The sequence below is a fragment of the Bacillus sp. 196mf genome (genome assembly GCF_003217275.1).
In the GTDB taxonomy this organism is placed as follows: domain Bacteria; phylum Bacillota; class Bacilli; order Bacillales; family Bacillaceae_G; genus Bacillus_A; species Bacillus_A thuringiensis_S.
Genome location: NZ_QJTG01000003.1, coordinates 230,686 through 288,356 on the forward strand (window position 1 = coordinate 230,686; position 57,671 = coordinate 288,356).

A 57,671-nucleotide genomic window follows, 5' to 3' on the forward strand; every position below is an offset into this window, starting at 1 on the left:
ATACGATGATGGCTGCTGATTATTTACTTGATATCGGACCAGGTGCAGGTATTCACGGTGGGCAAGTTGTATCGGCAGGGACACCAGCTGAAGTGATGCAAGATGATAATTCGTTAACAGGAAAATATTTAAGCGGTAAAGAGTTTATTCCAGTTCCACTTGAAAGACGTAAAGGTGACGGACGTAAAGTGGAGATTGTCGGCGCAAAAGAGAATAACTTAAAGAATGCAAAAATGTCATTCCCACTCGGTACGTTTGTAGCGGTAACAGGTGTATCTGGATCAGGTAAAAGTACGATGATTAATGAAGTACTATATAAATCGTTAGCGCAAAAGTTATATAAAGCGAAAGCGAAGCCAGGTACTCATAAAGAGATTAAAGGTCTTGAACATTTAGATAAAGTAATTGATATTGATCAATCGCCAATTGGTCGTACACCACGTTCTAATCCAGCGACGTACACAGGTGTATTCGATGATATTCGTGATGTGTTTGCACAAACGAACGAAGCTAAAGTGCGCGGATATCAAAAAGGACGTTTCAGCTTTAACGTAAAAGGTGGCCGTTGTGAAGCGTGCCGTGGTGATGGAATTATTAAAATCGAAATGCATTTCTTACCAGATGTGTATGTTCCGTGTGAAGTTTGTCACGGTAAACGATATAATCGTGAAACGTTAGAAGTGAAATATAAAGATAAGAATATTTCTGAAGTGTTAGGGATGACAATTGAAGATGGAGTAGAATTCTTCGCCAATATTCCTAAAATTAAGCGTAAACTTCAAACGCTTGTAGATGTTGGGCTTGGTTATATGAAATTAGGTCAACCAGCAACAACATTATCTGGTGGGGAAGCACAGCGTGTGAAATTAGCTTCTGAATTACACCGTCGTTCTACAGGTCGTACGTTATATATTTTAGATGAGCCAACGACTGGGTTGCATGCGCATGATATTGCACGTCTTCTAGAAGTGCTGCAACGTCTTGTTGAGAGTGGTGAGACGGTACTTGTAATTGAACATAATTTAGATGTGATAAAAACAGCGGATTATATCGTTGACCTTGGACCAGAGGGCGGAGACAAAGGTGGACAAATCGTTGCTTCCGGAACGCCAGAGCAAGTAGTGAAAGAAGAGCGCTCGTATACAGGTAAGTATTTAAAAGAGATTTTAAATCGTGATAAAGCAAGAATGAAAGAGAAAATAAAAGAAGTAGAGTTGTCGCAATAAGTTTATTGATGAAAACCGAGTGGAAATGACGCTCGGTTTTTATTGTATAGGGGGAGAAGATGGAGTTTTTAGAGGTGTTAAGAAAGAAAAATATGAAGGTAAGAGAATTTCAAAGTTGGGGTGTATATTTTCGAAAGCGCTGGGAGGATCACTTTGCAAATCATTTAAGTGATAAAGAAAAAGAAGATATTTTTCTTCATGGAGATAGGTATGCATGTGGTTATCTATGGCACATATTTAGTTATGAGAAAAAGAAGTGTTTAGAGGGTAAAGAAGCGGAAAACGAGTTTCATGATGAAGTGAAAAAGGATTGCTACATTTTCTACCAACACTGTGATGAGGTACTGCTAATAAAGGATGCGAGTTTGTTACATATGGATGATATATTGTGTGAGACAGAAGATGCGTATAAAGGTGATATCTATATCGTAGATAAAGATTTCACTTGGACCTTTGTAAAAACTCATGAACATAGGTGGTGTGGTCCTTATTTTGGGAGGAAGTGTTAGTAGGTATACAAGCATGAAAGATAGAATAAGTTGATATAAGTGTTTGTATCATACTTGCGTTTATTATCTATTAGCGTATGATGAAATATATATGTTTAAAAGGATGTGTAACGAAATGAGATGGATTGTATCACTTCTTGTAAATAGCGTTGTGTTAATCGCTGTATCGGGGCTTTTAAAAGGGATTGCACCAGATGCATTTTACGTAGCAAATATACAAACTGCAATTATTGCGAGTATTATATTGGCGGTTTTAAATGTGTTCGTAAAGCCGTTTTTAATTTTAATTACGCTACCAATTACTGTTGTAACTTTCGGCTTCTTCTTAATTGTTATTAATGCGATTACGTTAAAAATAGCAGATTCATTATTAGGAGATGCTTTTAATATATCAGGATTTGGTGTAGCGATTGTTGCGGCAATTTGTATTTCAATTTTTAATATGATTATTGAGAAGGCAATTGTGGAACCTCTATATGAAAAAAAGAGAAAATGACAAAAAGAAAAACATTTCATTATTCGTATGAAATGTTTTTTTCTATTTATTAGAAACCGTATTTCTTGTTTCCAGAAAAAAATGGTACAATATCCGGTAGAATGGAATTTTACATCAAACGAGACTGAACCCGCAGCGGAGTGGAGGTTTATACATATGCCAAAAGTAAGGACAAAAGATTTAATTGAACAATTTCAATTGGAGTTAATAAGTGGTGAGGAAGGAATTCATCGTCCGATTGATACAAGTGATTTATCACGACCTGGAATTGAAATGGCAGGATTCTTTACATATTATCCAGCTGATCGCGTGCAGCTTCTTGGAAAAACGGAGCTTACGTTCTTTGATACGTTAACAACAGAGCAAAAACAAGAGAGAATGAAAGCGCTTTGTACCGAGGAGACGCCATGTATTATTATAACTCGTAATCAAGATGTACCAGATGAGTTATTACAAGCATCACGTGAATCAGGCATGCCTTTATTACGTTCTTCTCAAACGACAACGAGATTATCAAGTCGTTTAACTAATTATTTAGAAGGTAAGCTAGCACCAACAACTGCTGTTCATGGTGTATTAGTAGATATTTACGGTGTTGGTGTTTTAATTACAGGTCAAAGTGGTGTTGGTAAAAGTGAGACAGCTCTTGAACTTGTGAAGCGTGGTCACCGCCTTGTTGCGGATGATAGTGTAGAAATTCGCCAAGAAGATGAAGACACATTAGTAGGAAGCTCACCAGATTTAATTGAGCATTTATTAGAAATTCGTGGTCTAGGTATCATTAACGTTATGACGTTATTCGGTGCAGGGGCAGTGCGAAATTATAAGCGTATTACACTTGTTATTAATCTTGAAATTTGGGATCAAAAGAAAAACTATGATCGCTTAGGTCTTGATGAAGAGAAGATGAAAATTATTGATACAGAACTTACGAAGATTACACTTCCAGTTCGTCCTGGTCGAAACTTGGCTGTTATTATTGAAGTAGCAGCGATGAACTTCCGTTTAAAGCGTATGGGAGTCAATGCAGCACAGCAGTTCTCAGAACGATTAATGAGTGCGATTGAGTTAGGGAATCAGGAGTAAACATTGGAGAGGGAGGTCATACATATGCTGTTAGGTTCTGTACCGCAGCTTGACCGCGTAGCTGTCCAACTTGGGCCGTTTCCTGTTTATTGGTACGGGATTATTATCGGTACAGGTGTGCTATTAGGTCTTTGGCTAGCAACTCGCGAGGGAGAAAGGCTAGGTATTCCAAAAGATACATTTGTTGACCTTGTATTAATTGCAGTACCGATCGCTATTCTATTTGCGAGAATGTACTATGTTATTTTTGAATGGGAATATTACGTGCAAAACCCGAGTCAAATTATTAATATTCGTCAAGGTGGCTTGGCGATTCATGGTGGTTTAATCGGAGCGGTTATAACAGGGATTCTTTTTGCAAAGCGACGCGGGGTTTCATTCTGGAAGTTGGCGGATATTGCTGCACCAAGTATTTTATTAGGACAAGCAATTGGCCGATGGGGAAACTTTATGAACCAAGAGGCGCATGGTGATGAAGTAACGAGACAGTTTTTAGAAGGTCTTCATTTACCAGATTTCATTATTAATCAAATGTATATTGAGGGTGTGTACTATCATCCGACGTTTTTATATGAATCATTATGGAATTTTGCAGGTGTAATTTTACTACTTGCATTAAGAAAAGTGAATTTACGCCGCGGGGAATTATTCTTTACATATTTAATTTGGTATTCAGTAGGACGCTTCTTCGTAGAAGGCTTACGTACAGATAGTTTAATGCTAGGACCACTTCGTATTGCACAAGTAATGTCAATTGGACTTGTTGTTATTTCTATTATTTTCATTATTGTGAGACGAAAAATGGGGCAAGCTGATAAAAGATATTCGGAAAATTAGAGAAAAGTAGCATCTTATTATAAGATGCTGCTTCTTTCATATTCAGGAAGGCGAAAGGACTAAGGCAATGAGAATAAATACAGTGTTATTTGATTTAGATGGAACTTTAATTAATACAAACGAACTTATTATTTCTTCTTTTTTACATACTTTAAATACGTATTATCCAAATCAATATAAGCGTGAAGATGTGTTGCCATTTATCGGTCCATCTTTGCATGATACTTTCAGTAAGATTGATGAAAGTAAGGTTGAAGAGATGATTACAAGTTATCGCGAATTTAACCATGATCATCATGATGAATTAGTAGAAGAATATGAAACTGTATATGAAACAGTTCGAGAGTTGAAGAAGCAAGGTTATAAAGTTGGTATTGTTACAACGAAAGCGAGACAAACCGTTGAGATGGGATTACAGTTGTCAAAGCTTGATGAATTTTTTGATGTTGTCGTGACAATTGATGATGTAGAGCATGTGAAACCACATCCAGAGCCACTTCAAAAAGCGCTTGAATTATTAGATGCAAAACCAGAAGAGGCATTGATGGTTGGAGATAATCATCATGATATTGTCGGTGGTCAAAATGCGGGGACGAAAACAGCTGCGGTTTCATGGACGCTGAAAGGTAGAGCGTATTTAGAGGCTTACAAGCCGGACTTTATGCTAGATAAAATGAGCGATTTGCTACCGATTTTGTCTAATATGAACCGTTCATAAAGGTCCAAGTAAGTTAGTAGAGGAGCGAGCTAAGTGCGACGGACAACGCGCTATCCTGTTTCAGGAGAAAATTCATTATGGAATGTGTATAAAACAGTGTCTTTTTGGAAGGTAATGAAAAACTTTATTATTATCCAAATTGCGCGTTACACGCCAGTTTTATCTGTGAAGAATTGGTTGTACCGCACTTTTTTACGGATGAAAGTAGGAAAGAAAACATCATTTGCGCTTATGGTAATGCCGGATATTATGTTCCCGGAAAAGATAACTGTGGGAGAGAATTCGATTATTGGCTATAACACAACGCTTTTAGCGCATGAATATTTAATTCGTGAATATCGACTTGGGGAAATCGTCATTGGAAATGAAGTGATGATTGGAGCGAATGTAACAATATTACCAGGTGTGAAAATTGGAGACGGTGCGACTGTCTCAGCTGGCACACTTGTTCATAGAGATGTACCGAGCGGTGCTTTCGTAGGTGGAAATCCAATGCGTATTATTTATACGAAAGAGCAAATGACCGCAAGAGAAGGTTCATGGTGAAAATGTAACATTTCTCCTCTTTTTTTATGAATAAAAAGGAAATAATTGAGTATAATATACTGTTTTGTTTTTTACGGAATCGTTTATACTTATAGATAGAAGAATGTGTGAGCGAAGAAAACAAAAAACTGGAGGATATATGGGGAAAAATCAAAGGATATATAAGGAGAACGGACAAGTTATCTCTTTTAATCAATTAGCGGACTTCTTTTATAAAAAAGGGATGAGAGCTTACAAAGGGCAAAAATTGCAAGATGCAATTAAATATTTTCGAAGAGCGGCACAAAGTGAGAAGGAGCCGTTTATTTTATGTCAATTAGCAACAGTATTATCTGAGGCTGGTGAATATCAAGAGTCGAACCAAATCTTCTTAAAGTTAGTTAGATCTAATCCAGAACTTGAACAGTGCTATTATTTTATTGCAAATAATTATGCATATATGGGGTTATTTCAACAGGCGAAGAAATATGCGGATCGTTATTTAGAAGTTGCAAAAGAGAAGGAATTCGTAGAAGATACATTAGAACTTCTTGAGATTATGGAAGAAGAAGCAATGGGTGCGGAAGAGATTGAAGATGAAGATGATTTAATTGTTATGCAGGAAGAAGCGAATCGTTATATTCGTAATGGCCAATTGGAAGAAGCAATTGCTACATTAGAAATTGTTACGAAAGATTATCCGGAATTTTGGTCAGGTCATAATAATTTAGCCATTGCACATTTTCAATCGGGTAATGTAGACAAAGCACTGAAGTTAACAGAAATGATTTTAGAGAAAAATCCTGGTAATATACATGCGCTTTGTAATACGCTTATTTTTCTATATTCAATTGGAGAGCATAAACAAGTAGAAGCGTTAGCGGGACAGCTAGTTTCGGTATATCCGATTTCATTTGAACATCGTTTGAAACTGGGAACTACACTTGCAACAATTGGTTATTTCGAGCATGCATATAAATGGTTCAAACTATTAAAGCGTCAAGGGTACGAAGGAGACGTTAGTTTTTATTATTGGTTTGCATATTCTGCGTATATGGTGAAAGATCAGCAACTAGCTGAAAAAATGTGGCAACATGTCGTGGAATTGCATCCTGATAAAAAGGGAAAAGAACCGTGGAATGCGCTGAATTTAGCAGATGAAGGACAAAACGTGTTATTTGAAGAATTACGAAAATCATTTCAGCAAAGTGCGACGCTAGAAGAACAAATGCTAGCTTTATATTTAATGAATGAATTGTCAACGCCGGAGAAGGTTGGATTCTTCTTTGATATAACGCAAGCGAAGAACGGTGTTCCCATCGTATCGCAACTTGCAAAGTACTTCTTTTTACTTAATAGTCATAAGAGTATTCCAGCTGATTTACAACAATTTGAGCAGTGCGCGAGAATCGCGGATGCCTTATACAATTATACGAAAAAAGATGATGAATTAATTGAAGAGTGTTTACACTTTTGGTTTTGTACGTTCATACGTTTATATACATCTGGAGACATATTTACAAATGTGTACGGCTGGTCAGCTGCGATTGAATACATTGTACGCGGCGAACAAGGAAATAAAATGACACAGTCGGAGCTTGGAGATGTATATAATGTATCTGTAGCGACTGTCCGAAAGTATGTGCAAGCTGTTAAGCGTACGCACACATAAGATAAGCAAATCATTGGGAAAAAAATGATGCTAACAGTATAATGAGGGTAACTTAATTGTGTAGGAATGGATAGGAGTGAATAGTGTGTCAGAAGAAAAAATTTATGATGTCGTTATTATTGGTGCAGGACCAGCTGGTATGACAGCTGCAGTATATACATCTCGTGCAAATTTAAGCACATTAATGCTTGAGCGTGGTATTCCAGGTGGCCAAATGGCAAACACGGAAGATGTAGAAAACTACCCAGGTTATGAGTCTATTTTAGGACCAGACTTATCAAATAAAATGTTCGAGCATGCGAAGAAATTTGGTGCTGAATATGCATACGGTGATGTGAAAGAAGTCATCGATGGTAAAGAATACAAAACAATTATTGCTGGTAAAAAAGAATATAAAGCACGTGCAATTATCGTTGCAAGCGGTGCAGAGTATAAAAAAATTGGTGTACCGGGTGAAACAGAACTTGGCGGCCGTGGTGTATCATATTGTGCAGTATGTGATGGGGCATTCTTTAAAGGAAAAGAACTTATCGTAATTGGCGGTGGAGATTCTGCTGTTGAAGAGGGTGTGTTCTTAACGCGCTTCGCATCAAAAGTAACGATCGTTCACCGTCGTGACACGCTTCGTGCACAGAAAATTTTACAAGACCGTGCTTTCCAAAATGAAAAAGTAGATTTCATTTGGAACCACACTATAAAAGAAATTAACGAAGCAAGCGGTAAAGTAGGAAGTGTAACACTTGTAGACGTAAACAGTGGAGAAGAGAAAGAAGTCAAAACTGACGGCGTATTCGTATACATCGGTATGTTACCATTATCAAAACCATTTGTTGAACTAGGTATTACAAATGAAAATGGTTACCTTGAAACGAACGAACGTATGGAAACTAAAATCCCTGGTATTTTCGCAGCTGGTGATGTTCGTGAAAAAATGCTTCGTCAAATTGTAACAGCAACAGGTGACGGTAGTATTGCAGCACAAAGTGCACAACATTACGTAGAAGAATTATTAGAGGAATTAAAAACTGTATCAGAAAAATAAGGGATAATATACCTTGTGAGAAGAAAGCTACCGACAGGAGCTTTCTTCTTTTTTTGTGTGAAAATGTCAAAGTATTGTCAAAAAATATAAGGATTATAAGCTTTCTTATTGATATACTGGACTTTACGGAAAAAATCACTATAAGAAATGAGGAATTTATTCAGTATGGAATGGCGTAATATATATCGTGGATTTTGTATGGGCGTTAGTGATTTAATTCCTGGTGTGAGCGGCGGTACAATCGCTGTTGTGTTAGGGATTTATGAACAATTGCTTGCGGCAATTAGTGGATTCTTTAGTCGTGAATGGAAAAAACATTTAGGGTTTTTAATTCCACTTGCAGCTGGTGTGGCAGCAGCGTTTTTAACGTTAAGTCATGTTATTAAATATTTACTTGCAAATCATTATGAACCGACTCAATTTTTCTTCCTCGGTTTAATTATTAGTATATTACCGATGTTAATGAGAGAAGCTGATGCAAAGTCGTCGTTTAAAGGTAAGCACATTGTTTTATTAATAGTTGCAGCAATTCTTGTTGCGATCACAGCTTTCTTTAAACCAGATAAGGCAGCAGATCCAATTACGACGTTAACAATTTTAAATGCAATTGGTTTATTTTTCGCAGGATGGATGGCTAGTATGGCTATGCTACTTCCTGGGATTAGTGGATCGTTTATTTTATTAATTATTGGTGTGTATCCAACAGCAATTAACGCTTTAACTACACTTAACTTACCTTTAATCGTGGTTATCGGTGCTGGTGTTATGGTTGGATTTGTTGTAAGTAGTAAAGGCATTAGTTTTTTATTAGATCGTTATAAAAGTATGACATTTGCGGCAATTATTGGACTAGTTATCGGTTCGATTGTAATTGTGTTCCCTGGTATTCCAACCGGCGGATTTTCAATTATAAGTTCAATTATTACCTTTATTTTAGGATTTGCGATTGTTACTTATTTCGGTAAGAAATAAGGGCTTTAATCCCCTTGGCGATAAAAATCGTTAAGGGGATTTTTCATGCTATTCATTAAAAGTCTAAGCATTTACATTGCTTGTTATGGAAAGCTTTTTTAAAATTGTTGAGTAGCATATGCTTAGCGAAAGAGGACTGGCTCCTTCGTTGTAGCAAACTGTTTTTGATAGTATAATGAAAGAAGTATGCAGTGAGAAATTTTACTGCAAGTAGCTGAGGTGAAGAAACATGCAAAGAGTGACAAACTGTGTGTTAATTAGAGATAATGAAGTACTCTTACTCCAAAAACCTCGCCGAAATTGGTGGGTTGCACCAGGCGGGAAAATGGAGCGTGGTGAGACTGTAAGAGATTCCGTTGTTCGCGAATATCGCGAAGAAACAGGTATTTATTTGAAAAACCCAGCGTTAAAGGGGGTCTTCACCTTTGTCATCCAAGAAGGTGATAAAGTTGTTTCTGAATGGATGATGTTCTCCTTTTTAGCGACAGATTTTGCAGGAGAAAACAAACTAGAGAGCGAAGAAGGCATCATTGGTTGGCATACATTTGATAAAATTGATGATTTAGCAATGGCGCCAGGAGATTATCACATTATTGATTATTTAATTAAAGGAAATGGCATAATCTACGGTACATTTGTATATACCCCAGATTTTGAGTTGCTTTCATATCGATTAGATCCGAGTTAAACCGTCAAGGAGAGGATACGATGACAGAGAATAATGATATAAAAATGGTAATTATTACAGGGATGTCTGGAGCTGGAAAAACAGTAGCTTTACAAAGTTTTGAAGATTTAGGATATTTTTGTGTAGATAATTTACCACCGATGTTATTGCCAAAGTTTATTGAGCTTATGGCGGATTCAAAAGGGAAAATGAATAAAGTGGCACTTGGCATTGATTTACGTGGCCGCGAGTTTTTCGAACATTTATGGGGAGCACTTGATGATTTATCAGAACGTACATGGATTATTCCTCATATTTTATTTTTAGATGCGAAAGATAGTACGCTTGTAACTCGTTATAAAGAAACGAGACGTTCGCATCCACTTGCACCAACTGGTTTGCCGTTAAAGGGAATCGAAGCAGAGCGCAATTTATTAACAGATATGAAGGCACGAGCAAATATTGTGCTTGATACATCGGATTTAAAACCGAAAGAATTACGTGAAAAAATTGTTCACTTGTTCTCAACAGAAACTGAGCAAGCATTTCGTGTAAATGTTATGTCATTTGGATTTAAGTACGGTATTCCAATTGATGCAGATTTAGTATTTGATGTTCGTTTTTTACCAAATCCATATTACATTCCACATATGAAGCCATTAACAGGACTAGATGAAGAAGTTTCTTCGTATGTACTGAAATTTAATGAGACACATAAGTTTTTAGAGAAGTTGACGGATCTGATTACTTTCATGCTGCCTCATTATAAAAGAGAAGGCAAAAGTCAACTTGTAATTGCAATTGGATGTACAGGTGGACAGCATCGTTCTGTTACGCTTACAGAATACCTTGGGAAACATTTGAAACCAGAGTATAGTGTTCATGTATCTCATCGTGATGTGGAGAAGAGAAAGGGCCATTAAGGGATGAAAAAAGAGAGAAAGCCTAAAATTGTCATTATGGGAGGCGGGACTGGACTTTCTGTTTTATTAAGAGGATTAAAGCAATATCCTGTTGATATTACAGCAGTTGTTACAATCGCTGATGATGGTGGCAGTTCGGGTAGATTACGTGATGAGCTAGAAATTCCACCTCCAGGTGACATCCGTAACGTACTGGTTGCGTTATCGGATGTAGAGCCACTGGTGGAAGCTTTATTTCAGCACCGTTTCACAACAGGAGACGGACTGAAAGGTCATGCGTTAGGAAATCTATTGTTGGCAGGTATGACCTCGATTACAGGAGACTTTTTCCATGCAATTACGGAAACAAGTAAAGTATTAAATGTCAGAGGACGTGTATTACCAGCAGCGAATCAAAGTGCGGTACTTCATGCGGAACTTGAAGATGGGGAAATTGTAACAGGTGAATCAAAGATTCCTTATTACGGAAAGAAGATTAATCGTGTCTTTTTAACTCCAGAAGATGTAGAGCCATTGCATGAAACGTTGGCTGAGATTAAACGAGCTGATTTACTTGTTTTCGGCCCAGGAAGTTTGTATACGAGTATATTACCCAACTTAGTTGTTAACAAAATTGGGGACGCTGTTCTTGCTGCAAAAGCGAAGAAGGTATATGTATGTAACGTTATGACACAAGCGGGTGAAACGATGGGATATACTGCTTTTGATCATGTGCAGGCGTTACACGATCATTTAGGGCAACCATTTATTAATACTGCAATTGTAAATAACCGTGAGATTCCTTGTGAATTACGTAAGTTATATGAGGAAGAAATGTCTACACCAGTTGTAGTGGATGAAGAACGTTTTGCTGAAAATAATATTGATGTTATTCAAGAGGGATTAGCGAAGTATGATGATCGTGTTGTAAGGCATGATACGTTAAAGTTAGCTTCGATTTTATATTCATTGTTATAAATGTGCGTTGCCTCGTTTGAGGTGGCGCTCCTCATTCATATAGGACAAGAATTTTGTTCCATAATAATCGTATAAGGAGGTGTTGACTGTGTCATTTGCATCAGAAACAAAGAAAGAGTTGACGAATCTTGAAGTGAAAGAATGCTGTGAGAAAGCAGAATTATCGGCGTTACTTCGAATGAACGGATCGCTTTCTTTTTCAAACCGTCGTCTATCTATCGATATTCAAACAGAAAATGCGGCAATTGCAAGAAGGATTTATACGCTTTTGAAAAAAGGATATGATGTGACGGTAGAATTACTTGTTCGTAAAAAAATGCGATTGAAGAAAAATAATGTATATATCGTAAGGCTTGTTGAAAAGTCTCGCGAAATATTAGCCGATCTTCATATCGTTCGAGATGACTTTTCATTTATTCGAAATATATCACAAGAATTGATTGAGAAGAAGTGTTGTAAACGATCGTATTTACGCGGTGCATTTTTAGCAGGTGGTTCAGTAAATAACCCAGAAACATCATCTTATCATTTAGAGATCTTTTCGTTATATAAGGAACATAATGATGCTATATGTGAACTGATGAACGGATTTGATTTAAATAGTAAGACGTTGGAAAGAAGAAAAGGGTACATTACGTATTTGAAAGAAGCGGAGAAAATTACGGAATTTTTAAATATTATTGGTGCTCATAATGCACTTTTAAGGTTTGAAGATATTCGAATCGTACGTGATATGCGTAATTCCGTAAATCGTTTAGTGAACTGCGAAACAGCTAATTTAAATAAAACAATTGGTGCAGCGCTAAGGCAGATTGAAAATATCCGCTATATTGATGAGACGGTTGGTCTTGATATATTGCCAGATAAACTACAAGAGATTGCGCAACTACGAAGAGATTATCAAGATGTAACATTGAAAGAGTTAGGTGAGATGGTATCCGGGGGGAAAATTAGTAAATCGGGTATTAATCATCGTTTGCGTAAAATCGATGAAATTGCAGAGAAATTACGCGCGGGGGAAACGGTAGCAAAAAAATAAGAGGTTAAAGGGGAAATGGAGCTGTGGTTCAAAAACGAGTTCAGGTTTCATTAAAAAACGGTTTACAAGCACGTCCGGCTGCGTTGTTTGTACAAGAGGCAAATCGCTTTCATGCAGATATCTTTATTGAGAAAGATGGAAAGACAGTAAATGCAAAGAGCATAATGGGGATTATGAGCTTAGCAATTGGAACTGGAAGCATGATAACAATTACAACAGAAGGTTCAGATGCACAAGAGGCTTTAGAAGCATTAGCTGCATATGTACAATAAAGAGCTATCGCGTATATGCGATAGTTTTTTTGTTTTGTTGTTTGTGCGGATTAGCGGGGAGGGGTATTTAGCTGGTTTGTCCTTGTCGGAGATTGTCGGTAAATCGATATGTTGTGTCGAACCGTTGATATATTAAAAAAATCGTTGATATAATTTGAGTTTTGTTCGATATAATTGAAAAATCGTTGATATATTTAGAGGGATACTGGATGGGGTATGTGAGCGGGGAACAATATATAAAAGAAGCGCCCAATTATAGGGCGCTTCCGCTTTTAGTTATATCTAGCTCTAGCGTTTAGAATCTCCGGTTGTTTCGCCCCTTCATTCGAGGCAAAAAGCGCCTCGGAATCAGGGGCTCCATCGCCCTGCGATTCTAAACGAGCCGCTTTCGCTTTTAAGTATTAACGATTTGTAAAGATCTTATCGATTAAACCGTATTCTAAAGCTTTTTCCGCTGTCATGAAGTTGTCGCGGTCTGTGTCGCGTTGTAGTACTTCAAGTGGTTGACCAGTGCGGTCAGCAAGAATTTGGTTTAGTTTTTCACGTAAGAATAGGATACGTTTTGCAGCGATTTCGATTTCAGTCGCTTGACCTTGTGCTCCTCCAAGTGGTTGGTGAATCATTACTTCACTGTTTGGAAGTGCATAACGTTTTCCTTTTTCACCTGCTGCAAGTAAGAATGCACCCATAGATGCTGCCATACCGATACAGATTGTTGATACTTGTGGCTTAATAAACTGCATTGTATCATAGATTGCCATACCTGCTGTGATAGAACCACCAGGGCTGTTGATGTAGATGTGAATATCTTTTTCTGGATCTTGAGATTCCAAGAATAAAAGCTGGGAAACGATTGAGTTAGCTACGTTGTCATCAATTGCACTACCAAGCATAATGATGCGGTCTTTTAATAGTCGAGAGTAAATATCGTAAGCGCGTTCTCCACGATTTGTTTGTTCAATTACTGTAGGAATTAAATTCATCTGTTATTTCCTCCTTATAAAGCTTTCTTAGTCTTATAATACAATTATGGTCAATAAAGGTCAAACGAAACCACTTTAAATCAAAAAAATATGTAGTTGTACCATGAAATATTCGCTATGTTTTCGAAATTCCCTGCTTATGTATCTTCAACATCATAACCGAATTACATAAATTTAAACGTTATAAAAACTGGAGAAAAAAGAAAAGAACGCCTTTTAACTGAAGCGTTCTTTCGATAATTAGTCTTTTAAAAGATAGGTTACTTTATTTAAAATCTTTTCGATTTGTTTCGCGTTTTTACTATACATTTCGCTTGCTGATTTCGACTTTGTTTCTAGGGAAAATAGTTCAAGATCAGAATGACATTTTTTTAAAGATGCTAATAATAAAGGTTTGTTTTGAGGAGAAGGCATTTGGAGTTTGTCATTGTAAATGTCGATAGTAAGTTGTCCGTATGAATCCACTTGACCGAGGAAGACATTTTCAATAACAACACCGAGTTTTTCTAATTCTGAATGTAGCCAAGCGCGGTTATGTCCGCTTGCTGAAAGAGGTTCATCTAGTACATTTCCATCCATAATAACAGTTTGTGGTTCTTTCTCGTTTGGTACTTTTAAACCGATGTCTTTTGCTGTAAGTGGCTGGGAATCTTTCTTTAATAATACATTTAATTCTCCGCTCGGTTCTAAGACAGCAAATTCGACTTCAGCTACGCTGAACGCACTTTTTCCGCGGAGAAGTTCCAGTAATTCGTCACTCGTATATTTTTCTTTCTTTAAGTTATCTTCGAGTATCTTTCCGTCTTTTATTAATACGGTAGATTTCCCTTCAAAGAAGTCCCGAGCTGTTTTGTTCTTTAAAGAGAGGATTCCTGTTAAAAAAGGTACCACAGCGAAAATGAGTATCGCAAAGACGCCGTGAAAAAATTTTGAATCGAGCCCTGTAGATACTTGGGCAGCGATGTCACCAATCGTCATTCCGGCTATGTATTCAAAAAAGGAAAGCTGAGAGATTTGTCTTTTGCCTAACCATTTCGTAATAGCGAATAAAATAATTAATATGAATACAGAGCGAAGAATGACAAGTGTCCATTCCGGCAGGTGAGACATAGTCGTTTCCTCCAGTCTACTTAAAACCCTTTATATTGAGGTTCTTCACGTTCTAATACTGAAATTCTATCCTTTAAATCAGCGATGACGCTGTCCATTTCTAACATACATTCATGAAATACGCGTTTTGATTCTTCGTCTTGTGAATTTAATGAAAGGGAGCTTAAACTTGCTTGAGCGCCTCTTACACTAGCAAGGCAAGTTTTTACGCTAGCGATAACAGTCATATAAACACCTCTTATCCTTTCGGTTTGAATAACAATGCTCCAATGAAGCCGAAAATAATAGCCGCTGATACACCGGCGCTCGTTACTTTAAACATGCCGGTAATAACGCCAACGATGCCATGTTTTGCAGCTTCTTCCATTGCGCCATGAACGAGGGCATTACCAAAGCTTGTAATAGGTACAGTTGCCCCGGCTCCAGCGAAATCAATTAATGGCTCATACAAATTAAATCCATCTAATATAGCTCCAGCAACAACGAGTGTTGCCATTGTATGAGCAGGTGTTAGTTTGCCGACATCAAACATAAGTTGGCCGATTACACATATAAGTCCGCCAATGACGAAAGCCCAGAAAAAAATCATTGCGTTGCACCTCCAAATTCAATCGAAACGGCGTGAGCGATACACGGAATCGTTTCTTCTTGTTGGAATGTAAGTGGAGATAGTAAAGCGCCTGTCGCAACGACAAGTATTTTTTTGAACTCTCCTCTTTTCATTCGGTTTAATAAATGACCGTATACGACTGTTGCGGAACATCCAGGTCCGCTAGCACCAGCTATGACAGGTTGTCCTTCTCTATAAATGATAATTCCGCAATCTTGAAATTGTTCGCTCGTTACTTTCGTTCCGTGTTTATGTAGTAAGTCATAAGCAATTTCGCGTCCTACATGTCCGAGATCGCCTGTTACGATTAAATCGTAGTAAGAGGCATCAATTTGACGTTCACGTAAATGGGCTTCAATTGTATCAACTGCAGCTGGAGCCATTGCGCCTCCCATATTAAATGGATCCGTTAATCCCATATCAACCACTCGGCCGATTGTTGCAGAGGTTACTCTTGGACCGTGTCCAGTATCGCTTAAAATAGCGGCTCCTGCTCCGGTTACTGTCCACTGTGCAGTAGGCGGCTTTTGTCCACCGTATTCGGTAGGGTAGCGGAACTGTTTTTCTACAGCTGTATTATGGCTTGAAGCTCCAGTTAATAAATATTTTGCACCTTTTGCATTTACGATACTTGCCCCAAGTGCTAAACCTTCCATAGAAGTAGAGCAAGCCCCGAATAATCCGAGATAAGGAGTCCCAAGTGTGCGGCAAGCAAAGCTTGTTGGAGTAATTTGATTAATTAAATCTCCTGCGAGTACGAATTGAATATCATCTTTACGAAGCTCTGCTTTTTCAGTAGCGCGACTACAAGCTTCTTCGAATAAAATCTTATGTGCTTTTTCATAGGAATCTTGTCCGAGCCATAAATCTTCATGAAGGATATCGAAGTCTTCTGGGATGTTCCCCTTTGCTTCAAATGGTCCACCGACAACCCCTGTTGAGATAATGACTGGTTTGTTTTCAAATACCCACGTTCGGTGTCCTTGTAACATTTATAGCCCTCCCCATTGAACGAGAATAGTTTTAATAAGTGCGATGACGAAAGCGGAAAATACACCAAATAAAATAACAGAACCAGCTAGTTTAAACATATTGCCGCCAACGCCAAGGACAAATCCTTCCGTTCGATGCTCAATACATGCGGCAATAACAGAGTTACCAAATCCAGTAACAGGTACAGCTGTACCAGCACCGGCAAACTGTCCAAAACGATCGTATATACCAAATCCAGTTAGTAACATGGAGATGAAAATGAGCGTTGCGACTGTTGGATTGCCTGCTGAGCGTTCAGTGAAATCAAAATATGTGATGTAAAAAGTAGAAATGAGTTGTCCGATGAAGCAAATAAAACCACCGACGAAAAAGGCTTTTATACAATTTTTTAAGACAGGTCGTTTCGGTTCGCGTTCTTGTTCGAATTTTTTATACTCCTGTTGTACAGGGGTTAAGTTTTTATCTTTACTAGACATTGCAATCCTTCCTTTTCTTTTAAAAAGCGTTAAGTGTTAGACTCCATTTTTTTACCAATGAATTTTAATTGTTTATTAATTTCATCTTTAGATACTTCTTTTTCCTTAATTTTTCTTTCGAGTTTTTCGAGTAACATAAAGATTTTTTTATCTGTACTGACACGAACATCGAAAGTAGGGTGCTCATCACTTAGTTGCTTTTGAAGCTTTTTACGAAGAGGTTTTAATCCAAACCTTTCGTGATGCTCAGGTGTAACTGCTATGTAGAGATCTAAATTTGAATTCACTGCTGTGCTTTTTATAATTTCATCCATAGCGAGAGCTCTTTTCTTCGCTCCTTGTGATATAGATTGATTAAAGGATTCCGTACTCGTCTTTGTTAACTTTGGACCTTTTTCTTTCTCCGTTCGTTTTGCTTCTTCTTTCACTTTTTTATCTAAAGGACTATTATCACATCCGGTAAAAGAGCTAAATAGAAGTGCAAATAATGCGGTTATGAGGCCGAGTTTTCGCATAATTATCATTCCATTTCTATTGCAATATGTAATGTGATAGAAAAAGGATGACTGCATATCATCCTTTTTCTATTTCACAGCAAGATTGGTTCGTTATTGCTGTGAGTATTGTGGTTCTTCTTGTTGGACTTCTTCAACACGTGGGTTTAAAGAATCGATAATCGTTTGTGTTTGCTGCGCAGCTGTTTGGAAAAGTTGCTTAGCTTGTTGGTTATCCGTATCAAGAGCGAATCCCTCTAAGCTAGCTTGGGCACTTTTTAATCCAGAAACAGTCTGCTTTAATTTTGTAATTACAGTCATTGAATGAAGCCCCCTTTGGAATATCAATTCAAAGATTATAATTTGTGAGTTGGGGTGAATTTATGATTGGAAAATTTAGGGGTGAAATAGATTTTATATGCTTTTAGCTAAGATGCATAAGGTATTACGGGGATATTTTTATTGATTTAGATGGATTTTATTGCTATTATTATGAGAAGAAAATGAAGTGTTTTCTATAATCATGCGCCCATAGCTCAGTCGGATAGAGCGGTGGTTTCCGGTACCACGTCTGCCGGGGGTTCGAATCCCTCTGGGCGCGTTAAAAAGTCCTAACTTACGTTTTGTAGGTTAGGACTTTTTTTATTTATCTCATTATTTAAGGGTTAAACAAAACAAACTGATGGAAGTTTCATTTTATATGTGTACTTTCAAAATGCCTTGTCTCATTGCTTCTGTTAAAGCTTCGGAGCGTGATCCTACTTTTAATTTTTTGAAGATTTTTGTTAGGTTGTATTCTACAGCTCTTGAACTCATGTACAGTTCATCAGCAATTTGTTTATTGCTACTTCCTTTAGAGACGGATTCTAAGATTTCTAATTCTTTTTGTGTAAGAAGAGCGGTTTTATTTTCAAGTTGTTGAGTCGTTATATCGTCTGTACGTAGTTGACGTAATAAAGAAATAGGAAGTAAAGTATATCCATTTACAGCTGCACGAATTGCCATTAATAGCTCTTGCTGAGAAGCTGATTTACTAATAATTCCGCTGATACCAGAGTTTATTAATAAATTAAATTGGGATACGTATTCAAAACCTGTGTATAAAATGATTTTTGCATCTGTTTGAATATGTAATATTTTCTGGGCGAGTTCAATACCACTACAATTGGGCATATTCATATCCAAGAGATATACGTCAAAAGGTGTAGCGTCACTTTTTATAAGTGCTTCCTGTTCATTTAAAATATATTCTGCTTGCATATCTTCTTCTAATTCAATCATGCTCTTTGTTCCTTCGCCTACAATTTGATGATCATCTACGATTAATACTCGAATCATTATTTACCACCTCGGAACTGTAATGTTTACTTGAAGTCCTTTTTTAGTTTCGGATACTATATGTATTTCTCCGCCAATTGATTGAAGCCTTCCTTTTATACCGGAAATCCCCATATGCTGCTTAGGAGAGTAGGGAGTGTCTATATCAAAACCTTTGCCGTTGTCTCGGTAGTCTAGGAAAATGCAGTTATTCTCTTCCCATAAAAAAATCGATACGATGGTTGCCTCGGAATGTTTATCTGCGTTTGTTAGTAGTTCTTGAATGATACGATATAAAGATAAAATTTTGTCAAAATCGTAATGATGTTCTTGAATTGATTCATGATCAAATTGAATATGAAACTGCACACGTAATTGTGTTTGGGCTAGCAATTCTCTTAATGCACCAATTAAACCAGCATCTGATAAAAGTGATGGACGCAATTCATTGCATGTGTCGCGAATTTGTTGTATTACATCGTGCATACCGAAGTGGATTTTTTTTAGTTCATTTTTTAATTCTAGTGGAACGGATTTGTTTTTTAGTAAAGAGTCTAGTTTGCGGTACCATACGATTTGATCTTGTAATGCAGAGTCGTGTAAATCTGAAGCGAGTCGGCGCCTTTCTTGTTCAGAAATTTGAAAGAGTAGGCGTGATAAGCTTGCAGAATTTGTTTTGGATTCTAAACTCTCCTGCTCTAGAGAATGAATAATTTCATTAATAGTATACAAGTTTTCGTAAATAAGACGGACGTATGTCGTGACAGTGATGAACCATGATTTTTCATGCGTATTATATTTAATATTATTCAATTTTCTTCCAATCCAGATGTAGTGTTTTATATGTTTAGTAGAGTATAAGTAAATGCCAATGCATCCATCATCCTCTAATAAATCATTAATTAGTAATGCTGCCATACTCCATTTTTTCTTTTTAGAAAGTGTGAAATCTTTCGTTTGTCGATATCCGTTACAGAGTGTATATGTGTTGTCTTTCATATCATATTGAACAAATTGAATAAAAGAAGGTTTCAACATCGAAACGATTTCATTAGTGAATTTTTTCTCTAACTCTTCTGTTTTCATAATAGATGATAGCTGTGCGGTAAACTGTTCAATGTTTACGTATAAGTTTGTTTTAGTCCGAAAGAGGTGATTACGGAATGTAAAATCTAATCTTTCTTTTAATATGAGAAATAGAATGTTTAACGGAAAAATAATAATAAAACTTTGCAGTAGTCGAGAGAGAAAATTGTCTTTGTAATAAATGCTCCAGCTCGTAATGATTGCAATTAATAGAGTTGGAATTAGTGACAGAAATGCGTAATACCGTAAACGATCAAATACAAACTCTATATCAAAAATCTGCTTCGTCGCTACTAAATAAAAATACCCGATTGGAAGAGCGATTAGGAACATAGCGCCAATATCTGCTGAGAGAATAGGTGTTTTGAATATTGCATCTGGAAGAGCATAGAGTGTAACGAACGGAAAGAAGGCAATGGAATGAATCGTGAGCATTAATTTTAAAAATGGTTTATGTACTGTACTGTGATATTTGATATAGGCACGGATTAAAAAATATATACAAAAGATAATATTTATTGAAAGGTAAATTAGTTCTAATCCATCGGTATTAACTATTGGACATGGAATGAACATCGTTAAAATAGAGAGTAATAGTAAAATAATGCCGATTGTAATATCGATTTTTAGAAATCTCATAGAAATAACGTATAGTTGCTTTTTCTTGAATAATTCATTCAACAATAAAATGAGAGACATAGGTGTACCTTGAAATACAATACTTAAAATAATGAGAGCGATAAAATCACCTTTACCAGATTCAACTGCGATTAGAAGACTTGAGGAAGTCATGAATAGAAACGTGATCAAAAAGAATGTTTCCCGGTTCAAAGGCTTCTTTGTATAAAGAAAAATAGATAACCCTAAACAAATAAAAGCGAGTAGGAAGGGAAAGTATACAGAAATAATTTTGTCACGAGAATCAATAAAATGTTGTGTTCCTTTATAAGTTTGGGTAATATCGTCTTTTTTAATTTGTATTTCAGATGCATTTAGTGATTGGTTTTGGTATCCAGGAAGTATTCCTAAATGAGGCTTTTCTTTATTTATCGAATAGATTATATCTCCTTCTTTTAAGTCCGTATGAAAAGCCCAACCGGAGGATTTAATTTTTGCTATTGTGTATGTAGTTGAGTCTGTTTTAGAAATAAGAACTCCACTATATGGTTGGTTTATTTTATATAAGATATAGCCTTGTAAACAAAAATACAGGATAGTTACACATAAAATGAAAACGAAGTTACGTTGTATCTGCAACGGTTTAGACACCTCTCTTTGTAGGTATATCGTTTAATTTCTGAATATTTTTATAATAATATTTAAGAAGTTTTCATACAATCAATGTCATCTGTTGAAATTGCGGTGAACCACATAAGAGTGGTTCGCCTTTTTTACGGTAAATACAGTACGGATTGCGGACAATAGCATCAGAAAGAAGTCTATGATAAAGATACAACTTAACAAGTAAATGAAGGAGGCAATAGTGATGAAAAAGTTTTTTTTGATGATAGGCGGGATTGCATTAGGAATGGCGGTTATTTATTTCGTAAAAAGCTAAAAGGGGATGTTATATATGGCATTTGAAATTCAAGGATTAAATAAAACATTTGGTGAATATAAAGCCGTTAATGATTTAAATATACGTGTAGAAGAAGGTGGAATTTTAGGGATGCTGGGCCGAAATGGTGCTGGTAAGACGACAACGATTCGTATGATCTTAGATTTAATCAAACCGGATAGCGGCCAAATTCTATGGAATAATCGCCCTTTTTCAAAGAAAGACCTATCTATTGGCTATTTACCAGAAGAGCGTGGATTATACCCGAAAATGAATGTAGTGGAGCAATTGGTGTATTTCGGCAAGTTAGAAGGAATGCCAGCTAATCTTGCAAAAAGGCATGCGTTACAGTGGCTAGAAAAATTAGAAATGACACCACATTTAAAGAAGAAAACAGAGGAATTGTCAAAGGGAAATCAACAAAAAATTCAATTGATTTCAGCGATATTGCATAATCCAGAATTCATCATACTAGATGAACCATTTAGTGGCTTGGATCCTGTAAATGCAGAGATGTTAAAAAATGTTGTGCTCGAGTTAATCGCGCAAAGAAAAACGATTATCTTCTGTAGTCATCAAATGGACAGTGTAGAAACGTTCTGTGAGGAAATTTGTATTATGAAAAATGGTCAACTTGTATTATCGGGTGCCTTGTCAGATATTAAGAAAAGTTATCAATACAAATATATGACGTTGCAAACGGAAGGGGATATTGAACCTATTCTTAAGAAGAAAAATTTCAATTTTGAAAAAGTTAATCGTACGTTCATGATTAAAGTTAATGATGGAGAGGATGCATTTTCGCTGCTTGAAGACATTAAAACTAAACAATATATCCGAGATGTTTCTATTAAAGAACCTTCTTTATATCAAATCTTTGTTGAAAAGGCGGGTGCATAAGTAATGAGGAATTTCTGGATTGTTTTAGGGCAAACGTATTGGGATCGTGTGAGGACGAAAATATTTATTGGGATGACATTGTTATTAATAGGGGGAGGGATATTCTTATTCTCCTTTCCAACTTTAGTACAAAAGTTTTCTGGAGAGAAAGAAAAAGCAAAAGTTGTATTTATTTCCGAAGCACCTAATGTTACTTTGGATCAATCTAATCTTAGTAAAGCTCTTCCAGAATGGGATTGGTCTTTAGGTGATAAAACAAAATTAAATCAATATAAGCAACATTTGTTAGATAAGAAAGTCGAAGCGCTCTTTATATTAAAAGAGGGTGCGGGTGCTGAACCAGTATTAGATTACTTTATGAAGGTGGATAATCCTAAGTTGATTCAAAGTGCGCAGGTATTTGTACAAAATCAGTATTTTCAAAGTGCGGTAGTTAAACAACAGTTATCAGAAGAGGCTGTGAAATCACTGACGATGAACGTGCAAGCGAAAAAGCAAAACTTAAATAACGAAGAAACAAGCTCATTCTTACTGGTGTATTTATTAGTAGCGATTATGTACTTAGCAATTACTTCGTATGGAAATGCGATTGCTACAGCGGTAGCGTCAGAGAAGGCGTCGCGTGTTATGGAAGTGATGGTAACGAAGGTGTCGCCTGTTCACATGGTCTTTGGGAAGATATTAGGAGTCGGTCTTGCTAGTTTGACACAGTTATTTATTTTCTTCCTTATTATGGCGCTATATATTAAATCTGGAATTTTTAAGGTATCGGATTCGTTTTTTGGAGTGAATATTGATGTAAATATGATTACAGGTGAGCATGCTGCATATTTCTTGTTATATTTTGTTCTCGGTTACTTCGTTTATGCGGCACTTTTCGCAGTGTTTGGTTCTATGGTAAGCAGGCCAGAAGAATTATCCGGAACAACGATGCCGATTACTCTTATATTGATGGGAAGCTTAGTGGTGGAGTTATTAGTAGTACTTGATAACCCTGAAGGGCTAGTATCAAGGGTGACATCATATGTTCCGTTTACAGCTCCAATTAGTATGGTAGTTAGGATTATTAATGGATCCGTTGGGAGTTTAGAAATTATTACATCTATGGTTGTATTACTGGCTAGCATTAGCTTAATTGCTATGTTTGCAGCGAAGGTCTATCCGAAAGGTGTATTAAGAAGTGGTAAGAGCCTTAAATTCATTCAATTGTTAAAAAATAATTAATTGCAGGGGGGAATAAATTATGGGATTTTTTTCGAAAAGAAAACAAAAATGATGGATAGTAATAACGAGAGAAGCGTGAAAAAAATAGTTGAGTTGTCTGTGGAAGAGATGAGAGGAATTCAAGGAGCGTCTAGTGAATCGAACGATTATCTCTATGATTCCTATGTAATTAGGAATCAAAGTTCCTTAGTTTTAAATAAGAGGTTTCTTTCTTAATTAAGAATCGTAAAAGAGTAGTTAGGCATAGTGAAGTGTCACTATACCTAAACTGCTCTTTTTATTTTGGAATTGAACAGAGATAAATTTAATGTTGTTATATATAAAATTAAGGGTTACTATTAGTATGTGGTAACAAATAATTGAGTTTATTATTTTCTTTCAATATTATTCAAATTTAGGTTGTAAGTTGTAAATCTCATTAATACATATAAATTAATAATATTTTGGAATGGGTGTCTGTGATAGCATTCTCCTTTTACCAAACTTATTGTACAATAGAAACAAGGGGGAGATTAGTTTGAAGGCAAGTCTTTTACAAGAACAAAGCTTACGTTTGGCAATGACACAAGAGTTAAGGCAAGCGATTACAATGCTCCAGTATAATGTACAAGAATTATCGGAGTTTTTGTATGAGCAATCGTTAGAGAATCCCCTTATTGAGTTAGGTGGTTTTGAGAGGGAGAAGAAAAAGAGCTCTAACAACAGTAAAAGTACCAGCAAACAAGTCGAGAATCAGATGGAGATCTACAGTGTGGATTCTACAACGATTCAGCAACATTTATTAAATCAAATACAGTATTATAAAATAGATGAAGAAGAGCGAAAAGTAGCTTCTTTCATTATTATGAACATGGATGGAAATGGATATTTACAAGAAACGAATGAAGAGTTAGCAGAGCTCCTTTCTGCGCATATTCATGTAGTCGACCGCTCTGTGGAGCTTGTCCAATCACTGGAACCAGCAGGGGTAGGGGCGCGTAATATTCAGGAATGTCTAACCTTGCAATTGAAGCGCTTACAAAGACGGAATGGATTAGCAGAAGAGGTTGTAGAAGATCATTTCGCTTATTTTGTGAAGAAAGATTGGCGAAAGCTCGTTCAAGTGTTGAAATGTAGTAATGAGGAATTACAGAGTGCGGTAAATTGTATAACGTCATTACAACCAAAACCAGGTCTTGCGTTTTCTTCAGATAAACCACTTTATATTGTGCCTGATATGGCGGTGAAAAAAGATGGCGATCGCCTCGTTTTACAAATGAATGAGAGAAATATGCCGAGAATTGAAATTCATTCTGAATATAGTGCGCTTCTTAATAATAGTGAAAGTGAAGTAGCATCTTACGTATCAGAAAAGTATCAGCATGTGCAGTGGATTATGCGCAGTTTGAAGCAGAGAAAACAGACGCTGCTGCAAGTGATGAATATTATTATGGAAAAACAACGTGATTTCTTCTGGAAAGGTCCAGAGTATTTAAGACCTCTCGCTTTAAAAGAGGTAGCGGAAGAGTTAAGTGTGCATGAATCAACAATTAGTCGTGCGACGCGAAATAAATATGTGCAAACACCACACGGTTTATTTGAGATGAAATCGTTCTTTAGCAATGCCGTTTCGACGACTGAAGATGAAGCAGTTTCTACAAAACGTGTAAAACAATTTATTCAAACGCTAGTTGGGGCAGAGGATAAGAAAAAGCCACTTTCAGATCAAAAGATTTCAAAATTATTAGAAGAAGAGCATGAAATTGTTATTTCTCGAAGAACAGTGGCGAAGTATAGAGAACAAATGCATATCCCAGCTTCGTCATTACGAAAAACGATCGGATAGGTGAAGAAGATGAAAGTTGTACTGTATACTAAAAAAGATTGTGGCCTTTGCGTGAAGGCGAAACAAGTTTTACAGGAAGTACAATGTGAATATTCTTTTCAAATCGAGGAAATAGATATATATGAAGATAATGACCTTTTAGAAAAATATCACTTAATGATTCCGGTTGTAGAAATGGACGGAAAACAAGTAGAATATGGTAACATTCACAAAGGTGTCATAATAAACTATATAAAGAATGCAGTTAAGAGTTGAATAAGTTTCTATCTCCTGTTACAATAATACACGTAGCAGGGATTATTTTTTTAACCTATGTGGGACACAAAATGTCACTACGGGACGTAAAGTGACCACAAGGGAAAATGAACCGATGTAGTGAGGAGAAAAGATATGCGCTCATGGATTCAGAATACAAAAAAATTATTACCTGATCTGCTACCTGTTATGCAAACGAGAATGCAAATTCTTCAATACATTAGGCTCATGCAGCCGATTGGAAGAAGAAACTTATCAGCAAGCCTCGGTATGACAGAACGAGTATTGCGAAGTGAAGTTCAAGTTTTGAAAGAACAAAACTTAGTTCACGTCGCTTCTTCTGGAATGACTTTGACAGAAGAAGGAACAGCTTTAGTTCTTGCTTTGGAAGACTTTATGAAAGAAATTTCCGGGTTAAAGGTTTTAGAAAAGCAACTTAAGGAAACATTAGACTTGGATGAAGTTTTCGTTGTCCCTGGTGATAGTGATGAATCACCTTGGGTCAAACTGGAGATGGGCCGTGCTTGTGTGACTTGTATAAAAGACCGTCTGACAGCGAATAATATCGTTGCTGTGGCTGGAGGAACTACGCTAGCTGCTGCTGCGGACATGATGCAACTTGATTGCAAAGATTTACATATGCTATTTGTCCCAGCACGTGGTGGAATTGGAGAAGGTGTTGAATTAGAAGCCAATACCATTTGTGCCAAGATGGCGCAAAATACGATGAGTAATTATCGCTTATTGTATGTTCCAGACCATGTTAGTAGCGAAGCATATGCGTCTATTGTGACAGAGCCTTCCGTGAAAGAAGTTCTTGAGTTGATTCGATCTTCCAATATCGTCATTCATGGAATAGGTGATGCGTTAACAATGGCACGTCGCAGAAGTACTTCAGAAGCAGATTGGTTAAAGATTCAAGCAAGCGAAGCAGTTGGCGAAGCTTTCGGTTACTACTTTAATGAAGAAGGAAATGTTGTTCATAAAGTAAGAACAGTTGGTATGCAACTTGAGGATTTACAAAATGTATCTCACGTTGTTGCAGTCGCTGGAGGTTCTTCAAAGGCAAAAGCAATACAGGCTGTAATAAAGCAAGGGCACACTTCAATTCTAATTACAGATGAAGGTGCAGCAAAACAATTAACAAAGGGTTTTACCCTTTAATATAATCCCCCAAGGAGGAAATTCAAATGACTAAAATTGGTATTAATGGATTTGGACGTATCGGACGTAACGTATTCCGCGCAGCTCTTAACAACTCTGAGGTAGAAGTAGTAGCAATCAACGACTTAACAGATGCTAAAACATTAGCTCACCTTTTAAAATATGACACAGTTCACGGAACTTTAAATGCAGAAGTATCTGCTAACGAAAACAGCATCGTTGTTAACGGTAAAGAAATTAAAGTTATCGCTGAGCGTGACCCAGCTCAATTACCATGGAGCGACTACGGAGTAGAAGTAGTAGTAGAATCTACTGGCCGTTTCACTAAAAAATCAGACGCTGAAAAACACTTAGGTGGATCAGTTAAGAAAGTTATCATCTCAGCTCCAGCTTCTGACGAAGATATCACTGTAGTTATGGGTGTTAACCATGAACAATACGATGCAGCTAACCACAACGTAGTATCTAACGCTTCTTGTACTACAAACTGTCTAGCTCCATTCGCTAAAGTATTAAACGAAAAATTCGGCGTAAAACGCGGAATGATGACAACAATTCACTCTTACACTAACGACCAACAAATCTTAGACTTACCACACAAAGATTTACGTCGTGCTCGTGCAGCAGCTGAAAACATGATCCCAACATCTACTGGTGCAGCTAAAGCTGTAGCATTAGTATTACCAGAACTTAAAGGTAAATTAAACGGTGGCGCTGTACGTGTTCCAACTGCTAACGTTTCTCTTGTTGACTTAGTTGTTGAACTTGACAAAGAAGTAACAGTTGAAGATGTAAACGCAGCATTCAAAGCAGCAGCTGAAGGCGAATTAAAAGGTATCCTTGGATACAGCGAAGAGCCATTAGTATCTATCGACTATAACGGATGTACAGCTTCTTCTACAATCGATGCATTATCTACAATGGTAATGGAAGGTAACATGGTTAAAGTACTTTCTTGGTACGATAACGAAACTGGTTACTCTAACCGCGTAGTAGACTTAGCAGCTTACATGACTTCAAAAGGTCTTTAATTCTTAATTATATAAGTTATCAATGACAAAACGAGGGAGAGGGTTTGTTCCCTCTCTCTCTTCTTTCGTTTTAAAAGCAAATGTGTTAAGCTTTTGAATGGGTTTTGTCAATCCTAACTAGTAGTCGGAGGGAAATCCAATGAACAAAAAATCAATTCGTGACGTAGATTTAAAAGGTAAGCGTGTATTTTGCCGCGTTGATTTCAACGTACCTATGAAAGAAGGCAAAATTACAGATGAAACTCGTATCCGTGCAGCTCTTCCTACAATTCAATATTTAGTAGAGCAAGGTGCGAAAGTTATTTTAGCAAGCCACTTAGGCCGTCCAAAAGGTCAAGCAGTAGAAGAATTACGTCTTACTCCAGTAGCAGCACGTTTAGGCGAGCTTCTTGGTAAAGATGTTAAAAAAGCGGACGAAGCATTCGGACCAGTTGCACAAGAAATGGTTGCAGCAATGAACGAAGGCGACGTATTAGTTCTTGAAAACGTACGTTTCTATGCGGGCGAAGAAAAGAACGATGCAGAACTTGCGAAAGAATTTGCAGCACTTGCTGACATCTTCGTAAACGATGCATTCGGTGCAGCTCACCGTGCTCATGCTTCTACAGCAGGTATCGCAGACTACCTACCAGCAGTATCTGGTCTATTAATGGAAAAAGAGTTAGATGTACTTGGTAAAGCACTTTCTAACCCAGAACGTCCATTTACAGCTATCATCGGTGGTGCGAAAGTAAAAGATAAAATCGGTGTAATTCGTCATCTATTAGACAAAGTAGATAACTTAATCATCGGTGGCGGACTTGCTTACACATTCGTTAAAGCTTTAGGTCATGAAATTGGTCTATCTCTATGTGAAGACGACAAGATTGAACTAGCTAAAGAATTTATGCAACTTGCAAAAGAAAAAGGCGTAAACTTCTACATGCCAGTTGATGTTGTAATCACTGAGGAATTCTCTGAAACTGCAACAACTAAAATCGTTGGTATCGACTCTATCCCTTCTAACTGGGAAGGCGTGGACATCGGTCCTAAAACACGTGAAATTTATGCAGATGTAATTAAAAATTCTAAGCTTGTTGTATGGAATGGACCAATGGGTGTATTCGAAATGACTCCATTCGCAGAAGGTACAAAAGCAGTAGGACAAGCATTAGCAGATGCAGAAGATACATACTCTGTTATCGGCGGTGGTGACTCTGCAGCAGCTGTTGAAAAATTCGGTATGGCTGATAAAATGAGCCACATTTCTACTGGCGGCGGTGCGTCATTAGAATTCATGGAAGGTAAAGAGCTTCCAGGTGTAGTTTGTCTTAACGACAAATAAGTAGCAGCCAAAGAAAAAGGACGGTGCAAAGCATGCGTAAACCAATTATCGCAGGTAACTGGAAAATGAATAAAACTCTATCTGAAGCAGTTAGCTTCGTAGAGGAAGTTAAAGGTCAAATCCCAGCAGCTTCAGCTGTTGATGCAGTAGTTTGCTCTCCAGCTCTATTCTTAGAGCGCCTTGTAGCAGCAACTGAAGGAACTGACTTACAAGTAGGTGCACAAAACATGCACTTCGAAAAAAATGGTGCATTCACTGGCGAAATTAGCCCAGTAGCACTTAGCGACTTAAAAGTTGGCTATGTAGTACTTGGCCACTCTGAGCGTCGTGAAATGTTTGCTGAAACAGATGAGTCAGTAAACAAAAAGACTATCGCAGCATTTGAACATGGTTTAACACCAATCGTATGTTGTGGTGAGACTTTAGAAGAGCGCGAAAGCGGAAAAACATTTGATCTAGTAGCAGGTCAAGTGACAAAAGCACTTGCAGGTTTAACAGAAGAGCAAGTTAAAGCAACTGTTATCGCTTATGAGCCAATCTGGGCTATCGGTACAGGTAAATCTTCTTCTTCTGCAGATGCAAACGAAGTATGTGCGCACATCCGTAAAGTTGTTGCAGAAGCTGTTTCTCCAGAAGCTGCAGAAGCTGTTCGTATCCAATACGGCGGTAGCGTAAAACCAGAAAACATTAAAGAGTATATGGCACAATCTGACATCGACGGCGCTTTAGTTGGCGGTGCTAGCTTAGAGCCTGCTTCGTTCTTAGGTCTTCTGGGGGCGGTAAAATGAGAAAGCCAACAGCTTTAATCATTCTTGACGGTTTCGGACTTCGTGAAGAAACTTACGGGAATGCTGTAGCACAAGCTAAGAAACCTAATTTTGATGGTTACTGGAACAAATTCCCTCATACAACGCTTACAGCTTGTGGTGAGGCGGTAGGTCTTCCAGAAGGTCAAATGGGTAACTCTGAGGTTGGTCACTTAAATATCGGTGCTGGCCGCGTAGTATATCAAAGCTTAACACGCGTTAACGTTGCAATTCGTGAAGGTGAGTTCGATAAGAACGAAACTTTCCAAAATGCAATTAAAAGCGTAAAAGAAAAAGGTACTGCACTTCATTTATTCGGTTTACTTTCTGACGGTGGTGTGCACAGTCACATGAACCATATGTTTGCTCTTCTTCGCTTAGCAGCAAAAGAAGGCGTGGAGAAAGTTTATATCCATGCATTCTTAGATGGCCGCGATGTTGGACCACAAACAGCAAAAGGTTATATCGATGCAACGAATGAAGTAATTAAAGAAACAGGAGTAGGACAATTCGCGACTATCTCTGGTCGTTATTACTCTATGGACCGTGACAAGCGTTGGGATCGCGTAGAAAAATGTTACAGTGCTATGGTGAATGGTGAAGGCCCTACTTATAAATCAGCAGAAGAGTGTGTAGAAGACTCTTATGCGAACGGTATCTATGATGAATTCGTATTGCCGTCTGTAATTGTTAACGAAGATAACACGCCAGTTGCAACAATCAATGATGATGATGCAGTTATCTTCTATAACTTCCGTCCAGACCGTGCAATTCAAATTGCTCGTGTATTTACAAACGAAGACTTCCGTGAGTTCGATCGTGGTGAAAAAGTACCTCACATTCCAGAATTCGTATGTATGACACACTTCAGTGAAACTGTAGATGGTTACGTGGCATTCAAGCCAATGAACCTTGATAACACTTTAGGTGAAGTTGTTGCGCAAGCGGGATTAAAGCAACTTCGCATCGCGGAAACTGAAAAGTATCCGCACGTTACATTCTTCTTTAGCGGTGGTCGTGAGGCTGAATTCCCAGGAGAAGAGCGTATCTTAATTAACTCACCAAAGGTTGCAACGTATGACTTGAAACCTGAAATGAGCATTTACGAAGTAACGGACGCTTTAGTAAATGAAATCGAAAATGATAAACATGATGTTATCATTCTTAACTTTGCGAACTGTGATATGGTTGGCCATTCTGGGATGATGGAACCAACAATTAAAGCAGTAGAAGCAACTGACGAATGTTTAGGAAAAGTTGTAGAAGCAATTCTTGCAAAAGATGGTGTAGCACTTATTACTGCTGACCATGGTAATGCTGATCAGGAGTTAACTGCTGATGGCGGTCCTATGACAGCTCATACAACTAACCCGGTTCCTTTCATCGTTACAAAAAATGATGTAGAGCTTCGTGAAGGTGGTATTTTAGGAGATATCGCTCCAACAATGCTTACACTTTTAAATGTGGAACAACCGAAAGAAATGACAGGTAAAACAATTATTAAATAATTTGCTTATATAAAAAGGAGAGAATTTATTATGTCAACAATTATTGATGTTTATGCTCGCGAAGTCCTTGACTCTCGTGGTAACCCAACTGTAGAAGTAGAAGTTTACACAGAAAGCGGCGCTTTCGGACGCGCTATCGTACCAAGTGGTGCATCTACTGGTGAGCACGAAGCAGTAGAATTACGTGACGGTGACAAATCTCGTTACCTTGGTAAAGGTGTTGTTAACGCAGTAAACAACGTTAACGAAATTATCGCTCCAGAAATCGCTGGTTTCGATGTAACTGACCAAGCTGGTATCGACCGTGCTATGATCGAATTAGATGGCACTCCAAACAAAGGTAAACTAGGCGCTAACGCTATCCTTGGTGTATCTATGGCAGTAGCTCACGCAGCAGCTGACTTCGTAGGTCTTCCATTATACCGTTACCTTGGTGGATTCAATGCAAAACAATTACCAACTCCAATGATGAACATCATCAACGGTGGTTCTCACGCTGATAACAACGTTGACTTCCAAGAGTTCATGATCTTACCAGTTGGTGCTCCAACATTCAAAGAATCAATCCGTATGGGTGCTGAAGTATTCCATGCACTTAAAGCTGTATTACATGACAAAGGTCTTAACACTGCAGTAGGTGACGAAGGTGGATTCGCTCCAAACCTTGGTTCTAACCGTGAAGCTCTAGAAGTAATCATCGAAGCTATCGAAAAAGCTGGTTACAAAGCTGGCGAGAACGTATTCTTAGGAATGGACGTTGCTTCTTCTGAGTTCTACAACAAAGAAACTGGTAAATATGACCTTGCAGGCGAAGGCCGTACTGGCTTAACTTCTGCAGAAATGGTTGATTTCTACGAAGAGCTTTGCAAAGACTTCCCAATCATCTCTATCGAAGATGGTTTAGACGAAAACGACTGGGATGGTCACAAATTATTAACTGAGCGTATCGGTGATAAAGTACAATTAGTTGGTGACGATTTATTCGTAACTAACACTCAAAAACTTGCTGAAGGTATCGAAAAAGGTATCTCTAACTCAATCTTAATTAAAGTTAACCAAATCGGTACTTTAACTGAGACTTTCGAAGCTATCGAAATGGCTAAACGTGCTGGTTACACAGCAGTTGTATCTCACCGTTCTGGTGAAACTGAAGATGCTACAATCGCTGACATCGCAGTTGCAACTAACGCTGGCCAAATCAAAACTGGTTCTATGAGCCGTACTGACCGTATTACTAAGTACAACCAATTATTACGCATCGAAGACGAACTAGGCGAAATCGCTGTTTACGATGGTATCAAATCTTTCTATAACATCAAACGATAATTGTAGAAAATAAACGACAGACCGTGAGAAATCACGGTCTGTTTTTTTATGTTAAAATTGTTCACCTGTCATAAGTGACATGAAATGTTTGAAGAAGCGGTTATAATCAAAATCAATTGCTATTTGATGACTCGGCCAATCAATAAATGGTTTAGGTTCTCCTAAAGAGCGAAATTCTCCAATGCTTGCCCCCTGCGCATAAGATTCTGTCATGATAACGATAGGTGATTTGTGATAGGTAAACATAGAGTTATCAAGTAAAGCGAGTATTGGCATTGTGTCATGGAAGGGGCTGCCCTTTAAATGTGGTAGGGCGTCTTTATAATATCCGTAGTAATAATGATCGAATAACGGTTTGACAAGTGGGGCTTTTCCTTTTGCCTCAATGTATTCGGCCATTTCTGGTGTAATGATGGAATATTGGGTGACGTTTAATGGGTATATGTACATGTTAGCTGCGGATTGAAGGACTATATTAGCTGCAGTAGGATCGCCATAAAAGTTTGCTTCGGAAATAGGGGTAACATTACCAGGATGTAAAAAGGTACCGCCCATTACGTAGTAAGATTTAACTTGCTCCATTAATTGTTTACATACGATAAATAAAATTGCTAGGGAGGTAAGTCTTCCTAAGCTCACAATAATTAATTCATCTTTATACTGTTCAATAAGAGGAATAACTTCAAAAAAATTCTCCATTTCTTCGTTAGTTACATTCACCTTTGGAATAATTGGCCCGAGCCCTTGTTTCCCGTGTACATCTGTAAAAAAAGCAGGAGGAGCACCAGTAATTGGACGTTCTGATCCACCAAAGATTTTGATATTTCTACCCTTTACTTCGCTTGTAAGAAAATGAGCATTTTCTACGGCCATTTTTTTTGGAACATTGCCGTAATCAGCAACGATACCGACGATTTCTATTTCATTGATAAAGAATGCTAAGAGGAGAGCCATCGTATCATCAATCCCAGGATCACAAAAAATGAGAACTTTTTTGGGCATATGTTCACCACCTATCTTGTTTATCCCGTACAAACCCGCTTGGTGAGGAATGATCAATGGGGATGAGGAAACCCTCAATGATTAAAGTTTCACTTTATATATATGTAAGTTTAAGGATAAAAAGATTATTTTATTGAAATAACAGTCTTATAAATTCAGAAAATAAAAACTTTTTATATTAGGTCAAGGTTTTTGACGTAATTTTCATTTGGAAATGCAGTCATATCAAGGTTGTAAGCGTATAACATCGGCTTTTTTTGCTGTCAAGTTGATAAATTGCAGCTTTTTACAATTTATACTATGATAAAGATATTAACAGAAGATCGTATAAACATGAGGGATGATGAACATGAAATTTACAAAGATTCTTGTCCAAATTGCTGCTCTTTACGTGTTTTATATGGTTGGAACTTGGGTGCAAGAAATGTTAAACATTCCAATCCCAGGAAGTTTGATTGGGATGTTCCTCTTACTTGTTTTACTTAGCCTAAAAGTTCTTCCAGTGAAATGGTTCGATTTAGGAGCAGAAACACTCGTTGCTATTATGCCGTTTTTATTAATTCCGCCAACGCTTGGCCTAATGAATTACGGTGCTTTTTTTATGAGTAAAGGAATTTCTCTTTTCATTACAGTTGTAGCGAGTACGTTTTTAATTATTATTGTCGCAGGACATACAGGACAATATCTTGCGAATAGGAAGGAAAGAGAGTCGCGATGAGCCAAATATTAATCGGAATCGGTTGGGTTCTTTTTACGGTGCTATTATATCAATTATCTAAAAAAATCTATAAATTATTTCCAACACCATTCACCATTCCAATGCTTGTAGCAACAGGATTAATGGCTTTCCTATTTATCGTGCTTGATATACCATATCAACATTATATGGAAAGTGGTGGTGGCTGGATTGCAAAGCTACTTGGACCCGGTGTTGTAGCATTTGCAATTCCTCTTTATAAACAACGTCATGTTCTGCAAAAATATGTTGTACCGATTGCTGGTGGGGTATTAGTAGGTACAACAGTTGCAATCGCTAGTGATTTTGCCATTGCTTCACTTATGGGAACAGATAAAAGCTTAATCTTATCGTCTTTACCAAAATCGGTGACAATGCCAGTTGCGATGAGCGTTTCTGAACAAGTTGGTGGTGTACCTTCCTTAACAGCAGCTTTCGTTGTTATCGCAGGTATTACTGGAACAATTACAGGACCTCTCTTGTTGAAATGGAGCCGTGTTACAAACTCAGTTGGTAAAGGTATCGGATTTGGATGTGCTTCTCATATTATGGGTGTTATGAGAGCGATGAAAAATAACGAACATGAAGGTGTTATTGGATCGGTAACAATGACATTAACAGCAATTTTGACATGTTTACTTGGACCGTTATTTGCAATGATGTTTATGTAATAGAAGAAAAGCGAGGGCAACTCTATAGCTCTCGCTTTTCTATAGGATTTATGCTACAGTTACAATAACTGAATCTTTGTAGGAGGTACGCCAAGTGCATACGTTATTATCCGTTTTACTTATTACTGTATCGATTTTAATGATTGTTATGGTACTTATGCAGTCTAGTAATAGCTCAGGCCTTTCAGGTGCAATTTCAGGCGGTGCAGAGCAATTATTTGGTAAGCAAAAAGCACGTGGAATTGAAGCAGTATTAAACCGTATTACAATTGTTTTAGCTGTATTGTTCTTTGTATTAACAATTGCTGTTACGTACTTAAACTTATAGAATTGAAAGAAGAAGCGTTAGTAAGATGTACTAATGGTTCTTCTTTTTTGTTTTGCCATTTGAAAGATGTTTCTAATTAGATTATAGAAATACAAATATGGTACACTAGATATAGAAAGAATACGACTAGATTACAGAAGAGAAAGAGGAGAAGTACATGATGAAATTAGCATCTCCGAAACCATTTACATTTGAGGGTGGAGACCGCGCTGTTTTATTACTACATGGATTCACAGGGAACTCAGCTGATGTACGTATGTTAGGGCGTTTCTTAGAAAAGAAAGGCTATACTTGTCATGCGCCAATTTATAAAGGGCACGGTGTACCACCAGAAGAGCTTGTTCATACAGGCCCTACAGATTGGTGGCAAGATGTAACGGAGGCATATCAGCTTTTAAAAGATAAAGGTTTTGAGAAAATTGCTGTTGTTGGATTGTCACTTGGCGGCGTATTTTCTTTAAAATTAGGTTATACAGTACCGGTTTTAGGTGTAGTACCAATGTGTGCACCGATGTATATTAAGAGCGAAGAAACGATGTACCAAGGTATATTGGCATATGCCCGCGAATATAAAAAACGTGAGCAAAAATCACCAGAACAAATTGAACAAGAAATGTTGGAATTCCAAAAGACACCGATGAATACATTAAAAGCATTACAACAATTAATTGCTGACGTACGTAACAATGTGGATATGATTTATGCACCAACATTTGTTGTACAAGCACGTCATGACGAAATGATTAATACAGATAGTGCTAACATTATTTATAACGGTGTAGAATCTACGTTAAAAGACATTAAATGGTATGAAGACTCTACGCATGTCATTACACTTGATAAACAACGTGACGAGCTACATGAGGATGTATATAACTTCTTGGAGCAACTAGATTGGTAAGATCTAGTTGCCTCTTTTTTTCATAAGGAACTTTTTGTGAAAACTGTAAAAATCATAAGGGGAGTATTGAAGTTTCACTTTATCCCGCATTAACGGGCAGTAAGCCTCCCACCTTAAAATTCAGCGAAAGCAAAGAAGCTAGGTAGGGATCAACTGCCCGTAAAGGCCCGATTGGTTCAACTAATAATCAGTGGGGGGATGAACAAACCCCCACTGATTAAAGTTTCACTTTATACATCCCCTATCTTTCGGATACACTAAATAATATAAGGTTTTAAAGGAGGTATTTTTGCTTGGAAGAAATCATACAAGAACATATTGATAAGTTGTTATTATTTATGAGAGAAGAAGCGTATAAACCGCTAACGATACAAGAGTTAGAAGAGGCATTTGGAATTGAAGGTTCTGAGGGCTTTAAAGACTTTGTAAAGGCACTTGTAATGATGGAAGAGAAGGGACTTGTTATTCGTACACGTAGCAACCGTTACGGTCTTCCTGAAAAGATGAATTTAGTAAGAGGTAAGTTAATTGGACATGCACGTGGCTTTGCATTCGTTGTACCAGACGAGAAGAAAACGGGAGACGATGATCTTTTCATCCCTCCTACAGAATTAAACGGTGCACTTCATGGCGATACAGTATTAGCACGACTTAGTTCTCAATCGAGCGGTTCACGTCAAGAAGGTTCAATTGTACGCATTTTAGAGCGTGGAACGAAAGAACTTGTTGGTACATATACAGAATCGAAAAACTTTGGCTTTGTTATACCTGACAATAAGCGCTGGACGAGTGATATCTTTATCTTGAAAAGTGCATCAATGGGTGCTGTAGAAGGTCATAAGGTAGTTGTGAAAATTACGAGCTACCCAGAAAACCGTTTAAGTGCAGAAGGTGAAGTTATTCAAATTCTAGGTCATAAAAATGATCCAGGAGTAGATATTTTATCTGTCATTCATAAACATCATTTACCTTTAGCATTCCCTGAAGAAGTGATGGAGCATGCAAACAGTGTACCAGAAACGATTTCAGAAGAAGATTTAAAAGATCGCCGTGATTTACGTGATCAAATGATCGTAACGATTGATGGTGCAGATGCGAAAGATTTAGATGACGCTGTTACAGTAACGAAGCTTGAGAACGGCAATTACAAGCTAGGCGTTCACATTGCGGATGTAAGTCATTACGTTCAAGAAGGTTCTCCAATTGATGTAGAAGCAGCGGAAAGAGCGACAAGTGTGTATCTTGTTGACCGTGTAATTCCAATGATTCCACATCGTCTATCTAACGGTATTTGCTCATTAAATCCGAAAGTAGACCGTCTGACATTATCTTGTGAAATGGAAATCAACAACTTAGGTGATGTTGTTAAACACGAGATTTTCCAAAGTGTGATTAAAACGACAGAGCGTATGACGTATGCTGACGTAAGAAGCATTTTAGAAGATGAGGACGAAGAGCTAATTAAGCGTTATGAGCCATTAGTACCGATGTTTAAAGAGATGGGGCAATTGGCACAAATTCTACGTGAAAAACGTATGCGCCGTGGTGCAATTGACTTTGACTTTAAAGAAGCGAAAGTATTAGTAGATGAAGAAGGAAAACCGACTGATGTTGTTATGCGCGATCGCTCTGTATCAGAGAAGTTAATTGAAGAATTTATGCTTGTTGCGAATGAAACAGTAGCAGAGCACTTCCACTGGATGAACGTACCGTTTATGTACCGTGTCCATGAAGATCCGAAAGAAGATAAGCTTGAGCGTTTCTTCGAGTTTGTAACGAACTTCGGATATGCGGTAAAAGGACGTGCGAATGAAGTGCACCCTCGTGCGCTGCAACAAATTCTTGAAATGGTTCAAGGACAGCCAGAAGAAGTAGTTATTTCAACAGTTATGCTTCGTTCTATGAAGCAAGCTCGTTACGATGCGGATAGTTTAGGACATTTCGGTTTATCAACTGAGTTCTACACACATTTCACATCACCAATTCGTCGTTACCCAGATACAATTGTTCATAGATTAATTCGTGAATACATTATTAATGGTAAAGTCGACAATGAAACGCAAGCAAAATGGCGTGAAAAATTACCTGAGATTGCAGAGCACTCTTCTAATATGGAACGCCGTGCTGTTGAAGCAGAGCGTGAAACAGATGAGATGAAAAAAGCAGAGTATATGGTTGATAAGATCGGTGAAGAGTATGACGGTATGATTAGCTCTGTAACAAACTTCGGTTTATTCGTAGAGCTTCCAAATACAATCGAAGGTCTTGTACACGTTAGTTATTTAACGGATGATTACTACCGTTATGACGAGCAGCATTTCGCTATGATCGGAGAGCGTACAGGAAACGTATTCCGCATCGGTGACGAAATTACAATTCGCGTTATTAACGTAAATAAAGACGAGCGTGCAATCGACTTTGAAATCGTTGGTATGAAAGGCACACCTCGCCGTAAGTTCAAAGATCGTCCAGTCGTTATCGAGCAGCCAAGAACAGGCAGAAAGAAACGTGGTGGACGTAGCGAGCGCAGTAATGAGCGTGGCGGTGAACGTGGCACAGGTAGAAAATTTGACCGTGGTGGCAAAGGTAAAAGTACAGGAAGAGGATCAGCATCAGCAACAGCATCTACGTCCGGTAGTCAGCCAGGGAAAAAAGATGGTAACGGCAAGAAGAAAAAAGGATTTTTCGAAAACGTACCAGGATTCAAGAAGAAAAAGAAAAAGCGTAAGTAAGAAAAGAGTGGCTTCGCTTTGATGAAAAGCGGGGCTTTTTCTTTTTTTATTGGTGGCTTGAGAGCGAGCCACTTTCGCTTTTTATTAACATTTGTTACAATAGTAAAAATAGAGGAGGGACGTTATATGCCAAAAGGTACAGGTAAGGTTATTGCACAAAATAAAAAAGCGTTTCATGATTATTTCATCGAAGAAACATACGAAGCAGGGCTTGTCCTTCAAGGAACGGAAATTAAGTCGATTCGCGCTGGTCGCGTGAACTTGAAAGATGCGTTTGCACGTGTACATAATGGTGAAGTATGGGTTCATAATATGCACATTAATACATACGAACAAGGGAATCGTTTCAACCATGATCCACTTCGTACGAGAAAGTTACTTCTTCATAAAAAAGAAATTGATAAGCTAGCGGGCGCTGCAAAAGAAACAGGTTACGCATTAGTTCCACTTAGAATCTATTTGAAAAATGGATTTGCAAAAATGGCACTTGGTTTAGCAAAAGGTAAGAAACAATACGATAAACGTCACGATTTAAAAGAGAAAGAAGCGAAACGTGAAATTGCACGCGTGTTCCGTGATCGCCAAAAGATGTAATACAGATATTTACATTTGTAAAACGGCGCGCGTATGATATAATAACTTATGTAAGGTTGTTGCACATTGAAAAACAGCTCTTAGTAGCTATCACGATATTTTCTTCGTATGCTCCATTTTTATCATGGGGACGTTACGGATTCGACAGGGATAGTTCGAGCTTAGGTTGCGAGTCGAGGGGATCGGCCTCGTTAAAACGTCAAAGCCTATAATTGGCAAACAAAACAATCTTTCTTTAGCTGCTTAATTGCACTAAAGGTTCCTCCCTCCATCGTCCATGTGGTAGGGTAAGGGACTCAAACTAAGTGGACTACGCCGGAGTTCGCCGTCTGAGGACAAAGGAAGAGAACAACCAGACTAGCAACTTGGAAGCCTGTCGATAGGCCGAAGAGTTCGCGAAATGCTAATATATCGACTACACTCGTAGAAGCTTAAGTGCCGATATTTTTGGACGTGGGTTCGACTCCCACCGTCTCCACCAATACATATTTGGTGGTTTTTTTATTTTGTATGATATGAACCATAACTTTGCCATATTGGCGAGGTTATGGTTTTTTTGTTTATGGAAAAGTTATGGTTCTAAAAATAGAATGTATCTAATTTCTTGGTTCTTTCAATTGCATCCTCAATGTACCTTGTGTGTTATCCCTTAAATATCACAATTTTATCCAGTCAAAGCTCGATTGGTGAGGACTGATATTCAGTGGGGGATGAACATCTCCGCTCATTTAATTATAAATTCGTTTTATTCGAATCTTCATATGTTTTGTGTTTTTAACCATACCTATTGTAAGATTATATAGAGTTCTCCTAATAAGCTGTTTTAATGGATTATTTAGGGATTTTTAATTTATAAATCTTAAATTGTTTTTTCAGGATAATTTTTTATCTAAATAAGTTATATTGAAGTAGAGGTGAACCATCGGTGAAGCAGGTGTTGGTGATTAAAAATGAACGGTCTTCAGCAAAGAAAATTGTAAGCGGTCTAACGCAAGAAGGCTATTTCATTTTAAAACTTCACAATGAAAACCAAGGTTTAAATATAATATATGAACAAGATTGGGATATTATCATATTGGATTGGGACTCATTAAGTATATCGGGACCAGAAATTTGCAGACAAATACGACTTGTTAAAACCACACCGATAATTATTGTGACCGACAATATTTCTAGTAAGGATTGCATAGCAGGGCTACAAGCAGGAGCAGATGATTATATAAGAAAACCATTTGTGAAAGAAGAATTAGTAGCAAGGGTTCAAGCAATTTTAAGGAGAAGTGACTATATCCAGCAAAATGAGATGAAATTTTTTCAGTTTAAAGATCTCTTTGTTGATGCATCTAGCAATATTGTGAAAAAAGGTGGCGAGAACCTCCCCCTTACTAAGCGCGAGTATGATTTGCTTGTATTTTTAATCAAAAACAAAAACACAATATTGAGCCGTGAAATGCTTTTGAATCAAGTATGGGGATATAACGTAGTAGTAAATCCAAATGTAGTAGACTTATATATTGGGTATGTAAGAAAAAAGTTAAAGTGCGAGAAGAAAGACAGATATATTCAAACGATACATGGCAGAGGCTATTCAATGATTGACTGATAAAAATAAGATAATAAAAAAATGAGTAAAACTATTTCATTCAGTTTTACTCGTTTTTTTATTAAATGTGATAATCAAATAGTTTCTGAGAAGTATTAAAAGATGTAAAAAAATGTAAAAAATATTTCTATCAGGTAATGGATTATGAAAACATTAGCTATTAATGAGCATTTTTTGCAGGGGAAATTATGGTTTATAAGGTGCTCATCTTTTGGGTATTGTGTAGGGGACAATTCTAGCGCGCATTAGTTGAGACCGGATCTAATGAAAGTGTCTACTCGAAAAAAATCGACACGCTCTGAAGAATAAAGGTTTATCAACACGCCCGACTTCATATATTACTTTGTTTGCCTGATTTTATGAATTCACACCATTCACAAGATTTTCACAGAATTAATGACTATACTAATTAACAGGATGTTCAAATGAAAATGATTATCAATAGCGATTCGATTGAATAAAAGTTACCTTCTAATTCAATCTATGGATGTCATCATTTTCGAAATAAATCACACTATAAGGAGTATACATATGAAAAAATCTATGCTTTTAAAATTAGTGAGTATTCTAGCAGTTTTCACTTTAATGTTAGTAGCTTGCTCAGATTCAAGTAAAGAAACTTCGAAGGCTAATAATAAAGATAATGGTAGTGATAAGCCAAAAACGGTTGAAATCACTGATGCTCATGGAACTGTTAAAGTCCCTGTAAACCCAAAGAATGTAGTTGCTTTGGATAACAGAACTTTTGAAACTTTATCTGATTGGGGAATTAAATTAGCGGCTGCTCCAAAGGATATCATGCCTGCTGATTCAGCATATAAAAAGGATGAAAAAGTTCAAAATATTGGGAATCACCGTGAACCAAATCTTGAAATTATTGCAGCGGCAAACCCTGACCTTGTAATCGTTGGTCAAAGATTTGCTGACCATTACGAAGAAATCAAAAAATTAGTACCAAATGCAGCAGTTATTGATCTTAATTTTGATGTCTCTGAGAAAGCTACTAAGCCTGGCGAAAACTTAGTAAAAGGACTTAAAGATTCTACAGTTACTTTAGGAAAAATCTTTAATAAAGATAAAGAAGCTAAACAATTAGTAGCTGATTTTGATAAATCTATTGAAAAAGCAAAATCTGCTTATAACGGAAAAGATAAAGTTATGAGTGTTATCGTTACTGGTGGTAATATTGGTTTTGCTGCTCCACATTCTGGTCGTGTTTGGGGACCAATGTATGAAATTTTCGGTTGGACTCCAGCGTTAGAAGTTTCAAATTCTACTGCAGGTCATAAAGGTGATGACGTTTCTGTTGAAGCTATTGCACAAACAAATCCTGATTGGATTTTCGTATTAGATCGTGATGCTGCAACATCTGATGCAGCTAAGTCAACACCTGCTAAGGATGTTATTTCTAAATCACCTGCTCTTCAAAACACAACTGCTGTTTCTAAAAAACAAGTTATTTATGCACCAGAAGATACTTACACAAATGAATCAATTCAAACTTATATAGAGTTATTTGGAAATATGGCAAAAACTTTAGCTAAGTAGTGTAAAGGGGTACGAAACAGTGTCAAAAAATATGATTTCTAGGGTTGAGAATATTTCTCAACCCCAGTTTTATAATCAAAATAAAATATGGACAAAACCTTTTATAATAGCAGTTATAGTTGTTATAATTTTAGGGATTATATCACTGTTTACTGGAGTTTATGATATACGTGGACAAGAGGACGGGACAGAGATGTTTTTCATAACTCGTGTTCCGAGAACAGCTGCATTAATGCTTACTGGAGCTGCGATGGCGATGGCAGGGCTCGTAATGCAACTCATTACACAGAATCGCTTTGTTGAACCTACTACAACGGGGACTATTGAATGGTCAGGCTTAGGCCTGCTTTTTGTGTATTTATTATTTCCTGCCCCGACTTTAGTTCAAAGAATGACTGGTGCAATCATTTTTTCTTTTATAGGAACTATGATTTTCTTTCTATTTTTAAGAAGAGTTAAGCTTCGTTCGTCTTTAATTGTTCCGATTATTGGATTGATGCTTGGAGCAGTAATTTCTGCAGTGTCTACTTTTTTAGGACTCCTTTTTCAAAAGACGCAAAGTATTGAAACTTGGTTTGTAGGTTCATTTGCTAACATTCAGGTGGGAAGATATGAATATTTATGGCTGATTGTTATCATTACTTTTCTTATTTTTATGTATGCTAATAGATTGACTTTAGCTGGACTAGGAGAAGATGTCGCAACAAGTCTTGGAGTTAATTACAATAGAATTGTTCTTTTTGGGACTGCTCTTATCTCTGTTGCAGTTGGAATTGTTGCAGCTGTTATCGGACACTTACCTTTCTTAGGATTAATTGTGCCAAATATCGTTTCAATGTTTAGAGGTGATGATCTTAGGAGTAATTTACCTTGGGTTTGTGTGATCGGAATGGGATCAATAACTGCCTGTGACATCATTTCTCGAACAATTATACAGCCTTTTGAATTACCTGTTTCTTTAATACTTGCAACAGTGGGAGCAGTCGTGTTTATTACTATTTTATTGAGACAAAGAAAACCAAGGAGGCTACGATGATCACATTAGAATATAGAAAAAAAGAAAATGTCGAAATCGATTCTAGCCTTCATAATGAAAGTAGATCAGCTAGCGCTTTTCGGTCTAAGAAGGAAGCAAGACGTTATTGGATTTTACTGATAACATTGATTGCTTTAGGTCTTCTTTCTTCATATGGACTTTTAGTTTATAACAATCCAGTTCCGATAGATTCACCTTCTTTTATCCCAGTCGTTAAGAGAAGGATAGTAGCTATTGTTGCAATGATTATTGCTGCGGTTTGCCATAGCTTGTCGACAGTTGCTTTCCAATCTATTACGAATAATAAAATTATTACTCCTTCACTTTTAGGTTTCGAATCACTTTATTCAGCAATTCAAACGAGTACAGTATTCTTCTTTGGTGCAAGTGCGTTAATAAATTTTAATGGAATTGGATCATTTTTATTCCAAGTTGTTGTTATGGTCTTCATGAGTTTGATACTTTATGGATGGTTACTTTCCGGTAAATACGGGAATTTACAACTTATGCTTTTAGTTGGAATTATTATTGGTACCGGGCTAAATTCTGTGTCAACTTTCATGAGAAAACTACTTGCGCCTTCAGAATTTGATATTTTACAAGCAAGATTATTTGGTTCTGTTAATCATGCAGATCCTGCATATTTTCCTATTGTAATTCCTATGATCATAATTGTAGCGGTATTAATTTTTGCTCATTCTAAGAATTTGAATGTTTTGTCACTAGGAAAAGATGTTGCTACTTCTTTTGGAGTTAAATACCAACCTAGTGTAATTTATACGCTTGTATTAGTAGCTATTTTAATGTCCATTTCAACAGCTCTAATTGGGCCACTTACTTTCTACGGCTTTTTAGTGGCAACTTTGAGTTATCAGGCAGCGTCAACTTATGATCATAGATATATTTTTCCGATGGCTTTTGCTATAGGATTTTTAATAATGACGAGCGCATACTTTTTAATGTATCATGTATTCCATGCTCAAGGTGTAGTTTCAGTTATTATTGAATTATTCGGTGGAATCATATTCTTAACTATAGTTTTAAGGAAGAGGGCTTTATGATAAAAATTGATAATGTTAAAAAGTTCTATACTGATAAGGTAAAAATAGGACCTTTGGATATTGAAATACCAAAAGCAGGCTTTACTTCTTTAATTGGACCAAATGGCGCTGGAAAGTCAACGACACTTTTGATGATTGGCAGACTTTTAGATATGGATGAAGGTCAAATTCAGGTAGCAAATATGGATGTTTCTGAATCCAAATCAAAAGACTTAGCAAAAGTTTTGACTATATTGCGACAAGAAAATCATTTTGTAACTAGGCTTACTGTGAGACAACTAGTTGGATTTGGGCGCTTTCCTTATTCAAAGGGAAGATTGACTAAAGAAGATGAGGCTATCATCTCTAAATATATCGATTTCTTAGATTTAACTAGTTTAGAGAATAGATATTTAGATGAGCTTTCTGGTGGTCAAAGACAAAGGGCATATGTAGCGATGGTATTGTGCCAAGAGACGGAATATGTACTTTTGGACGAACCTTTGAACAACCTTGATGTTGCTCGTTCTGTTCAAATGATGGAGCATTTGAGACGTGCAGCTAATGAATTTGGACGAACAATTTTGACTGTCATGCATGACATAAATTTTGCAGCTAAATATTCGGATAAAATTTGTGCTATGAAAGATGGACAAATTGCTGCTTTTGGAACAGTAGAAGAAGTTATGGACCCAACACTTTTGACAGATATTTTTGAAACAAAAATAGAGATTATTAATGGTCCTTATGGGCCGATCGCAGTTTATTAGTTATAAAATGTCTTGCGTAGATTATGCAAGACACTCTAGTTGAAGTTGCTGTCTATATTTTATAGGCAGCAGCTTTTTTTATGTGATTACTCATAAAATGCAAAAGAATGCTTCACCTTTTCAAGTATGTACCAAACGAAAAAATATCTCTGTATAATTTTTTAAAAGAATTCAGCTTGTTTTTTGTATATGTAATATTGCATATCAGAGTGTATTGATAAAAGTGTAAGGGGTCACTATAATGAGGGCATAAAGATAAATCACATTTTCGTAGCAATAAAAAGGAGGAAATAATATGGAAATCGCAATGGCAGTTTTAAAATTTGTAGGTGGCGTAATCCCGTTAATTCAAGAACTTTTAAAAGCATTTATGTAAGTTTATTAGTTAGCTATCATTTATCAATCATTATCATATTTTACTAAAAAAAGAACGGGGTGATTTTTCTGAATATTAAGAAAAACACTAAAAGAAGAAAGTTCCTTACATGTTTATTAGTTAGTCTATGCACTATTAATTATTCATCTATTTCCTTCGCAGAAACACAAGCAAGTAATGTAACTGATGTAACCAAAAATGCTAGTGGCATTAATACTGGTATAGCAAATCTTAAATATAATAATCAAGAGGTTTTAGCTGTAAATGGTGATAAAGTAGAAAGTTTTGTTCCGAAAGAAAGTATTAATTCAAATGGTAAATTTGTAGTAGTGGAACGCGAGAAAAAATCACTTACAACGTCACCAGTCGATATTTCAATTATTGATTCTGTAGTGAATCGCACGTATCCAGGAGCTGTACAACTTGCAAATAAAGCTTTTGCAGACAATCAACCAAGTTTATTAGTGGCTAAGAGAAAGCCTTTGAATATTAGTATAGACTTACCGGGCATGAGAAAAGAAAATACAATCACTGTCCAAAATCCGACATATGGTAATGTAGCTGGAGCAGTAGACGATTTAGTATCTACTTGGAATGAAAAGTATTCTACAACACATACGTTACCTGCAAGAATGCAGTATACGGAATCTATGGTTTATAGTAAATCACAAATCGCAAGCGCTCTTAATGTTAACGCTAAACATCTTGATAACAGTCTAAACATTGATTTTAATGCGGTTGCAAATGGAGAGAAAAAAGTGATGGTAGCGGCGTATAAGCAAATATTTTATACGGTAAGTGCTGAACTACCTAACAATCCATCCGACCTTTTTGATAATAGCGTTACTTTTGACGAGTTAACTCGAAAAGGCGTAAGTAATTCGGCTCCACCTGTTATGGTTTCAAATGTAGCTTATGGTAGAACGATTTATGTAAAATTAGAAACAACATCTAAGAGCAAAGATGTACAAGCTGCTTTTAAAGCCTTACTTAAGAATAACAGCGTTGAAACAAGTGGACAGTATAAAGATATTTTTGAAGAAAGTACCTTTACTGCTGTAGTATTAGGCGGAGATGCGAAAGAGCATAACAAGGTTGTTACTAAAGATTTCAATGAAATCCGAAATATTATTAAAGATAATGCTGAATTAAGTCTTAAAAATCCAGCATACCCAATTTCATATACAAGTACTTTCTTAAAAGATAATGCAACTGCTGCTGTTCATAACAATACAGATTATATTGAGACGACAACTACAGAATATTCAAGTGCTAAAATGACACTTGATCATTACGGTGCTTACGTTGCTCAATTTGATGTATCTTGGGATGAATTCACATTTGATCAAAAGGGTAACGAAGTACTAACACATAAAACGTGGGATGGTAGTGGAAAAGACAAAACGGCTCATTACTCTACAGTTATCCCTCTTCCGCCGAATTCAAAAAATATAAAAATTGTAGCAAGAGAATGTACAGGTCTTGCATGGGAATGGTGGAGAACAATTATTAATGAACAAAACGTTCCATTAACAAATGAAATAAAAGTTTCAATTGGAGGAACAACATTATACCCAACAGCTAGTATTAGTCATTAAGTATAAAAAAAGCGCCCTATAAGTAGGGCGCTTTTTACTCTTTCCAAAATTGTTCTAATAGAATGACAAGCATGGTACCCACAAGTAAGCCATTACTTAAAACATATTGTAAGGAAGAAGGAATTCCGCTAAATGCACTTTCTGGAAGAAACAATATTCCTAAACCGATTAATAATGAAATTCCTAATATAGTTAATCGGCGTTGATTTACTGCTTCACGTAAGATGGATTGAAATGAAATGCCTATTACTTGGACAAATGTTGCTAAAAGTGCAGCATTAGCAATAGGTCCTGGTAGCAAGGATATAAAGTTTACAATTGAGGGAATAAAAGAAATTCCTGCTAATATAAGACTTGCTATAAGGAACGACTTCACTTTTCTTTGTCCTGTTAGTTGGATAAATCCTGCTGATGCAGGTAATGGTACAATTCCAATTGTAGAGAACAACGACGAGATAATATGTGATATACCTCCGATCCATACACCACGGTTCAGTGTTTGCTTTTCATTTTCTTTAGATAATGGAGCCACTTGTTTTACAGCCGAAATAGCAGCGATTGTATTTGCAACTAAAAGAAATGTAAATAAAGTTGCAGTTAGAGTCATTCCAATATCGAATCTAGGTGTGCCCCAAGCAAATATCTCTGGTAACTTAACTAGTGTTGTGTGCGAAGGCATATGAGATGATTTTCCTAATACTGCATACAAAAGCCAACCGCATGAAATTCCAAGTAATACAGCGTAACTTTTCATCCATCCTTTCCCTTTAATTGATAAGAAAGTAATAAGGGCAAAAACAAAGAGAGCAATAGTAGCTGTTGTATAGTCAGGATGGGTTGCAGATCCTTGTAATCCTATCATTCCTTTTACTAACACACCACTAAGCTGAAGTGCTAAGATTAAAAGAAAAGTTCCTGTAACTAAAGGGGTAAATAAACGTAAGATTCGATGTACAAGCCCTGTTATACCAAGTATGAAGAGTAATATACCTGCAATAATTAACCCGCCTTCTAAAAGTTGCAACACGTCTTTTGCACTTTGTCCCTGATGCATAGCGATTTGTCCCGATATGACAAATATACTTACCCATGAACCGGCTGGCCCATCCGCGATGGGATAGCGATGCCCAAACCATACTTGTATAAATGAACTTATTCCTACCACTAAAAAAGTTTGCTGCATTAATGTTGAGACATCCTCTATTGGTAAATGGAATATGCCACCAATAATTATAGGTAATGCAATTGCATTTGCTAATAGAAACACAAACCATTGTAGAATATTAAAGCTCGTATCAAAGTATTCTTTATTCATATTATTCTCCTTTGCCGAAAAAGAATCTCATATTAAAAATCCATCCTTTCTACACAGTTAGATTAAAAAGGATGGATTTTGTAAATCTATAAAATTAATTTAATGATATAGATAGATTTTTAATTAATTACCATGCACGAAATGGTAAGAATTTACCGTTAAGTGTAATTACGATGCGAGGATCGCCACCTTTTGGATCTTCTTGTGTATCCACACCCAAGTTGAAGTTAATTGCACTCATTACACCTTCGCCGGATTTTTCTAAGATTAATTCTCTAATAGTTGGTGCATATTGTAACATCATTTCATATAAACGATATGCAATCGGGTCCGTAGGAGGCATTTCCATTACTTGGCCGCGAAGTGGAACTACTGTTAATGCTTGAACTACTTCTTCATCTAATTCTAATAGTTTACCAATTTCTTCTGCTTCTGGACGTGTCATTGTAGCTTGTCCTAATAACGCTGTTACAACCCAAGTCTCAGAGTGTTCACTTACTTTTGCAATTTCTTCCCAAGTTAACCCTTTTTTAATTTTTGCCGCTAAAATTTTTTGCGTAGCTTCTTGTCTATTCATATCTAATACTTGTTTTTTCATATCTCATAACTTCCCTTCATATACGTGATAATTATTATTTTGTTTTACTATTTAACGCTTTATATCCATCAACCACTACATCTAATTTACCTGTGTGAGGGTCAATAACTAAACCATGTACAGGAACATCTTTTGGGATAAGTGGATGATTTCTTACTAAATCAACATTAGCTTGCGTTGAGTCGCAAACATCATCGAATCCGAATAACCATTTTTCAAGGTCAATACCAGCATATTCAATCGCTGATAAAATTTCTGATGAAGCTACTCCGCGATCTAATATTTTTTGAAGTGTTCCTTTTGGATTCGTTTGGCTCGCGCCACATCTATGGTGTCCAATAAGGAAGATTTCATCTGCATTTAAATCGTATACTGACGCTACAACACTTTGCATAACACTATCGAAAGCAGAAGCAATTTTACCACCTGCATTTCTGATAACTTTTGCATCACCATCGTGTATATCTAAAGCTTTTGGAAGTAGCTCAATTAAACGAGCATCCATGCAAGAAACAACAACCATACGTTTTTTAGGCATTTTTGTCGCTTCACGAGGAGCGTATTCCTTATTTTCTACAAAATGTTCATTGAACGATAGAATTTCTTGTAATAACATATTTGTAACCTCCTTTAAATCTAGATGTATTTTTTTGTTGTGTCCTCTGTGTTATAAGTAAATATAGCTGATAAATAATGTGATGTAAGAGGATAAACTAAGTATAGTGAATTGTATCGATAAGCAGAATAAGTTGGCGAAACACTTTCGGGCTTTTTACTTTCACGGTGAAAGGATTGGTTTATATCATTGATCAAACAGATTTTGAGATACTGAAATTATTAGGAGAAAACTCAAGAATACAATGGAAAGAACTTGGACAAAAAATACATATGACGGGGCAAGCTGTAGGAAATCGAATTCGAAGATTAGAGGATTTAGGGATTATTGAACAGTATACAATTGCAATAAACCGAATCAAATTAGGACAAGTAGTGACTGCATTTGTTACTTTGTTCGTAACAACAGCTAATCACCAAGAGTTTATGAATTTCTTTCAAGGAGAAGAAGGGATTTCTGAAGTACACCGTATAAGTGGTGAGGGGTGTTATTTATTAAAAACACATTTTGCTTCCAACGAAGACTTAGATAACTTTCTAGGACGACTATTAAAATATGGGAACTATCGTGTTAACTTATCAATAGGAAAGTTGAAATAAGGTTTCTTTTCTTTGGAGGAGATAGTAACATTATTTGCTAAACTTTATTTGTATAGAGATAATGAAGTCGTTTAATGTTTATCTTAAATAGTCAGAGCCTTACTACAATTTATGTGTAGTAAGGCTTTTTAAAGTTGTTATATTCAACAATTAAGCTGAAGAGTTGTGGGTGGATATGAGAAGATTTCTTTCAAGAGAATCGTAAATGATTTTGTCTTAAGAAAGATCCTGCAACTCAGTACAGGATCTTTAATCAAACGTTTTTAAAAACTAAATTGTGGTTTCATATCACCTTTATAAGGTTCATGTTCAACGAATATAGTTATATCCTTACCAGCTTGGTCTTTACCAGTTCTTTTATACGTAAATTTATTCTTATCTAGTTCAGTAAGCTCAAGAGCAGCACCGTATTTATTATTTCCAATGGAAACATGGGCTCTTATTTTATTTTCGTGTACAACATCGAAGTAGCCATAATCACCGCGGCTTTGACCTGTTTCGCTATTGAAGAACTCATATTTATTAGATTTGTCATCAAATTTTGCTAAACTTATAAAATTCGAATTAAACTGTGTTACATCGTTACCAGCTTCGTCTAATACCTTTGTTCCGTGCCAAAGGGTACCGCCTAAAATTTTATCTCCATCAACGTTTTTAACAATATCGCCTGTAGTCGTGTTCAGCTGCTTGTCCGGATCAGTGAAAGAAAGTTCTTTTTCTTTATATGGGACATGTTCAACGAAAACTTCTACATCTTTACCGTTAGCGTCTTTCCCCATTCGTTTATAAGTAAATACATTTTTATTTAGTTTTGTCATGTCAACGACAGCTTGATACTTCATTGATTCTGAAATTAATATTCTCTTCTTCCCATCATTTGTGACAAAGAAAGTTCCTTTATCGCCACGACTTGCACCTGTTTTAGCATCAAAAAATTCATATCTGCCTGACTTCGCATCATATTTTGCAAGACCAATGAAGTTTGCATTTTCTTTTGTTAAGTCATTCTTATCTTTGTCATACACTCGTGTACCTTGCCAATTTGTCTCGCTAAGAATATTAGTCATTTTTTGCCCTTTAGTTAATTTATTTTCCTTTTTTGTTTCTTTAGCAACTTGTTCTTGTTTTTGTTTCCCATGATTTTCTTCAGCTTTAGTACCAGCACACCCTGTTAATGCTAATGTGAATCCGAGCAATACGGATGATAGTGCTTTTGCTTTTTTGTTCATGTTTTATCGTCTCCTTATTTTATGATTTCAAGTAGTACGGTTAGCGATTATAGTAGCAGTGCGTCATATATGAACTTAGTTGCTACGTTTCTTATGTTAATACCCGACTATAAACTGCCTCTAAATAAAACATTAAAAAAAGATAAACTAATTCCTAAAATTTGTTCATATTTATAAAAAATCGCTAGATTACTGTAGTGGCTACGAGTAATCCAAAAAATACATTGTAAAGAAGAAGGAAAGCCACTAACAATAATGTAATTGCTAATAGAGCTAATCGATTGTAGTGCAAAACTTTTGAGAAAAACTGTAGGAGAAATGAAGATTTTATAGAATTCGTTTCGTATAGGAAGGGGATGTCCATGTTTGATTCAACAGATTTTAAGATTATACAATTACTACAAGAAAACGCTAGAATGAACTGGAAGGAAATTGGGGAGATAGTACATTTGACTGGCCAGGCTGTTGGGAAACGAATTAATAAATTAGAAGAAGCAGGTGTCATTCAAAAATATACGATAAATATCGATAGGGCGAAGCTAGAAGGTTCTATTATGACCTTTGTTACACTATTTTTGCATGCACCGCACTATCATAATCAAATTCAAAACTTTTTTGAAAAAACGGACGTAATTACTGAAATGTATCGTATAAGCGGCGATGGATGCTATATCATGACTCTTCACACATCTTCGCATCAGCAATTAGAAGAGGCTCTTGCAGATGTTTTACATTATGGTGATTATCGTATAAATACTGTCATTAAGACAATGGAAAAAAAGAAAGAATAAGATACTTATCCTTTCTTTTTTTCATATGGAACTGTAATTCTTTATTTGCTTTTGTTTATAAAACAGTTTGCTGACATGACTGTTGCATAAATATCACCAAACTCTAATGCACTCATGAACGATTGATGAGCGTGTACTGCGGAGATTAGATTTCCTTGGAATTCTAAATCTTTTGTTGTACAAGCATCTTCAATTACAATACATTGAAATCCTAAATCACTAGCAGCACGTACTGTTGCATCAATACATACATGAGTCATCATACCGCAAATGACTAGTTGATCTATTTTTTCTGTCTGTAATGTTTCTAATAAATTTGTTCTTAAAAAACTGTTAGGATGATGTTTTTGAATGACTCTTTCGTTAGCAATCGGTTTTACATCATCATAAATTTGAACACCTACTGTATCGGGTAAGAAGAAAGTAGCTCCTTCATTGTTCGCAATATGTTGTACATGAATAACTGTTTTATGTTTTTCACGAAATGCTCTCAAAACTTCTTTCGCTTTTTGTGCGGCTTTTTCAGGTTGATGTAATTCCATATTGCCGCCTTCAAAGTAATCATTTTGTATGTCTACTAATAGTAACGCTTCGTTCATCGTTATTCCCCCATACTTAGTGATTCAGCACGTTATTTGTACTGTACCGTTATTATATAAATTGTAGCTATGCGGAAGTAATAACGTTATGAAAAGATTTTAACGGATATAGTTTCAGTGTGAAAAAAGTGAAAGTTGGTATAAGTACAAATGGATTTTGTGGAATTCACAGCAAGGTTATAGATAGAGTGGCATCACAGGGTTAAAAACCATACCTTTGCTGGAGGAGCGGGTTATGTTTTTTTATGAGGAAATGCGATTTTAAGTTTTTGCTGAAGATGTTTTTCTAGGATATGCTGTGAGTGATTGGAGTGAGGTAGTGTCAGATATTGTCGAGCAATCGATATACTGGAAAAATCGTTGATATATTGTGAGTTGTGATAGATATATTGAGAAAATCGTTGATATATTGTGAGTTGTGATAGATATATTGAAAAAATCGTTGATATATTTGTAAAGGGGTGTTTGAGGTGATTGTGAAAGAGAGAAAAATGCCGATTTATATAAGACAGTTAGAAGCACTTCTTAGAAGGTTACCTGTACATCATCCGAAACGAAATTTAATTGGAGAAAACTTGGCAAAACACATGGCGGGGTATAAAGGAGAGCAAGCGATTGATTATCCGCTTAGTTTTATTTCTGAGAAAGAGTATAGTGTCTTACATGATGTTCGCTTATGTAATTATGATAAATACTTTCAAATTGATACTATTATCCTTTCCACAAAGTTTCTTCTTTTTCTTGAGATAAAAAATATAGCAGGTACATTAATGTTTGATGCAAAGTTTAATCAACTTATCCGAATAACAGAAGGAAATTCAGAGGGATTTCCAGATCCGGTTTTACAAATAAAAAGGCAAGAAATACAACTAAAGAAATGGTTAAACTCACATGGATTTTCCTCTAGTCTTCCAATTGAGTCCCTCGTTGTTATTAGCTCGCCTCGTACCATTATAAAATCTTCAGATGACAATCTTCTTCATACAATTATTCATAGTGCCAATTTACCTCATAAAATAAAGTGGTTTGAAAGTAAATATAAGAGAAAAGTTATAGATAATGTAGATAGGCTCATTCATCAAATGATAGCGGAGCATTCTCCACTTCAACAAAATATACTTGAGCAATATAAAATAGAAAAAGAGGAGTTGCTAAATGGAGTACAATGTGAGAAATGCTTAGTTATTCCAATGGTTAAAGTTAAGAAGGGTTGGCGTTGTACAAGTTGTAAAGATTTTTCAAAAGTGGCACATGTGGATGCTATACGAGATTATGCATTGCTCATTAGTAAGACATGTACGAACGGTAATTTGAAAGAGTTTCTCCATGTTTCGTCGGGTATGGTTGTAAACAGAATTCTCCACACACTAAATCTTCCCTACACTGGAAACAACAAAGGACGAATATATGATTTAACTTCTTTCCAATCGTAATTTTGCTATAATAAATAAGTACTTATACGAAGGGGAGTCTAAAGAGAGTATGAAGTCATTTAATATCGATCATGTTATAGCTAGTGTTTTGCAATGGATATTAAATATAGCTTTAATTATATTATCCATTGTGTTATCAATTTTCTTAGTGAATGAGACAATTACATTTGTGCAGTATATTTTTTCGGCAAAAGAGTATACGTCTTATAAATTGGTTGAAAGTATCATCGTTTATTTCTTATACTTCGAGTTCATTGCATTAATTATTAAGTATTTTAAATCGAATTATCATTTCCCGTTACGTTATTTTATTTATATCGGAATTACGGCCTTAATTCGATTGATTATTGTGTCTCATGAGGAACCGATGGAGACGTTATTATACGCAGGAGCAATTCTTGTTTTAGTTATTGCTTTATACATATCGAATATGAGAGATTTGAGAAAAGAGTAGTAGTGTAGACGTAAGTTTGCACTACTTTTTTACATCTTGACCTTCAAGTTGCTTGAAAGTTTACAATGAAATTAGGGCGTTTGAAATCGAAAAAAATTGAGAAATTAAGTGAAGAGGTTTCTTTTACTTGGAGGTTATAGGAATGAATCAGGAATTGAAGTTACGTCCATTAGAACGAGAAGATTTAAAGTTCGTACACGAACTGAATAATAATGCGCATATTATGTCGTATTGGTTTGAAGAGCCATATGAGGCATTTGTGGAGCTGCAAGACTTATACGATAAACATATACATGATCAAAGCGAACGCCGATTTATCGTTGAGAAAGACAATGAAATGGTTGGGTTAGTTGAGTTAGTAGAAATCGATTATATTCATCGTAGAACAGAATTCCAAATTATTATTGATCCGAATTATCAAGGATATGGTTATGCAGCGGATGCGACGCGTTTAGCGATGGATTACGCTTTTTCCGTACTAAATATGCATAAGCTTTATTTAGTGGTGGATAAGGAAAATGAAAAGGCAGTACATGTTTATAAAAAAGTTGGATTTATGGTAGAAGGTGAGCTTATCGATGAGTTTTTCGTTGATGGTAACTATCATAATGCGATAAGAATGTGTATGTTTCAGAAGCAATATTTTGAAAACAAGTAGTTGAAAGATTCGGAAGTAATGTTGACGCTTCATAAAACCGTATGCTAAAATCCCTTTTAAGTATTAAGGAAGGTGCAGAATATGCTTTATATAAAATTTGTAAAACTCATTAGAAAACTTTGCTCCGCACAAATGTATACGGTGAAGCGTTGTACGGAGCTTAATCAAGGGGTATAAATCCCCTATATTCATCGGCTGAATAACTTTTCTAAAAAAGTATAGTTTATCTATGCTTATTTCGTTATGGTTTTTCAGCTGGTGTATAAAATAGATTAAGGGGCCATAGACAATGCTTTGTCTATGGCCCTTTGTTATATTATTCCGATGAGTCTTTACCGTAAATTGGAGTAGTATAGGAAAAACCACGAAGCAGAGGGCTAGTGTCGAATGACGCTATCTCTCTGCTTTTTTTAATTTCAGGAAAAGAGGAATAAAAATGAGTTTACTTAAAGTTGAAAGTTTATCACATAGTTTTATAGATAAAGTATTATACGAGAATGCTTCTTTTGATTTGCATAAAGGGGAGCATATGGGAATTGTTGGGCATCTTGATCAATACGCTGAAATTGATGAGGGTTATACCATTTCACAATATTTAAAGAGAGCTTTTTATGATTTGTATGAAATGGAAAAGAGAATGAACAAGTTATATGAAGAAAGTGCGATGACTGGAGATGAGAATCAACTACTAAAAGCAGCTGAAATGCAAGAGCAGCTTGAAGCTCGTGATTTTTATTCAGTAGACAGTATTACGAATAAGGTGGCAGCCGGTTTAGGTATTGATGCGATTGGGATGAATCGTGTTATTGGTGAATTAAGCGGAGGGCAGCGTGCAAAGGTAATTTTAGCGAAGCTCTTATTAGAAGAGCCTAATATTTTATTACTAGATGAACCGACGAATTTTCTTGATAAAGAGCATGTGGAGTGGCTTGCTAATTATTTAATGAATTTTGAAGGAGCGTTTATTGTCGTGTCACATGATTTTGATTTTCTGGAAAAAGTAACTTCTTGCATATGTGATGTAGAGTTCGGAACAGTTAAGAAGTATTACGGTAAATACTCAGATTTTATAAGACAAAAGGAGCATTTACGAAAAGATTATATTCGCCAATATTATGCACAGCAAAAGAAAATTGAAAAAACGGAAGAGTATATTCGTAGAAATATTGCTGGGGTGAATTCAAAAATAGCGCAAGGTCGTCGAAAACAATTGGAGCGTATGGAAAGAATTGCGCCACCAAGTTTTACTCATAAACCGTCTATTCATTTTCAGGAACTTCCCATTTCAGTTCAGACAGTTTTTGAAGTAAATAACCTTGAAGTTGGTTACGACTTCGCTCTCTTACCAAAGTTGAATTTTTCAGTAATGGGTGGGCAAAAACTTGTTATTACAGGTTTCAATGGAGTAGGGAAATCTACTTTATTAAAAACAATCGTTGGAAATATTGCTAGTATTTCTGGAGAGTTTCACTTTTCAGAGCAACTAAAGATTGGATATTATGAGCAAGATTTA

The 57,671-nt window shown here is 36.5% G+C and carries 59 protein-coding genes, 1 tRNA gene, 1 other RNA gene and 1 pseudogene (2 of these 62 only partly in view); 46 read left to right on the forward strand and 16 right to left on the reverse strand.

Translation table 11 applies throughout. The features are described 5' to 3' along the window. The 15 genes from uvrA to ATL10_RS07920 form a co-directional block, all read left to right on the forward strand. A protein-coding gene (uvrA, locus tag ATL10_RS07850; RefSeq protein ID WP_000045587.1) for an excinuclease ABC subunit UvrA crosses the window boundary here: on the forward strand, positions 1-1,226 show its 3' portion. 1,651 nt of this gene lie to the left of the window's left edge; 1,226 of the gene's 2,877 nt are visible here — the last part of the coding sequence; its start codon lies off the left edge, out of view; it ends in the stop codon at positions 1,224-1,226. A 59-nt stretch (positions 1,227-1,285) separates the two neighbouring features. After that, complete coding sequence (locus tag ATL10_RS07855) at positions 1,286-1,735, forward strand: DUF4275 family protein (protein WP_110496688.1); 450 nt, start codon at positions 1,286-1,288, stop codon at positions 1,733-1,735. A 115-nt stretch (positions 1,736-1,850) separates the two neighbouring features. Further along, positions 1,851-2,231, forward strand: a complete 381-nt coding sequence (locus ATL10_RS07860; RefSeq protein WP_001267308.1) for a phage holin family protein — start codon at positions 1,851-1,853, stop codon at positions 2,229-2,231. A 156-nt stretch (positions 2,232-2,387) separates the two neighbouring features. After that, on the forward strand, positions 2,388-3,317 hold the full coding sequence (gene hprK, locus ATL10_RS07865; protein ID WP_001127251.1) for an HPr(Ser) kinase/phosphatase: 930 nt from the start codon (positions 2,388-2,390) through the stop codon (positions 3,315-3,317). A gap of 24 nt (positions 3,318-3,341) precedes the next feature. Further along, the gene (gene lgt, locus ATL10_RS07870) at positions 3,342-4,154 is read left to right on the forward strand and encodes a prolipoprotein diacylglyceryl transferase (RefSeq protein WP_098566810.1); all 813 of its coding nucleotides are present in this window, start codon (positions 3,342-3,344) and stop codon (positions 4,152-4,154) included. A 67-nt stretch (positions 4,155-4,221) separates the two neighbouring features. Beyond that, a complete protein-coding gene (gene ppaX / locus ATL10_RS07875) occupies positions 4,222-4,872 on the forward strand; it encodes a pyrophosphatase PpaX (protein WP_001222403.1) in 651 nt (216 codons plus the stop codon). Between the two features lie 33 nt (positions 4,873-4,905). Further along, entirely contained in the window at positions 4,906-5,418 is a 513-nt protein-coding gene (locus tag ATL10_RS07880) for an acyltransferase (protein WP_075717075.1), read from the forward strand. Positions 5,419-5,557: 139 nt separating this feature from the next. Then, the gene (locus ATL10_RS07885; protein WP_000517723.1) at positions 5,558-7,069 is read left to right on the forward strand and encodes a tetratricopeptide repeat protein; all 1,512 of its coding nucleotides are present in this window, start codon (positions 5,558-5,560) and stop codon (positions 7,067-7,069) included. Positions 7,070-7,154: 85 nt separating this feature from the next. Continuing rightward, a complete protein-coding gene (gene trxB, locus ATL10_RS07890) occupies positions 7,155-8,111 on the forward strand; it encodes a thioredoxin-disulfide reductase (RefSeq protein WP_001288078.1) in 957 nt (318 codons plus the stop codon). 165 nt (positions 8,112-8,276) lie between these two features. Then, positions 8,277-9,083, forward strand: a complete 807-nt coding sequence (locus ATL10_RS07895; RefSeq protein ID WP_000455196.1) for a DUF368 domain-containing protein — start codon at positions 8,277-8,279, stop codon at positions 9,081-9,083. Positions 9,084-9,312: 229 nt separating this feature from the next. Next, positions 9,313-9,771, forward strand: a complete 459-nt coding sequence (locus ATL10_RS07900; protein ID WP_001190080.1) for an NUDIX hydrolase — start codon at positions 9,313-9,315, stop codon at positions 9,769-9,771. 20 nt (positions 9,772-9,791) lie between these two features. Beyond that, positions 9,792-10,673, forward strand: coding sequence for an RNase adapter RapZ (gene rapZ, locus ATL10_RS07905; protein ID WP_000138459.1), 882 nt, complete (start codon positions 9,792-9,794; stop codon positions 10,671-10,673). Between the two features lie 3 nt (positions 10,674-10,676). Then, positions 10,677-11,630, forward strand: coding sequence for a gluconeogenesis factor YvcK family protein (locus tag ATL10_RS07910; protein ID WP_000712187.1), 954 nt, complete (start codon positions 10,677-10,679; stop codon positions 11,628-11,630). Between the two features lie 88 nt (positions 11,631-11,718). Next, positions 11,719-12,669: a DNA-binding protein WhiA gene (gene whiA, locus ATL10_RS07915; RefSeq protein ID WP_000006566.1), complete on the forward strand. Its 951-nt coding sequence runs from the start codon at positions 11,719-11,721 to the stop codon at positions 12,667-12,669. 23 nt (positions 12,670-12,692) lie between these two features. Further along, complete coding sequence (locus ATL10_RS07920) at positions 12,693-12,941, forward strand: HPr family phosphocarrier protein (protein ID WP_075717077.1); 249 nt, start codon at positions 12,693-12,695, stop codon at positions 12,939-12,941. Between the two features lie 401 nt (positions 12,942-13,342). Here ATL10_RS07920 and clpP read toward each other — a convergent pair whose 3' ends face one another. The 8 genes from clpP to ATL10_RS07960 form a co-directional block, all read right to left on the reverse strand. Continuing rightward, positions 13,343-13,924, reverse strand: coding sequence for an ATP-dependent Clp endopeptidase proteolytic subunit ClpP (clpP, locus tag ATL10_RS07925; protein ID WP_001049162.1), 582 nt, complete (start codon positions 13,922-13,924; stop codon positions 13,343-13,345). Between the two features lie 240 nt (positions 13,925-14,164). Further along, positions 14,165-15,034: a DUF421 domain-containing protein gene (locus ATL10_RS07930; protein WP_110496690.1), complete on the reverse strand. Its 870-nt coding sequence runs from the start codon at positions 15,032-15,034 to the stop codon at positions 14,165-14,167. A 20-nt stretch (positions 15,035-15,054) separates the two neighbouring features. Beyond that, on the reverse strand, positions 15,055-15,261 hold the full coding sequence (locus ATL10_RS07935) for a DUF1657 domain-containing protein (protein ID WP_000215909.1): 207 nt from the start codon (positions 15,259-15,261) through the stop codon (positions 15,055-15,057). Between the two features lie 11 nt (positions 15,262-15,272). Further along, a complete protein-coding gene (gene spoVAE / locus ATL10_RS07940) occupies positions 15,273-15,623 on the reverse strand; it encodes a stage V sporulation protein AE (RefSeq protein WP_000575919.1) in 351 nt (116 codons plus the stop codon). Beyond that, positions 15,620-16,636 carry a stage V sporulation protein AD gene (gene spoVAD / locus ATL10_RS07945; protein ID WP_000938972.1) on the reverse strand — a complete coding sequence of 339 codons (1,017 nt, stop codon included), beginning with the start codon at positions 16,634-16,636 and terminating at the stop codon, positions 15,620-15,622. The genes spoVAE and spoVAD overlap by 4 nt, the downstream gene beginning before the upstream one ends. Beyond that, the gene (gene spoVAC, locus ATL10_RS07950) at positions 16,637-17,113 is read right to left on the reverse strand and encodes a stage V sporulation protein AC (protein ID WP_000095399.1); all 477 of its coding nucleotides are present in this window, start codon (positions 17,111-17,113) and stop codon (positions 16,637-16,639) included. It lies immediately after the preceding gene. Positions 17,114-17,142: 29 nt separating this feature from the next. Beyond that, on the reverse strand, positions 17,143-17,628 hold the full coding sequence (locus ATL10_RS07955) for a YhcN/YlaJ family sporulation lipoprotein (protein ID WP_001228545.1): 486 nt from the start codon (positions 17,626-17,628) through the stop codon (positions 17,143-17,145). 93 nt (positions 17,629-17,721) lie between these two features. Continuing rightward, positions 17,722-17,928 carry a DUF1657 domain-containing protein gene (locus ATL10_RS07960; RefSeq protein ID WP_000216166.1) on the reverse strand — a complete coding sequence of 69 codons (207 nt, stop codon included), beginning with the start codon at positions 17,926-17,928 and terminating at the stop codon, positions 17,722-17,724. Between the two features lie 204 nt (positions 17,929-18,132). Here ATL10_RS07960 and ATL10_RS07965 point away from each other — a divergent pair. After that, positions 18,133-18,208 (forward strand) — tRNA-Arg (locus ATL10_RS07965). Between the two features lie 95 nt (positions 18,209-18,303). On the opposite strand, the gene ATL10_RS07970 is transcribed toward ATL10_RS07965, so the two are convergent. Together ATL10_RS07970 and ATL10_RS07975 are read right to left on the reverse strand one after the other, a co-directional pair. Beyond that, complete coding sequence (locus tag ATL10_RS07970) at positions 18,304-18,945, reverse strand: response regulator (RefSeq protein WP_000621765.1); 642 nt, start codon at positions 18,943-18,945, stop codon at positions 18,304-18,306. 3 nt (positions 18,946-18,948) lie between these two features. Next, the gene (locus ATL10_RS07975) at positions 18,949-21,267 is read right to left on the reverse strand and encodes a sensor histidine kinase (RefSeq protein WP_001166936.1); all 2,319 of its coding nucleotides are present in this window, start codon (positions 21,265-21,267) and stop codon (positions 18,949-18,951) included. Between the two features lie 316 nt (positions 21,268-21,583). Between ATL10_RS07975 and ATL10_RS07980 the strand changes: the two genes are divergently transcribed. From ATL10_RS07980 to eno, 11 genes and pseudogenes are all read left to right on the forward strand, one after another. After that, positions 21,584-22,468 carry an ABC transporter ATP-binding protein gene (locus tag ATL10_RS07980; protein WP_000863494.1) on the forward strand — a complete coding sequence of 295 codons (885 nt, stop codon included), beginning with the start codon at positions 21,584-21,586 and terminating at the stop codon, positions 22,466-22,468. 3 nt (positions 22,469-22,471) lie between these two features. Beyond that, entirely contained in the window at positions 22,472-23,692 is a 1,221-nt protein-coding gene (locus tag ATL10_RS07985; protein ID WP_098284346.1) for an ABC transporter permease, read from the forward strand. Between the two features lie 19 nt (positions 23,693-23,711). After that, positions 23,712-23,908: pseudogene (locus ATL10_RS32325) on the forward strand (hypothetical protein). A 301-nt stretch (positions 23,909-24,209) separates the two neighbouring features. Beyond that, on the forward strand, positions 24,210-25,517 hold the full coding sequence (gene rpoN / locus ATL10_RS07995) for an RNA polymerase factor sigma-54 (protein WP_000647954.1): 1,308 nt from the start codon (positions 24,210-24,212) through the stop codon (positions 25,515-25,517). Positions 25,518-25,526: 9 nt separating this feature from the next. Further along, on the forward strand, positions 25,527-25,772 hold the full coding sequence (locus ATL10_RS08000; protein ID WP_000869730.1) for a glutaredoxin family protein: 246 nt from the start codon (positions 25,527-25,529) through the stop codon (positions 25,770-25,772). Between the two features lie 135 nt (positions 25,773-25,907). Next, complete coding sequence (cggR, locus tag ATL10_RS08005) at positions 25,908-26,936, forward strand: gapA transcriptional regulator CggR (protein WP_001258185.1); 1,029 nt, start codon at positions 25,908-25,910, stop codon at positions 26,934-26,936. Between the two features lie 26 nt (positions 26,937-26,962). Continuing rightward, complete coding sequence (gap, locus tag ATL10_RS08010) at positions 26,963-27,967, forward strand: type I glyceraldehyde-3-phosphate dehydrogenase (protein ID WP_000161234.1); 1,005 nt, start codon at positions 26,963-26,965, stop codon at positions 27,965-27,967. Positions 27,968-28,106: 139 nt separating this feature from the next. Further along, positions 28,107-29,291: a phosphoglycerate kinase gene (locus ATL10_RS08015; protein ID WP_001036331.1), complete on the forward strand. Its 1,185-nt coding sequence runs from the start codon at positions 28,107-28,109 to the stop codon at positions 29,289-29,291. A gap of 32 nt (positions 29,292-29,323) precedes the next feature. Continuing rightward, positions 29,324-30,079 carry a triose-phosphate isomerase gene (gene tpiA / locus ATL10_RS08020; RefSeq protein ID WP_001231038.1) on the forward strand — a complete coding sequence of 252 codons (756 nt, stop codon included), beginning with the start codon at positions 29,324-29,326 and terminating at the stop codon, positions 30,077-30,079. Beyond that, complete coding sequence (gene gpmI / locus ATL10_RS08025) at positions 30,076-31,605, forward strand: 2,3-bisphosphoglycerate-independent phosphoglycerate mutase (RefSeq protein WP_001231158.1); 1,530 nt, start codon at positions 30,076-30,078, stop codon at positions 31,603-31,605. The genes tpiA and gpmI overlap by 4 nt, the downstream gene beginning before the upstream one ends. Positions 31,606-31,635: 30 nt before the next feature. Continuing rightward, positions 31,636-32,931 carry a phosphopyruvate hydratase gene (gene eno / locus ATL10_RS08030; protein WP_110496692.1) on the forward strand — a complete coding sequence of 432 codons (1,296 nt, stop codon included), beginning with the start codon at positions 31,636-31,638 and terminating at the stop codon, positions 32,929-32,931. A gap of 51 nt (positions 32,932-32,982) precedes the next feature. On the opposite strand, the gene ATL10_RS08035 is transcribed toward eno, so the two are convergent. Then, entirely contained in the window at positions 32,983-33,933 is a 951-nt protein-coding gene (locus ATL10_RS08035; RefSeq protein ID WP_090978111.1) for a nucleoside hydrolase, read from the reverse strand. A 349-nt stretch (positions 33,934-34,282) separates the two neighbouring features. On the opposite strand from ATL10_RS08035, the gene ATL10_RS08040 reads away from it, so the two are divergent. From ATL10_RS08040 to alo, 13 genes are all read left to right on the forward strand, one after another. Then, the gene (locus ATL10_RS08040; RefSeq protein ID WP_000673222.1) at positions 34,283-34,651 is read left to right on the forward strand and encodes a CidA/LrgA family holin-like protein; all 369 of its coding nucleotides are present in this window, start codon (positions 34,283-34,285) and stop codon (positions 34,649-34,651) included. Next, positions 34,648-35,340: an LrgB family protein gene (locus ATL10_RS08045; RefSeq protein WP_000078304.1), complete on the forward strand. Its 693-nt coding sequence runs from the start codon at positions 34,648-34,650 to the stop codon at positions 35,338-35,340. Before ATL10_RS08040 ends, ATL10_RS08045 begins: the two co-directional genes overlap by 4 nt. 94 nt (positions 35,341-35,434) lie before the next feature. Further along, a complete protein-coding gene (gene secG, locus ATL10_RS08050) occupies positions 35,435-35,668 on the forward strand; it encodes a preprotein translocase subunit SecG (RefSeq protein WP_000557266.1) in 234 nt (77 codons plus the stop codon). A 160-nt stretch (positions 35,669-35,828) separates the two neighbouring features. Continuing rightward, positions 35,829-36,569 (forward strand): carboxylesterase, encoded by a 741-nt coding sequence (gene estA / locus ATL10_RS08055; protein WP_000761986.1) that lies wholly within the window; start codon positions 35,829-35,831, stop codon positions 36,567-36,569. 293 nt (positions 36,570-36,862) lie between these two features. Further along, positions 36,863-39,301 carry a ribonuclease R gene (gene rnr, locus ATL10_RS08060; RefSeq protein WP_098566804.1) on the forward strand — a complete coding sequence of 813 codons (2,439 nt, stop codon included), beginning with the start codon at positions 36,863-36,865 and terminating at the stop codon, positions 39,299-39,301. Between the two features lie 126 nt (positions 39,302-39,427). Next, the gene (gene smpB / locus ATL10_RS08065; protein ID WP_001123920.1) at positions 39,428-39,895 is read left to right on the forward strand and encodes an SsrA-binding protein; all 468 of its coding nucleotides are present in this window, start codon (positions 39,428-39,430) and stop codon (positions 39,893-39,895) included. Positions 39,896-40,021: 126 nt separating this feature from the next. Then, positions 40,022-40,376: a transfer-messenger RNA gene (gene ssrA, locus ATL10_RS08070) on the forward strand. A gap of 444 nt (positions 40,377-40,820) precedes the next feature. Next, positions 40,821-41,498, forward strand: coding sequence for a response regulator transcription factor (locus ATL10_RS08075; RefSeq protein WP_110496693.1), 678 nt, complete (start codon positions 40,821-40,823; stop codon positions 41,496-41,498). 531 nt (positions 41,499-42,029) lie between these two features. Beyond that, positions 42,030-43,046 carry a siderophore ABC transporter substrate-binding protein gene (locus ATL10_RS08080; RefSeq protein ID WP_000749447.1) on the forward strand — a complete coding sequence of 339 codons (1,017 nt, stop codon included), beginning with the start codon at positions 42,030-42,032 and terminating at the stop codon, positions 43,044-43,046. A gap of 19 nt (positions 43,047-43,065) precedes the next feature. Continuing rightward, positions 43,066-44,082 carry an ABC transporter permease gene (locus tag ATL10_RS08085; protein ID WP_000042077.1) on the forward strand — a complete coding sequence of 339 codons (1,017 nt, stop codon included), beginning with the start codon at positions 43,066-43,068 and terminating at the stop codon, positions 44,080-44,082. Continuing rightward, positions 44,079-45,143 (forward strand): iron chelate uptake ABC transporter family permease subunit, encoded by a 1,065-nt coding sequence (locus ATL10_RS08090; protein WP_000631245.1) that lies wholly within the window; start codon positions 44,079-44,081, stop codon positions 45,141-45,143. The genes ATL10_RS08085 and ATL10_RS08090 overlap by 4 nt, the downstream gene beginning before the upstream one ends. Then, a complete protein-coding gene (locus ATL10_RS08095) occupies positions 45,140-45,892 on the forward strand; it encodes an iron ABC transporter ATP-binding protein (RefSeq protein ID WP_000590061.1) in 753 nt (250 codons plus the stop codon). Before ATL10_RS08090 ends, ATL10_RS08095 begins: the two co-directional genes overlap by 4 nt. A 435-nt stretch (positions 45,893-46,327) precedes the next feature. Continuing rightward, complete coding sequence (gene alo, locus ATL10_RS08100) at positions 46,328-47,866, forward strand: anthrolysin O/cereolysin O family cholesterol-dependent cytolysin Alo (protein ID WP_110496695.1); 1,539 nt, start codon at positions 46,328-46,330, stop codon at positions 47,864-47,866. A gap of 34 nt (positions 47,867-47,900) precedes the next feature. Here the strand turns inward: alo and ATL10_RS08105 are convergent, their stop codons facing one another. From ATL10_RS08105 to ATL10_RS08115, 3 genes are all read right to left on the reverse strand, one after another. Further along, a complete protein-coding gene (locus ATL10_RS08105; RefSeq protein WP_110496697.1) occupies positions 47,901-49,181 on the reverse strand; it encodes a purine/pyrimidine permease in 1,281 nt (426 codons plus the stop codon). 127 nt (positions 49,182-49,308) lie between these two features. Continuing rightward, positions 49,309-49,758: a cyanase gene (gene cynS / locus ATL10_RS08110; RefSeq protein WP_025118105.1), complete on the reverse strand. Its 450-nt coding sequence runs from the start codon at positions 49,756-49,758 to the stop codon at positions 49,309-49,311. Positions 49,759-49,813: 55 nt separating this feature from the next. Next, on the reverse strand, positions 49,814-50,395 hold the full coding sequence (locus ATL10_RS08115; RefSeq protein WP_000926482.1) for a beta-class carbonic anhydrase: 582 nt from the start codon (positions 50,393-50,395) through the stop codon (positions 49,814-49,816). A gap of 167 nt (positions 50,396-50,562) precedes the next feature. Between ATL10_RS08115 and ATL10_RS08120 the strand changes: the two genes are divergently transcribed. Further along, positions 50,563-50,994: an Lrp/AsnC family transcriptional regulator gene (locus ATL10_RS08120; protein ID WP_002008929.1), complete on the forward strand. Its 432-nt coding sequence runs from the start codon at positions 50,563-50,565 to the stop codon at positions 50,992-50,994. A gap of 263 nt (positions 50,995-51,257) precedes the next feature. On the opposite strand, the gene ATL10_RS08125 is transcribed toward ATL10_RS08120, so the two are convergent. Beyond that, a complete protein-coding gene (locus ATL10_RS08125; RefSeq protein ID WP_110496699.1) occupies positions 51,258-52,223 on the reverse strand; it encodes a DUF4822 domain-containing protein in 966 nt (321 codons plus the stop codon). Between the two features lie 356 nt (positions 52,224-52,579). Here ATL10_RS08125 and ATL10_RS08130 point away from each other — a divergent pair, with 356 nt between their 5' ends. Next, complete coding sequence (locus ATL10_RS08130) at positions 52,580-53,014, forward strand: Lrp/AsnC family transcriptional regulator (protein ID WP_053563387.1); 435 nt, start codon at positions 52,580-52,582, stop codon at positions 53,012-53,014. Positions 53,015-53,055: 41 nt separating this feature from the next. On the opposite strand, the gene ATL10_RS08135 is transcribed toward ATL10_RS08130, so the two are convergent. Then, positions 53,056-53,613 carry a cysteine hydrolase family protein gene (locus ATL10_RS08135; RefSeq protein WP_072940906.1) on the reverse strand — a complete coding sequence of 186 codons (558 nt, stop codon included), beginning with the start codon at positions 53,611-53,613 and terminating at the stop codon, positions 53,056-53,058. A 476-nt stretch (positions 53,614-54,089) separates the two neighbouring features. On the opposite strand from ATL10_RS08135, the gene ATL10_RS08140 reads away from it, so the two are divergent. The 4 genes from ATL10_RS08140 to ATL10_RS08155 form a co-directional block, all read left to right on the forward strand. Beyond that, on the forward strand, positions 54,090-55,046 hold the full coding sequence (locus ATL10_RS08140) for a nuclease-related domain-containing protein (RefSeq protein WP_110496715.1): 957 nt from the start codon (positions 54,090-54,092) through the stop codon (positions 55,044-55,046). A 49-nt stretch (positions 55,047-55,095) separates the two neighbouring features. Then, the gene (gene psiE / locus ATL10_RS08145; protein WP_000834708.1) at positions 55,096-55,500 is read left to right on the forward strand and encodes a phosphate-starvation-inducible protein PsiE; all 405 of its coding nucleotides are present in this window, start codon (positions 55,096-55,098) and stop codon (positions 55,498-55,500) included. A 142-nt stretch (positions 55,501-55,642) separates the two neighbouring features. Beyond that, positions 55,643-56,158: a spermidine N1-acetyltransferase gene (speG, locus tag ATL10_RS08150; protein ID WP_090978101.1), complete on the forward strand. Its 516-nt coding sequence runs from the start codon at positions 55,643-55,645 to the stop codon at positions 56,156-56,158. A 436-nt stretch (positions 56,159-56,594) separates the two neighbouring features. Continuing rightward, positions 56,595-57,671, forward strand: the 5' portion of a protein-coding gene (locus ATL10_RS08155) for an ABC-F family ATP-binding cassette domain-containing protein (protein ID WP_110496701.1). Its footprint extends 372 nt past the window's final position; the window shows 1,077 of its 1,449 coding nt (coding positions 1-1,077); its start codon is at positions 56,595-56,597; the stop codon falls past the right edge of the window.

Bases quoted from the DNA above. Each gene is read 5' to 3' on its own strand.
- ATL10_RS07855 (WP_110496688.1), top strand. From the start codon at position 1,286: ATGGAGTTTTTAGAGGTGTTAAGAAAGAAAAATATGAAGGTAAGAGAA.
- ATL10_RS07860 (WP_001267308.1), top strand. From the start codon at position 1,851: ATGAGATGGATTGTATCACTTCTTGTAAATAGCGTTGTGTTAATCGCT.
- hprK (WP_001127251.1), top strand. From the start codon at position 2,388: ATGCCAAAAGTAAGGACAAAAGATTTAATTGAACAATTTCAATTGGAG.
- lgt (WP_098566810.1), top strand. From the start codon at position 3,342: ATGCTGTTAGGTTCTGTACCGCAGCTTGACCGCGTAGCTGTCCAACTT.
- ppaX (WP_001222403.1), top strand. From the start codon at position 4,222: ATGAGAATAAATACAGTGTTATTTGATTTAGATGGAACTTTAATTAAT.
- ATL10_RS07885 (WP_000517723.1), top strand. From the start codon at position 5,558: ATGGGGAAAAATCAAAGGATATATAAGGAGAACGGACAAGTTATCTCT.
- ATL10_RS07895 (WP_000455196.1), top strand. From the start codon at position 8,277: ATGGAATGGCGTAATATATATCGTGGATTTTGTATGGGCGTTAGTGAT.
- ATL10_RS07900 (WP_001190080.1), top strand. From the start codon at position 9,313: ATGCAAAGAGTGACAAACTGTGTGTTAATTAGAGATAATGAAGTACTC.
- rapZ (WP_000138459.1), top strand. From the start codon at position 9,792: ATGACAGAGAATAATGATATAAAAATGGTAATTATTACAGGGATGTCT.
- ATL10_RS07910 (WP_000712187.1), top strand. From the start codon at position 10,677: ATGAAAAAAGAGAGAAAGCCTAAAATTGTCATTATGGGAGGCGGGACT.
- clpP (WP_001049162.1), bottom strand. From the start codon at position 13,924: ATGAATTTAATTCCTACAGTAATTGAACAAACAAATCGTGGAGAACGC.
- ATL10_RS07930 (WP_110496690.1), bottom strand. From the start codon at position 15,034: ATGTCTCACCTGCCGGAATGGACACTTGTCATTCTTCGCTCTGTATTC.
- ATL10_RS07935 (WP_000215909.1), bottom strand. From the start codon at position 15,261: ATGACTGTTATCGCTAGCGTAAAAACTTGCCTTGCTAGTGTAAGAGGC.
- spoVAE (WP_000575919.1), bottom strand. From the start codon at position 15,623: ATGATTTTTTTCTGGGCTTTCGTCATTGGCGGACTTATATGTGTAATC.
- spoVAD (WP_000938972.1), bottom strand. From the start codon at position 16,636: ATGTTACAAGGACACCGAACGTGGGTATTTGAAAACAAACCAGTCATT.
- spoVAC (WP_000095399.1), bottom strand. From the start codon at position 17,113: ATGTCTAGTAAAGATAAAAACTTAACCCCTGTACAACAGGAGTATAAA.
- ATL10_RS07955 (WP_001228545.1), bottom strand. From the start codon at position 17,628: ATGCGAAAACTCGGCCTCATAACCGCATTATTTGCACTTCTATTTAGC.
- ATL10_RS07960 (WP_000216166.1), bottom strand. From the start codon at position 17,928: ATGACTGTAATTACAAAATTAAAGCAGACTGTTTCTGGATTAAAAAGT.
- ATL10_RS07970 (WP_000621765.1), bottom strand. From the start codon at position 18,945: ATGATTCGAGTATTAATCGTAGATGATCATCAAATTGTAGGCGAAGGA.
- ATL10_RS07980 (WP_000863494.1), top strand. From the start codon at position 21,584: ATGGCATTTGAAATTCAAGGATTAAATAAAACATTTGGTGAATATAAA.
- ATL10_RS07985 (WP_098284346.1), top strand. From the start codon at position 22,472: ATGAGGAATTTCTGGATTGTTTTAGGGCAAACGTATTGGGATCGTGTG.
- ATL10_RS08000 (WP_000869730.1), top strand. From the start codon at position 25,527: ATGAAAGTTGTACTGTATACTAAAAAAGATTGTGGCCTTTGCGTGAAG.
- cggR (WP_001258185.1), top strand. From the start codon at position 25,908: ATGCGCTCATGGATTCAGAATACAAAAAAATTATTACCTGATCTGCTA.
- gap (WP_000161234.1), top strand. From the start codon at position 26,963: ATGACTAAAATTGGTATTAATGGATTTGGACGTATCGGACGTAACGTA.
- ATL10_RS08015 (WP_001036331.1), top strand. From the start codon at position 28,107: ATGAACAAAAAATCAATTCGTGACGTAGATTTAAAAGGTAAGCGTGTA.
- tpiA (WP_001231038.1), top strand. From the start codon at position 29,324: ATGCGTAAACCAATTATCGCAGGTAACTGGAAAATGAATAAAACTCTA.
- gpmI (WP_001231158.1), top strand. From the start codon at position 30,076: ATGAGAAAGCCAACAGCTTTAATCATTCTTGACGGTTTCGGACTTCGT.
- eno (WP_110496692.1), top strand. From the start codon at position 31,636: ATGTCAACAATTATTGATGTTTATGCTCGCGAAGTCCTTGACTCTCGT.
- ATL10_RS08035 (WP_090978111.1), bottom strand. From the start codon at position 33,933: ATGCCCAAAAAAGTTCTCATTTTTTGTGATCCTGGGATTGATGATACG.
- ATL10_RS08040 (WP_000673222.1), top strand. From the start codon at position 34,283: ATGAAATTTACAAAGATTCTTGTCCAAATTGCTGCTCTTTACGTGTTT.
- ATL10_RS08045 (WP_000078304.1), top strand. From the start codon at position 34,648: ATGAGCCAAATATTAATCGGAATCGGTTGGGTTCTTTTTACGGTGCTA.
- estA (WP_000761986.1), top strand. From the start codon at position 35,829: ATGAAATTAGCATCTCCGAAACCATTTACATTTGAGGGTGGAGACCGC.
- smpB (WP_001123920.1), top strand. From the start codon at position 39,428: ATGCCAAAAGGTACAGGTAAGGTTATTGCACAAAATAAAAAAGCGTTT.
- ATL10_RS08080 (WP_000749447.1), top strand. From the start codon at position 42,030: ATGAAAAAATCTATGCTTTTAAAATTAGTGAGTATTCTAGCAGTTTTC.
- ATL10_RS08090 (WP_000631245.1), top strand. From the start codon at position 44,079: ATGATCACATTAGAATATAGAAAAAAAGAAAATGTCGAAATCGATTCT.
- ATL10_RS08095 (WP_000590061.1), top strand. From the start codon at position 45,140: ATGATAAAAATTGATAATGTTAAAAAGTTCTATACTGATAAGGTAAAA.
- ATL10_RS08105 (WP_110496697.1), bottom strand. From the start codon at position 49,181: ATGAATAAAGAATACTTTGATACGAGCTTTAATATTCTACAATGGTTT.
- cynS (WP_025118105.1), bottom strand. From the start codon at position 49,758: ATGAATAGACAAGAAGCTACGCAAAAAATTTTAGCGGCAAAAATTAAA.
- ATL10_RS08115 (WP_000926482.1), bottom strand. From the start codon at position 50,395: ATGTTATTACAAGAAATTCTATCGTTCAATGAACATTTTGTAGAAAAT.
- ATL10_RS08125 (WP_110496699.1), bottom strand. From the start codon at position 52,223: ATGAACAAAAAAGCAAAAGCACTATCATCCGTATTGCTCGGATTCACA.
- ATL10_RS08130 (WP_053563387.1), top strand. From the start codon at position 52,580: ATGTCCATGTTTGATTCAACAGATTTTAAGATTATACAATTACTACAA.
- ATL10_RS08135 (WP_072940906.1), bottom strand. From the start codon at position 53,613: ATGAACGAAGCGTTACTATTAGTAGACATACAAAATGATTACTTTGAA.
- psiE (WP_000834708.1), top strand. From the start codon at position 55,096: ATGAAGTCATTTAATATCGATCATGTTATAGCTAGTGTTTTGCAATGG.
- speG (WP_090978101.1), top strand. From the start codon at position 55,643: ATGAATCAGGAATTGAAGTTACGTCCATTAGAACGAGAAGATTTAAAG.